The sequence below is a fragment of the Jejuia pallidilutea genome (genome assembly GCF_002973595.1).
GTDB lineage: Bacteria > Bacteroidota > Bacteroidia > Flavobacteriales > Flavobacteriaceae > Jejuia > Jejuia pallidilutea.
The window spans coordinates 57,672-101,712 of the sequence record NZ_PVEO01000012.1 but is presented as its reverse complement, the minus strand read 5'-3'; the positions used below and the strand labels follow the sequence as shown (position 1 = coordinate 101,712).

Here is a 44,041-nt window from a genome sequence, read left to right as displayed (position 1 = left end):
GTTACCATCCGCCGTGGCACTGATCGTTACGCTGTCGCCCGTTAGGGTTACCGTGTCGGCATACGCCGTTAACGTGCCTGCATCGGCCGTACAAGGTTGATGCCCGTCGTTGATAGTGAAAGTTACTGTTTCTGTATCACACTTAAAGCCCCATGCTAAATCAAACTTGTAGAGATAGGTTGTTATTTTAAAAGTTCCTAACCCCAAATGCCATGATGCATTTCCAGCAGGAAATGTGTAGGGCAATAGGTTTTCAGTAATATTGTACGTGCTTCCCGTATCAAGGTTTTTTACGATAAATCTAGCACTTTGGGAATAACCATCTACATTTAAGTTAATGTAGAAGTGTTCTGGTAAGTCATTAATATTATAAACTTCATGATCTTTCAACATAACGGTTTCATGACCGTTAGAGAATTCTAGCCCTGTTATGTGGCCACAATCTGTATCTGCTGAAAGATTAGAAGAAAATAATAATAATGTAAAAAAAACTACTAAAAATGATTTGGGGTTTTGGAAGGATAATTTTTCTTTCATTGTTTGCTGTTTATGTTTTTCACTATAAACTTAAACAAAATATATTTATGTTTAACATTAAAATCGTTTAGTTAAACAAAAATTAAGTTGAAAAACAAAATAAGAGAATACACGTATGAAATTTCCTAAATATTTTTCAGATGTAATTTGAATTTTTCAAAAAAAAGGGAGAAAAATATCCAATACCCTAATATTAAAGGTCAGATATTGAGAATATTAAATTATTTCGAAAACAGAACTGATAATAAAAATACCAGAATAGAAAATTATAAACAACACCTATTATGGCATATATACTTTTTTAAGTGTGAACTAAAAAAGACGACTAATTAATTGAATGTTCTATTTTGATTTTTATTACATACGTTCTGGGACATCTATTCCTAGAACCTTAAAAGCGCTTTTTATGGTTTTAGCTACCGTATAGGATAGTTGAACCCTAAAGAGTTTTTCATTTTCATTATCTGCTCCCAAAATAGAAACGTTTTGATAAAAGGAGTTGAATTCTTTAACCAGATCGTATGTAAAATTTGCTATTAATGCTGGACTATGATTATCGGCAGCGTTTTGAATTACTTCTGGAAATAACTGAATTTGCTTTATTAACTCGCGTTCTTTATCATGTAAATTAACATTAATTGTAGTTTGAGCAAGATTAGTAGCTAAATTAGCTTTTCTTAGAATAGATTGGATTCTAGCATAAGTATACTGAATAAATGGCCCTGTATTTCCTTGAAAATCGATAGAATCTTTTGGATTAAACAAAATACGCTTCTTAGGGTCTACTTTTAAAATATAGTACTTTAAAGCCCCAAGTCCTATTGTTTTGTAAAGTTGTTGCTTTTCTTCATTAGAATAGCCATCTAATTTGCCTAACTCTTCTGATATTTCTTCGGCAGTATTCGCCATATCGTTAATTAAATCATCAGCATCAACAACGGTACCTTCCCTACTTTTCATTTTTCCGCTAGGTAAATCTACCATGCCATAACTTAAATGGTATAGATGTTTTGCCCAATCAAAACCTAACTTCTTCAAAATTAAAAACAATACTTGAAAGTGATAATCTTGCTCATTACCAACGGTATATACCATACCCCCAACATCAGGATGGTCCTTGATTCGTTGTATAGCAGTACCTATATCCTGAGTCATATAAACAGCAGTACCATCGGCACGTAATACTATTTTTTTATCTAATCCTTCTTCGGTTAAATCGCACCAAACGGAACCATCTTCCTCTTTATAGAACACACCAGATTTTAAACCTTCTGTTATAAATTCCTTTCCTAATAAATAGGTATTACTTTCATAATACAACACATCGAAATCTACCCCTAAATTTTTGTAGGTTTCATTAAAACCCTTGTAAACCCAGCTATTCATAGTTTTCCAGAGTGATACGACTTCCTCATCGCCAGACTCCCATTTGCGTAACATATTTTGTGCTTCTAGCAATATAGGTGCGTTTTGCTTAGCTTCTTCTTCCTTTATGCCTTTAGCAACTAGGGCTTGAATTTCCTTTTTGTATGCTTTATCAAACTTTACATAATAATTGCCAACCAACTTATCACCTTTTAAACCCGTACTTTCGGGTGTTTCACCGTTACCAAACTTTTTCCACGCCAGCATACTTTTGCATATATGTATACCTCTATCGTTTATTATTTGGGTTTTATAAACTTTTTTTCCACTTGCTTTTAAAATTTCGGCAACGCTGTAACCTAATAAATTATTTCTTATATGCCCGAGGTGCAGTGGTTTATTGGTATTTGGTGAAGAGTATTCTACCATAATAGCTTTGTCGCCTTCGTTAGGCTTTACAAAACCATAATCTTTATTGCTTTTAATTGCATTAAAGAGTTTTAAAAAATAAGCATCACTAATTTCTATGTTTAAAAAACCTTTAACTACGTTAAAATTTTTAACCTCATTTACGTTTTCAACTAAATACTTACCAACGGTTTCTCCAATTTGCACAGGATTACCTTTTATAAAGCGCAACATAGGAAAAATTACTACAGTAATATCGCCGGCAAATTCCTTTCTTGTTGCCTGAAATTCAACCGATTCTAACGTAACCTTATATACTTCTAAAACCGCTTGTTTTACTTGTTGTGATAATATATTTTGAAGACTCATTATGCTTAATTTATAAGTGCCCAAAGATAGAATTTTTAAATCAAGTTTAACAGAGATTAATAAGCGAAATATTTATCTTAGATTTATGAAAAAACTTTTAATCTTACTGCTATTTTTAAGTATTCTTACAGGCTGCGATAGCGACACTAAAACTATTGATTTACAACCTGAAACGACATTCTACAAAGGTATGGACCTTTCTTTTCAACCAGAGTTGGAACAATACAATATTACTTACAAAGATGCCAATGGTAAGCCAATAGACTTATTACCTTTTGTTGCAGAGAATGGCACAAATTTAATTCGTTTAAAATTATGGCATACGCCTAAAGATGGGCAAAATAGCTTAAATGACGTAAAGGCCTATGCAAAACGCGTTAAAGCACAAAACATGGATTTTTTATTGAATTTTCATTATAGTGATTATTGGGCTGATCCTGGTAAACAAAATCCACCAGAAGCATGGAAAAACATGAACATCCAAGAAATTAGGACCGCTATTTACAATTATACCAAAAGCGTTATTGAAGAACTAAAAATGCAAAACACCTTACCAGAGATAATACAAATAGGGAATGAAACCGACAGTGGATTTTTATGGGATTACGGAAAAGTTTGGAACGAATTTGATAACAATTGGAATAATTATGCCGCTTTAGTTAAAGAAGCCATAAGAGCAGTTCGAGAGGTAAGTGGCGATACTGTAAAAATAATGCTGCACCATTCCAGTGTTGAAAATGCCGTGTTTTTTTTCGATAAACTAACACCCTATAATATAGATTTTGATATTATAGGTTTATCCTATTATCCACAATTTCAAATTAAAGATTTAAACTTAGTACAGTTAAAATTAAACCAATTATCCCTAAACTTTAAAAAAGATATTTTAATGGTTGAAGTTGCTTACCCTTTTACTTTAGAATGGAACGACAGCAATACTAATTATATAGGTGATTCTTCACAAATATTAAAAGAATTTGCGGCCACACCAGAAGGCCAAAAAGCTTATTTTAACTGGTTAATAAGTACCATTAAAAATATTCCCGATAACAGAGGCATAGGTTTTTGCTATTGGGCACCAGATTGGGTAGCATTTAGTGGCAATTCCAACACTTCTACAAGCGGCAGTTCATGGGAAAACCAATGTATGTTCGACTTTAACCACCAAGCATTGCCTGTTTTCGATTCTTTTAGAAACAATTAAAATTCTTACATGAAAAAATAATCAAAAAAAAAGCTAGTATTTCAACGAAAAATATACCGTTTTTCTATGTTTTTTGCTTTTAATCTATTCGTCGATTTTTTGAAAAAAGTGGACTCGCTCTTTATCTAATTTTTTGGTAGAAAAACCCATAAATTAGAATATAAAAAGGCTTTTTACAACTTTTGTTAGCCGATGCTATTATTAACAAAGAACTGAAACATTTATAAAATCTCAAATAAAAGAAATCTTGATTTCCCTCAACCAAGCTTCTTTAAATAATAGCTCTGTAAAAAGCTATAATTAAGCGTTGTATGAGGAGAATAATTACTCTAATTATATTCTTATCTCTATTCTTAGGTTATTCTCAAACCAAAGAACTGGATAGTCTGTCTATTGCATTAGGCTTTGAAACTAACGATTCGCTTAAGGTAGACATCTCTTTAAACATAATTGACCTTCTATATGAAGCCCAAGATTTTGATCATGCCCTTAAATATATAAAGCTAAGCGATAAACTTTCGTCTGATATAAACTACAAAAAAGGCATTGCTAAAATTACCTATTACAAAGCGCTTATTTATGCCAAAAAAGACGACTACATTAACGCTATGGACGGCTATACTAAAGCCAAAACTTTGTTTAATACTTTAAAAGACACATTAAATATTGCTAAGGTTAATAATAGTATTGGGCTTATAGAAATGGAGCGCGGTAACTTTAATAAAGGTTTGCAGTATTCTTTATCGGCCATAAGAGAATTAGAACGTAGAGGCCTTAGCCACGAATTGCGCTCTGCTTATGCTAGTCTTGGGAAAACTTATTATAAACTTAACAACGTTGATAAATCTATAGAATACAATATAAAGGCTCTTGAAATACAAGAACAAATGAACGATTCTATTGGTGTTAGCAATTCTAGCTTGCTTCTAGCTGAGCTATATTCCAAATCTAAAGAGCATAGAAAAGCTATTGAGTTTTACGAAAAAGTATTGAATAGCGCCAAAGGAAAATCAGATTCAATTAGAAGTAGTGTACTTCCTAAATTAGGAGGTGAATATTTAGAGTTTAACGATTATGACTCTGCCGCTAAATATTTAATAAGAGGTTTAACACTAAATAGAAAAAACAAAAACGAAACCAATTTAGCAACTACATTAAATAATCTAGGGAAACTTAACTTAAACCAAGGTAGATTACGTACTGCAGAACAACAATTGTATGAGGCTGGTGCTTTAGCAAAAAAACTGAACGATACTGATGAGCTTTTAAAGTATTACGGCTTAATGAGGTCTTTAGATTCTACCAGCAGAAGGTTTGATAGGGCTTTTGTTTGGCTACGTCGCTATTATAACTTAAAAGATAGCCTTAACAAAGCAGCAATTACTTCCATAACTAAAATACCTGAGATTTCTAACAAAGATTTAAGCTTAAATTTTGATAGTAAGACAGCAAAAACCGAAGATAAGCCAAACACTGAAATTACTGCTGATGAAGATGATAAACTTAAAAAGTTTAAACTCTTTTTTTATATACTACTTGGTATTTTAGCTATAGTATGTGTGTTTTTAGTTTTAATTTATTTAAAGCGTAACAACAGTTTAAAATACGTTCAAGAGCTTGAAGAAAAAAATCTAAAAATCCAGCTGCAAAATGAAGCGTTTGTTGAGCAAACCAAACATTTAGAAAATGTAAATAATGTAAAAGATAAACTATTTTCTATTGTTTCGCACGATTTAAAAGATTCCTTATCCTCAATTAATGGATTTATTGATTTATTAAGAGACGGCTCTCTTACCAGAGAAGAGTTTGATAATCTAATTCCAGAACTTAGTGAAAATGCCAATAATGCGTCGCTACTATTATTCAATTTATTAAACTGGTCTAAATCTCAAATGCAATCGCTTAAACCTAGCCCGAGTTTATTCGATATACAAGAAGTTTTTGAAGAAAAAATAAAATTAATAGAACAACGCTTAGAAAGCAAAGGTATAGAACTAATAGACCATTCGTTGCGCGATTTTGCTTATGCCGATAGAAGCATGATTGAAATTGTTATTCAAAATCTATTAGCAAACGCACTTAAGTTTTCTAGAAAAGGAGACACAATAACCATCTCTAACCATATAAGCAACGGTAGTTGCATTATTAGTATTGCAGATACCGGTATAGGTATTTCTAAACACAATTTAGACAAATTATTTAAGAGCAATACCTACTCTACAATGGGTACAAATAATGAAAAAGGCACAGGCCTAGGGCTCTCTATTTGTAAAGAACTAGTAGAACTTAACGGAGGAAAAATTTGGGTAGAAAGTACAGTTAATGTTGGCAGTACTTTTTATGTACAGTTACCAAAATCTAAAACAGATTAAAATTAAAATTTAAGTTGTAGGTAAAAATATTTCGGCCATCATACAACGTGCGCTTCCGCCTCCACAGGTTTCTATAGTATTTAAAGCGCTATACATAATTTTACAATGTTTTTCTATACCATTTATTTGGCTTTGGGTTAACGAATTATAAGCCGTTTTACTCATTATTAAATAACGCTCATCGTTATCTCCTCTTACCTGCAACATGTTACCTGCGAAATTTGCAACTTGTTTTTCGGTAATATCTATAATGTCCTTACCACTTAACTTTAAATGTTTAATTACATTTTTACGCTCTTTTTTATCGTCTATACTGCTTAAACAAATTACTGCAAAATTTTCGGCAATACACATCATTACGTTGGTGTGGTAAATTGGCTTACGCTTCCCATCAACAGTTTGGTTAGCTGTGAAAATTATAGGGAAATATTCAAAATCTTCACAAAATTCAATAAACAAGTCTTCATCTGCTCTTGGAGACAATGCGCAGTAAGCTTTTCTATTAACCCTATCTAAAATAACGCTTCCTGTACCTTCTAAAAAAACCCCTTCGTCTTCTGCACTTGTGTAATCTATAACATTATTAATTATAAACCCCTCAGATTCTAAGGTCTCTAGAATATCTTCTCTTCGTTCTAAACGCCTATTTTCAGCAAACATAGGATACACACCAACATTGCCATCTTCATGGAATGACACCCAGTTGTTGGGGAAAACAGAGTCTGGTGTATCGGTCTCTATTCTATCGTTTACAACAATAACCTTCACCCCGATACTACGTAATTTTTCAACATAAGCATCAAACTCTTTTTGTGCCTTAACATTAACCGTTTCTGGCAAAACACCTTCAACTTCATGCTGGTAATAATTATTTACTGCTGTTTGCTCATTCATCCTAAAATTAACAGGACGCACCATTAATATTGTATTTGTTGTTTGTTGCATATGTTGTAGAACCAGTTTTAGTGGCAAATGTAAACCTATTTTTCACAAAACCATTTTATTTAGTTAACCATTATAATACCTTAGTCTGAAAAAAATCCCATAAATTCGTTTTCAAATATTAAGAAGCGACCAATCTTCTTCATATTTAATGATTCATGAAAAAATTCGTTAAAAACATATTAAACGCTTTTAATTACAGTTTGATAAAAACCCCAACTTTAAAAGGTTTATTAAGAGACCAAATAAAAGCAAAGGAACTAGATTTTATTTTTAGTTACCCTACTAATATAAGTGCTAATTATGTGAAATTTAAGGACAAGTCTAAATCGCAAATTAAACAAGACCTGTTTGTTCTGGCAGAATTAGGTTTTAAATATGATGGGTTTTTTGTGGAATTTGGGGCTACCGATGGTGTTTCTATGAGCAATAGTTTTTTGTTAGAAAAAGAATTTAACTGGAATGGCATACTAGCAGAACCAGGAAAATGTTGGCATAAGGCGTTAGAAAAAAACAGGAGCGTAGCTATTGAGAAAGATTGTGTTTGGTACAAAACTGGTGAAACCCTAAAATTTCAAGAAGCTGATAGTTCTACACTTTCTACAATTGCTGGTTTTGGTGATACAGACCAGCATTCTAAAACTAGAGATAAAGCCAAAGAATATACTGTTACAACAATTTCGTTTAATGATTTATTATCTAAATATAATGCCCCAAATATAATTGATTACCTATCGATTGATACCGAAGGTAGTGAGTTTGTAATTTTAGAAAGTTTAAATTTTGATGATTATAAATTTAGAGTAATTACAGTAGAGCATAATTATACCAATTTGCGTTACAACGTATTTAATTTATTAACATCAAAAGGCTACAAAAGAGTGCATAAAAACCATTCTTTATTTGATGACTGGTACGTTTTAGAAGATTAAAAATCTGTTTTAACCAAATAAACTATTTTACAGGCTTTGATATTAGCATAAAAATTGAGAACTTATGCTTATTAGCTTATGTAATAAGATAAAAACAGATATCATGAAAAATATATTAGTTGCTATAGATTTTGATACCAACGAACAAAAACTCTTAAATGTAGCTTTTGAATTTGCCCATAAGTTCAAAGCCAAATTATGGCTAATACATATTACAGCTCCAGACCCTGAATTTGTAGGCTATGATGTTGGTCCGCAATATATAAGAGATAATCGTGCTTCAGAATTAAAGCGAGAACATAAAATATTGCAAGACTATGCTAATGACCTTGAAAAAAAAGGGATAAAAGCAGATGGTCTTCTAATACAAGGTGCTACAATTGATATGATAATGGAAGAGGCCGATACACTTAATGTAGATTTAATTGCTATTGGCCGTTTAGAACATAGTTTTTTGTATAAAGCCTTTTTTGGAAGTGTTACCGAAAAAATTGTGAAAACGTCAGATATACCGGTGTTGGTAGTACCCTTAGATTAGTTTTTAATAAAATATTAATCTCTAAATAAAGGCAAAGTAGTACACCTAAGTAAGCCTTCTTGCTTACCAATTTCGGCATATGGTACTTCTTCTACGGTAAAACCTTGCTGCCTTAACCAATTATTTAACCTAGTAAAATTACGTTCTGAAATAATTACATCTTCTGAAATTGAAAACACGTTGCTGTACATCTCGTACATTTCATCTTTGGTAATTTCGAATATGTTTTCTTTACCAAAAAAATTAACCAACCACTCATATTCACTTTCTACTAAAAATCCGTTTTTATGAATTATGGCTTTTCCTTTTCCAAGCGGATTAAAACAACAATCTAAATGTAATGCGTTTTCCCTAGGGTTAGTATTAGATTTTCTTAACTCGAAACACTTTACTTTCTTCTTCGGAAACAACTCCTGTATTGCATTTACCGCTTGAATATTTGTTCTAGCTGTGATTAAATCTGAATAATCCTTACCGGTGTAAGTACCCATAAAAATATAATCGTTCCATGGCATAACATCTCCACCTTCAACGTGGCAGTCTTCAGGAAGAATAATGCGCTTATCTTCTGCAATTTGGTTCCATATATAATCTATAGCGTGCACTTCTTCCTCTCTATGGGGAAGTATATTCGCTTCAATCATTATATCATCTATTACAAATGCTATATCCCTAGAAAATATTTGGTTGCAATTTTCAATTACTTGCGGACGGTACACCTTAACATCGTATTTTTTAAAAACCTTTTGAACCGCATTTATTTCTTCTACCATAGCATCCTCTTCAGGATAAGTTCCTGATTTAATATGCTCAATACTTTTTGGATCGTAACACTCTTCAATTTTAGGAATTGGCCCGTTACTTTCAGCTGTCCCTAAAACTACAGAGCGCAACCTTGAAGTTTCATTTTGAACATTTAATTTTATTACAGGTTTTGGTAGCATATTAACTCTAAACTTTAAAAGTGCAAAACTAAGAATAAATAGTTAATTTTAAATTATTCTTAAAAATAAAGCCTAAAAAAAGAAAAGCTTCATGAAAAACCCATGAAGCTTAATAATATTGTAACAAGCGTTTATATATTACCTATTATCAACGTCGATAAAATCACGCTCGGTTGCACCAATGTAAACTTGTCTTGGTCTGCCAATAGGCTCCTTACGTAAACGCATTTCTCTCCACTGTGCAATCCAACCAGGTAAACGCCCTACGGCGAACATAACGGTAAACATTTCTGTTGGAATACCCATGGCTCTGTAAATTATTCCAGAATAAAAATCTACGTTAGGATATAATTTTCTATCTACGAAGTATGGATCTTCCAAAGCTTCTTTTTCTAAACCTTTGGCTATTTCTAATATGGGATCTTGAATACCTAAATCGTGCAACACTTGGTCCGCAGCCTTTTTAATTATTTTTGCACGGGGATCAAAGTTCTTATAAACTCTATGCCCAAAGCCCATTAACCTAAAAGGATCATTTTTATCTTTAGCTTTTGCCATATATTTTTTAGTGTCGCCACCATCTGCTTGTATGGCTTCCAACATTTCTAAAACTGCTTGGTTAGCACCACCATGAAGTGGCCCCCATAGCGCAGAAATTCCTGCCGAAATAGAAGCAAATAGTCCAGCATGGGATGAGCCAACGATACGCACTGTAGAAGTAGAACAATTCTGTTCGTGATCTGCGTGCAATATTAATAACTTATCTAAAGCATCTACTAATACCGGATTTTGAACATAGCAGCTGTTTGGTCTTGAAAACATCATTTTAAGAAGGTTCTCTACATAACCTAGAGAATTGTCTCCATAGTCTAAAGGTTGCCCTTGCTTTTTTCGCATTGTCCAAGCTACTAATACAGGCATTTTACCTAGAATTCTCACTACAGATTTATACATGGCTTCTTCAGAAGAAACATCTACAGATGACGGATTAAATGCTGTAAGTGCACTTGTTAAAGAAGATATTACCCCCATAGGATGTGCAGATTTAGGGAAAGCATCTAAGATCTTTTTTATATCTTCATCTACATTAGATTCTGCTTTAATATCCTCATGAAATTTGTCGTTTTGCTCTTTGGTAGGCAATTCCCCAAATATTAGCAAATAAGCTACCTCTAAAAAATCTACTTTTTCTGCTATTACTCCAATATCATAACCTCTATACCTTAAAATCCCTTTTTCTCCATCTAAGAATGTGATAGCACTTTCGCAAGACCCTGTATTTTTATAACCAGGATCGAGAGTTATTACGCCTTTAGTATTAGTTCTTAGTTTAGAAATATCAATTGCAACTTCGTTCTCTGTTCCTTTAACTAAAGGAAACTCATATTTTTCTCCTTGGATTTCTAGAGTAGCGGTATCTGACATAATGTATTATTTGTTTAATTTTTTGGAAATGCTAAATTACAAAATATACCTTTATGTTGTAAAGCCCTTTAGTAAAGGTTTTGTTAATTTGTGTATCATTAAAATTGATACATAAAAAAAGCGATTACTGAAATAAGTAACCGCTTTTTATTTTGAATTATGTCACGTCCTAAAATAGCGATACACTAAAACTATAGTGTAATGAAAACATCAGTAAACAATGTCACTACCAAACGTACCCAAAAAGATTACTCGCTCTCTTTTAAACTCCAATTGGTAGAAGAAGTAGAACAAGGGTTCTTGACAAAATCCCAAGCAAAACTAAAATATGGCATCCAAGGCGATTCCACCGTAACAAAATGGTTACAGAAATATGGTAACTTTGATTGGGAAAACCAACTACCTACAACAATGTCAAAAACACCGGAACAAAGAATACTTGAACTTGAAGCCAGGGTCAAGCTATTGGAGAAGCAAAAGGCAAGAGCGGAACACCTCGCAGAACGTGCAGATAAGAAAGTCATAATCTTCGATATGCTAGTGGACATGGCAGAAAAGGAATATGATATCCAAATAAGAAAAAATTACAAACCCGAGTTATCAAATGCTTCAAAGAGGAACAAAGAGAGACCATAATCTCTACCTGTGAATTACTCGGGGTTAATAGACAGGTATATTACAGATCTATAAAATCCAGAAAGAACAAACAGCTTACAGCAGCACGAGTGGTCAACATGGTACGCTCCATAAGGAACTTAATGCCCAGGCTGGGGACAAGGAAACTGTATCATATGCTCAGGCCCGAACTGAGTAAAATCAACGTGGGAAGAGATAAATTGTTCACAATATTAAAGGCAAACCATATGCTCATAATTCCTAAAAAGAGTTACCACGTAACAACGGACTCACATCATAGGTTCAGAAAGCACAAAAATTGTGTGAGCGAGGTTCAATTTACCCGTCCAGAACAGGTATGGGCCAGTGATATAACATATACAGGAAATAGAGAAAACCCATCTTATCTCGCCTTGGTAACAGATGCTTACTCGAAAAAGATAATGGGATATGATGTATCATCCAGTCTTGAAACGGAAGGTTCAATAAGAGCTCTTGAAATGGCCTTAGAAAAAAGAAGCTATGGCAACCACCCTTTAATGCACCACTCTGATAGAGGGCTGCAGTATTGCTCGAATGAGTATCAGAAACTATTAAAAGACAATACAATCACCACTAGCATGACCGAAAAATATGACCCATACCAAAACGCTATTGCTGAAAGGGTAAATGGAATTTTAAAACAAGAATTTGCAATAGCTCAGTATGGCACAAATTTAGAAACAAAGAAGTTAATGGTTAAAGATGCGGTCAACCTTTATAACTCATTGAGACCACATTTATCAAACCATGTGTTGACACCAAATATGATGCACAAACAACAAAAATTAGAAAGAAAACAGTATAAATCAAAAAAAGCTGAACAATCCTAAAATTGTTCAGCTTTTATTAATAGCTTTAATCCTTTAATAATCTGTATCGGTTATTTAGGACTAGACATTATATTATAACTATTGCTTTACTTTAAAAGCATTTTCTCCAGGAAAATAAGCTACAGAACCTAACTCTTCTTCAATGCGAAGTAATTGATTGTACTTAGCCATACGATCACTACGTGAAGCCGATCCTGTTTTTATTTGTCCACAATTAAGTGCAACCGCTAAATCTGCAATTGTATTATCTTCTGTTTCTCCAGAACGGTGAGACATTACAGAGGTATATCCTGCATTTTTAGCCATATTTACCGCAGCAATAGTTTCAGTTAAAGAACCAATTTGATTTACTTTAATTAAAATTGAATTGGCAATACCGTTTTCTATACCTCTTGATAAGCGCTCTACATTAGTAACATATAAATCGTCACCAACTAATTGCACCTTATCACCAACTTTTTCAGTTAAAGATTTCCAACCGTCCCAATCGTTTTCATCCATTCCATCTTCTATAGAGATAATTGGATATTTTTCACACAATTCAGCTAAGTAAGCAGCTTGCTCTTCTGATGTTCTTACCACACCTTTATCACCTTCAAAAAGTGTATAATCGTATTTGCCGTCTTTGTAGAACTCGGCCGAAGCACAGTCTAAAGCAATCTTAACTTCATCTCCAAATTTGTATCCTGCATTTTCAACTGCTTTTGCAATTGTATCTAGTGCATCTTCTGTTCCACCTTCTAGGTTAGGAGCAAAACCACCCTCGTCTCCAACTGCGGTACTTAGGTTTCTGTCGTGCAATACTTTTTTCAAATTATGGAAAATTTCTGTTCCCATTTGCATAGCGTGTGTAAAGCTTTTGGCTTTAACAGGCATAATCATAAACTCTTGAAAAGCAATAGGCGCATCACTATGCGAACCTCCGTTAATGATATTCATCATAGGCACTGGCAATGTATTTGCCGAAACACCTCCAACATAACGGTATAAAGGCATATTTAACTCGTTAGCTGCTGCTTTTGCGACTGCTAAGGACACACCTAAAATAGCATTAGCTCCTAATTTTGATTTATTTGGCGTACCATCTAAATCAATCATGGTTTGATCTATAAAGTTTTGTTCGAAAACCGAAACCCCTAATAACTCTTCTGCTATTGTAGTATTTACGTTTTCTACTGCTTTTAAAACGCCTTTACCCATATATGTATCTCCACCATCACGTAGCTCTACCGCTTCATGTTCTCCTGTTGAGGCTCCTGAAGGAACAGCAGCTCTACCTAATACACCATTTTCGGTTATTACATCCACCTCTACAGTTGGATTACCTCTAGAATCTAAAATTTGTCTTGCGTGTACACTAATTATTACGCTCATAATTGGTTTGTTTTTAATCTTTTAATACTTCAAATTTACGGCTAAATCTTTTTGTAATAACTAGCTTTTATCATAAAATAATAAAAAGAAAGCTATAACGTTTTAGTTATGAATTGCCTGTTTATTACTGTTTTACTCTGCTGTTGATAGTTTGCTCTTTTTTATGTTTTCAACAAACTGATCGAATAAGTATGAGGAATCGTGTGGTCCAGGACTTGCCTCTGGGTGATATTGCACCGAAAATACATTTTTATTCTTCATAGCTAAACCTGCTACGGTATCATCATTAAGATGAATATGTGTAACTTTTAAATTGGTATTTGCTTCAGCTTCTTCCCTATTTACAGCAAACCCATGGTTTTGAGACGTAATTTCTCCTTTACCAGTAACTAGATTTTTTACTGGATGGTTTATACCTCTGTGGCCATTGTGCATTTTGTAGGTTGAAACACCATTGGCAATGGCTATAACTTGATGCCCTAAACAAATACCAAACAATGGTAAATCGCGTTTTATTATTTCTTTCGCAACTTCCTGAGCATCAACTAAAGGCTCTGGATCTCCAGGGCCGTTTGATAAGAAATAGCCATCTGGATTAAATGCTTCTAAATCTTCAAACTTGGCATTGTATGGAAATACTTTAATGTAACAATCTCTACTTGCAATGTTTCTTAAAATATTTTTTTTAATTCCAATATCTAATGCTGCAACTTTATAAGTAGCGTTTTCGTCCCCGAAATAATAAGGTGCCTTGGTTGAAACTTTTGATGCCAACTCTAAACCTTTCATACTTGGTACGTCTGCTAATTGCTTCTTTAAACCATCAATATTATCCACATCGGTAGAAATTACGGCGTTCATAGCTCCATTATCTCTAATGTAGCTTACCAAAGCCCTGGTATCTACATCTGAAATTGCCAAAAGGTTATTTTTATTTAAAAAATCTTCAAGTGAGCTATCTGCGGCAGAACGGGAATACTCGTAGCTAAAGTTTTTTACAATTAGTCCAGCAATTTTTATTGAATCTGATTCTACCTCGTCTTCATTGGTGCCATAGTTTCCAATATGTGCATTGGTAGCCACCATTAATTGCCCATAGTAGGAAGGATCGGTAAAAATTTCCTGATAACCTGTCATACCCGTATTAAAACAAACCTCTCCAAAGGCTGTTCCTTGTTTTCCTCCTACTGCTTTTCCGTAAAAAATTGTACCATCTGCAAGTAGGATGATGGCATTTTGTTTCTTTTGATATTTCATCTAAATTGTTTTGCTTAACGTTTAAACTATATTTTCGAAACCATAGTGACGAGTAGCGCCAAAAAGTTTTACAAAAATTCAAAAAAAAAGGATAAACTAAAAATAGTTTATCCTTTATATATTAAATGCTTATTAACATTTATTCTTCCTCTTCGTTAGTGCCTTTGTTTTCAACTGGTACAGCTGCGGCTGGTTTACTACCTCCTCTTCTACTTCTTCTAGTAGTTTTCTTCTTAGCTTTACCTGCGTTATAAATTTCGTTGTAATCTACCAACTCAATCATTGCCATATCAGCGTTATCGCCTAAACGATTACCTAATTTAATAATTCTGGTATAACCTCCTGGTCTGTCAGCCACTTTAGTAGCTACTTCTCTAAACAACTCTGTTACAGCCTCTTTTTGTCTCAATCTACTAAAAGCTATACGCCTGTTGTGCGTAGTATCTTCTTTAGATTTTGTAATAATTGGCTCTACAAATTGCTTTAGTGCTTTTGCTTTAGCAACCGTTGTATTAATACGTTTGTGCTCTATTAAAGAACAAGCCATATTTGCCAACATTGCTTTTCTGTGAGCTGTTTGCCTACCTAAGTGATTGAATTTTTTTCCGTGTCTCATGACCTTTGTTTTAAACTTCTATCTTGCTACTACACTCTTTTGAGGAGCAAACTATAGAAGAGTTATCTAATAATTTTTAATTTAAAATTTACTATTGATTATTTATCGGCACGACCATGAAATCGTCAATAATAAATAATCAATTTTCAATTCTTAGTCTTTATCTAATTTATATTTGCTTAAATCCATTCCGAAATTTAATCCTTTAACATGAACAAGCTCTTCTAGCTCTGTTAAAGATTTTTTACCAAAGTTGCGGAACTTCATTAAATCGTTTTTGTTAAAAGATACTAAGTCTCCTAACGTATCAACTTCTGCTGCTTTTAAACAGTTAAGCGCTCGTACGGATAAGTCCATATCGATAAGCTTAGTTTTAAGCAACTGTCTCATGTGAAGTGATTCTTCATCATAAGTTTCAGTTTGTGCTATTTCATCAGCTTCTAATGTTATGCGCTCATCAGAGAACAACATGAAGTGGTGAATTAAGGTTTTAGCAGCCTCAGTTAAAGCATCTTGTGGTGTAATTGAACCATCAGTAATAATTTCAAAAACCAGCTTTTCGTAATCTGTTTTTTGCTCTACACGATAGTTTTCAATGCTATACTTAACGTTTTTAATTGGTGTATAAATAGAGTCTGTAAATATTGTTCCCATAGGAGCAGAAGGTTTTTTGTTTTCTTCTGCTGGAACATATCCTCTACCTTTTTCTATAGTGATTTCCATATTGATGCTCACTTTAGGGTCTAAATTACAGATTACTAATTCTGAATTTAGTACTTGGAATCCCGAAATGAATTTTTGAAAATCTCCAGCTAAAATTTGCTCTTGACCAGAAATTGAAATAGATATAGATTCGTTGTCAATATCTTCAATTTGTCTCTTAAAACGTACTTGTTTTAGATTTAAGATGATTTCTGTTACATCTTCTACCACACCCGATATTGCTGAAAATTCGTGGTCTACACCTTCTATTCTTACCGATGTAATTGCAAATCCTTCTAAAGAAGATAATAAAACTCTTCTTAAAGCATTTCCTACTGTTAAACCATAACCAGGTTCTAAAGGTCTGAATTCGAATTTACCTTCGAAATCAGTAGAATCGATCATGATTACTTTGTCGGGCTTTTGAAAATTAAATACTGCCATAGTGTTGTTCTTCGTTTTAATTGTTATTTGGTTGCGCGGTTTAAAAGTTTGAAGAGGACTAATAAACCCTTTGGCCAAATACCAATATGATTAATATATTATTTAGAATATAATTCTACTATGAATTGCTCATTGATGTTTTCTGGAATTTGAATTCTAGCAGGCACAGAAACGAAAGTTCCTTGCTTAGTATCGTTATTCCAAGTAATCCACTCATAAACGTGGCTTGAGTTAGATAAAGATTTATCAATAGCTTCAAGTGATTTTGATTTTTCTCTAACTCCAACAATATCTCCTGCTTTTAATTGGTAAGAAGGTATATTTACAATTTCACCATTAACAGTAATGTGTCTGTGAGATACCAATTGGCGTGCTCCACTTCTAGATGGTGAAATTCCCATTCTGTAAACCACATTATCTAGTCTAGATTCACAAAGTTGTAATAATACTTCACCTGTAATACCTTGAGCGGCTCTTGCCTTTTTAAATAATCCTCTAAATTGACGTTCTAAAATACCATAAGTATATTTAGCTTTTTGCTTTTCCATTAATTGGATAGCGTATTCAGATTTTTTACCACGGCGTCTATTATTTCCGTGTTGTCCTGGAGGGTAATTTCTTTTTTCAAAAGATTTGTCTTCTCCAAAGATAGCTTCGCCAAATTTACGGGCGATTTTAGTTTTAGGACCAGTATATCTTGCCATTTTTAATTGTTTTTAAGAGTAGTTATGAATTAAGGTCTTAATCTTATCCTTCGATAACCGTTATACTCTTGTTGATACTTGTTATTATTTGATTTTTTCGGTTTGCAAATTTATACAAAAAATTAATACCATCTGACAAACAGATGATATTAATTTTAAGTCAATTTTATCTATTTAGATTAGAGATTTTTTATAAAAAACCTGAAATCGAAAATCTAAAATCGTAATTTGTTAAACTCTTCTACGTTTTGGTGGACGACATCCATTATGTGGTAATGGTGTTACATCTATAATTTCTGTAACTTCTATACCTGCATTGTGAATAGATCTTATAGCAGACTCTCTACCATTACCTGGACCTTTTACATAAACTTTCACCTTTTTTAAGCCCGCTTCTAATGCTACTGCTGAAGCGTCTTCTGCTGCTAATTGTGCAGCATAAGGTGTGTTTTTCTTAGACCCTCTAAATCCCATTTTACCAGCAGAAGACCAAGAGATTACATCTCCCTTCTTATTGGTTAATGAAATGATAATGTTATTAAAAGAAGCTGTTACGTGTGCTTCTCCAATAGCGTCTACTATTACTTTACGTTTTTTAGTACTTGACTTTGCCATATTGTTTTGTTATAGTTGTTAGCTTTAGTTGTTAGAATCCTAAACCTTCCGATTTCGAACAGATTCATCTAACGTCTAAACACTAATGACCAACGTCTTTAATTATTATTTAGTTGCTTTTTTCTTATTAGCAACCGTTTTTCTTCTACCTTTTCTCGTTCTAGAGTTGTTTTTAGTGCGTTGTCCTCTTAAAGGCAAACCTGCTCTATGACGAATACCTCTGTAACACCCAATATCCATTAAACGTTTAATGTTAATTTGAGTTTCAGAACGCAATTCACCTTCAATTGTATAAGTTCCAACAGCCTCACGAATTGCTCCAATCTCGTCGTCTGTCCAATCTTGTACTTTAGTGTTCTCGTCTACTTTAGCTGTAGCTAAAATTTCTTGTGCTCTACTTTTACCTATTCCATAGATATAGGTTAAAGAGATAACGCCTCTTTTTTGTTTTGGTATGTCTACACCTGCAATTCTTGCCATAATTTACCCTTGTCTTTGTTTAAATCTAGGATTCTTTTTGTTTATCACGTAAAGTCTACCTTTTCTACGCACAATTTTACAATCTGCGCTTCTTTTTTTAACTGATGCTCTTACTTTCATAATAATTTTATGTTCAAAATTCTAGGTTCTAGGTTCAAAATCCAAAGTTTGAAATAACCTTAAACTTTGAACTTAAAACGTCGAACTTTTAATATCTATACGTTATACGAGCCTTAGTTAAATCATAAGGACTCATTTCTAATTTCACTTTGTCCCCTGGTAACAACTTAATGTAATGCATACGCATTTTACCAGAAATATGTGCTGTCACAATGTGACCATTTTCTAATTCAACACGAAACATAGCATTTGATAATGCTTCTATAATTGTTCCGTCTTGTTCTATTGCCGCTTGTTTTGCCATAATATCTATATTAAGCTACTGCTTTTCTATTTTTACCTGTTTTCATCAAGCCGTCATAATGTCTATTCAATAAATACGAATTTATTTGCTGCATCGTATCTATAGCAACACCAACCATAATTAGTAATGATGTTCCTCCAAAAAACAATGCCCATCCTTGAGTTACGTTCATTAGCTTAACAATAAACGCTGGAAATATAGCGATTAATGCTAAAAAAATAGAACCTGGCAATGTTATTTGAGACATAATCTTATCTAAATACTCAGACGTTTCAGAACCTGGGCGAATTCCTGGAATAAAACCACCACTACGTTTTAAATCGTCTGCCATTTTGTTAGTAGGTACTGTAATTGCTGTGTAGAAATAAGTAAATACTATAATTAACAAAGCAAAAATTACATTATACCAAAATCCGAAAATATCAGAAAAGTTAGTCTGCATCCATAAACCAGCTGAAGTATCTTTTAAGAAAGATGACCCTCCAATTAATCCCGGCACAAACATAATAGCCTGAGCAAAAATTATAGGCATTACACCAGATGCATTTAACTTTAAAGGAATGTATTGTCTGGATCCACCAGCGGCGGCTCTTTCATAACCGCCAGAAGCAGTACGTCTTGCATACTGTACGGCAATTTTCCTAACTGCCATTACTAACATTATTGACGCTAAAATGATAACAAACCAAACTACAAGCTCAATTAAAATCATAATTAAACCACCGTTAGATTCAGTAACTCTAGCTGCATATTCTTGTACAAACGATTGTGGTAATGTTGCAATAATCCCTACCATAATTAATAATGAAATGCCATTACCAATTCCTTTATCGGTGATTTTTTCACCTAACCACATAGCAAAGATACAACCTGTAACTAAAATTACTATGGAAGAGAAATAAAACAATCCACCTGTACCTAATAAAAATGCAGACTGAGGAATTCCTAAAGCTGGTAAACTTGCCAAATATCCTGGTGCTTGGACTAAACAAATAGCTATGGTTAACCAACGTGTTATCTGTGTAATTTTCTTCTGACCACTAGCACCTTCTTTTTGTAATTTTTGAAGATAAGGAATAGCAATACCCATTAACTGTACAACAATAGAAGCCGAAATGTATGGCATGATACCTAATGCAAAAACTGAAGCATTGGCAAAAGCACCACCTGTAAAGGCGTTAAGTAAACCTAATAAACCACCATCAGTTTTATCAGCTAGTCCGCTTAATTGTGCAGCATCAATACCTGGTAATACAACTTGGGCACCAAATCGATAGACTAATAGCAGACTCAAAGTAACTATGATTCTGTTTCTTAGCTCTTCAATTTTCCAAACATTCTTTATTGATTCTATAAATTTCATACGTTAATGTAATCTTATAAAGTTATAGCTTCTCCTCCAGCTGCTTCTATAGCAGCTTTAGCTGAAGCAGAAAACTTGTGAGCCGATACTTTTAGTTTTGCTTTTAATTCTCCTCTACCTAATACCTTAACTAAATTGTTCTTACCAGCTAATCTATTAGATAATAGTGTTTCAAAATCTACTGTATCTTTTACTTTCTTTTCGTCTACTAACGCTTGTAAAGTATCTAAATTTACTGCTTGATATTCTACACGGTTAATGTTAGTAAAACCAAATTTAGGCACACGTCTTTGTAGTGGCATTTGTCCGCCTTCAAATCCTAATTTCTTAGAATATCCAGAACGCGACTTAGCTCCTTTGTGACCACGTGTAGCAGTACCACCTTTTCCTGAACCTTGTCCGCGACCTACTCGCTTGCCTTGTGTTTTTACCGATCCTTTTGCCGGTTGTAAGTTACTTAAATCCATTTTATAGTTATATTTTAAGCTTCTTCTACAGAAACTAAATGTGACACTTTAGCAACCATACCAAGAATGTTTGGTGTAGCTTCATGCTCTTTTACTTGTCCAATCCTTTTAAGACCTAAAGCTTCTAAAGTTCTTTTTTGTCTTTGCGTACGATTAATAGCGCTTTTAACTTTTGTTACTTTAATTTTTTCCATTTTTTTAGTTATTGGTTATTGGTTGTTAGTTATTTGTTAATCGCTGTAAAACCGATAACTATTAACTATGAACCAAAAACTATTTATGCGTTAAAAACTTTTTCAAGTGAAATACCTCTGTCTCTTGCAATTGCATTTGCATCTCTTAGTTGTAATAAAGCATCGAAAGTGGCTTTCACAACATTGTGAGGGTTAGACGATCCTTGAGATTTTGATAATACATCGTGTACACCAACTGCTTCAAGAACAGTTCTAACAGCACCACCAGCAATTACTCCAGTACCTGGAGCTGCAGGAATAATATTTACCCTTGCACCACCATATTTCCCTTTTTGCTCATGAGGTAGAGTTCCTTTTCTAATAGGAATACGTACAAGATTTTTCTTAGCATCTTCAACAGCTTTTGCGATTGCACTAGCTACATCTTTAGATTTCCCTAAACCTTGACCTACAACACCTGCTTCATCTCCAACAACAACTATTGCTGAAAAACCGAATGCTCTACCACCCTTTGTTACTTTAGTAACTCTTTGCACACCAACTAAACGATCTTTAAGATCTAGTCCACCTGGTTTTACTAATTCTGCGCTTTTATATTTTTGATACATAATTTCTTAGAATTTAAGTCCTGCTTCTCTTGCGCCTTCGGCTAATGATTTTACTCTACCATGATATAAATATCCACCTCTATCAAAAGAAATAGTTTCTATACCAGCTTTCAAAGCTTTTTCTGCAATTGCTTTTCCTACTAAAGCAGCAACTTCACTTTTGTTTCCTTTAGCTTTCGCTATATCTTTATCTCTAGAAGATGCAGCGCTAATGGTTTTACCAGAAACGTCATCAACTATTTGAGCATAGATTTCTTTATTACTTCTAAAAACAGCTAATCGTGGTCTTGCTTCTGTACCAGAAACAACCTTTCGGATTCTGCTTTTTATTCTTAATCTTCTTTGATTCTTTGTTAATGCCATAACTCAATTATTAAGCTGATTTACCTGCTTTTCTTCTTAATTCTTCACCAACAAACTTAATTCCTTTTCCTTTGTAAGGTTCTGGCTTACGGAAACCGCGAATTTTAGCTGCTACTTGACCAACTAATTGTTTATCGTGAGAGGTTAATTTAATGATTGGATTTTTTCCTTTTTCTGAAACAGTTTCTATTTTAACTTCAGGAGCAATGCTCATAACTATATTATGAGAAAATCCTAAAGCCAAATCTAACTTCTGTCCTTGGTTTGTTGCTCTATAACCTACACCAACCAATTCTAATTCTTTAGTCCAACCTTTAGAAACACCTGCAATCATATTGTTAACAAGTGATCTATATAATCCGTGTTTTGCCTTGTGCTCTTTAGTTTCAGCAGAACGCTCAACAAAAACATTACCTTCTTCTACTTTAATAGTTACAGTATCAAAATTCTGCGTTAATTCACCTAATTTTCCTTTTACTGTAATTACGTTATCTTTTACTTCTACTGTAACTCCTTCAGGAATTGCTACTGGGTTATTTCCTATTCTACTCATCTCTTTCTCCCTTTAATATTAGTAAACGTAACATAATACTTCTCCACCTATGTTGTCTCTTGTAGCTTGTTTACCTGTCATTACACCGTGAGATGTAGATACTATGGCAATACCAAGACCGTTAAGTACTCTAGGTAGTTCTTTAGCACCAGCATACTTACGTAAACCTGGTTTACTGATACGCTGAATCTTTTTAATTACAGGCTCTTTAGTCTCTTTATTGTATTTAAGCGCTATTTTAATAGTGCCTTGTACAGTAGAGTCATCGAACTTGTAACTTAAAATATATCCTTGCTCGAATAATATTTTAGTGATGTCTTTCTTTAAGTTAGATGCAGGAATCTCAACCACTCTGTGGTTAGCTCTAATTGCATTTCTAACTCTAGTTAGATAATCCGCTATTGGATCTGTATACATATTTATTAATTTGCGGTAATGGTTTTCAAAACTGTCCTTCAGTTTGAACCTTCTACCAGTTTATAATTCTTTATTTACCAAGATGCTTTTTTTACACCTGGTATTAACCCTTGGTTTGCCATTTCCCTAAACATTACACGAGAAATCCCAAATTGTCTCATGTATCCTTTAGGTCTACCTGTAAGCTTACATCTGTTATGCTGACGTATAGGAGATGCATTTTTTGGTAACTTTTGCAATGCTTCATAATCTCCAGCTTCTTTTAAAGCCTTACGCTTTGCAGCATACTTAGCTACTGTTTTAGCTCTTTTTACCTCACGGGCTTTCATTGATTCTTTAGCCATACTTAGTTCTTTTTAAAAGGTACCCCTAATTCGGTTAATAATGATTTTGCTTCTTTATCGGTTTCAGCTGAAGTTACAAATGTAATATCCATTCCTGAGATTTTGTTCACTTTATCAATGTTAATCTCTGGGAAGATAATTTGTTCGGTAATTCCTAGATTGTAATTTCCTCTTCCGTCAAAACCAGTAGCTTTAATGCCATTAAAATCTCTAACACGTGGTAGTGCTGAAGTTACTAAACGATCTAGAAACTCATACATTCTTTCGCCACGTAAGGTAACTTTTGCGCCAATAGGCATACCTTTACGTAATTTAAAAGATGCAACATCCTTTTTAGACATTGTAGCTATAGCTCTTTGTCCAGATATAGTTGTTAATTCCTCCACTGCGTGGTCAATTAACTTTTTGTCTGCTACTGCTGCCCCAACACCTTTAGATATTACTATCTTTTTTAGTTTTGGAACTTGCATTACATTTTTATACCCAAATTCGTCTGTAAGAGCTGCAATTACTCTGCTTTTATACTCTTCTTTAAGTCTTGGTGAATATGCCATAACTATATTACTTCATTAGATTTTACTGAAAATCTTACTTTCTTATCACCTTCCATCTTATATCCAATTCTAGTAGTTTCTCCATTTGAAGTTAACAACGATAAATTAGACATGTGTATAGGTGCTTCTTTTTCTACGATTCCTCCTTGAGGGTTTTGTGCGCTTGGTTTAGTATGTTTCTTAACCATGTTTACACCCTCTACAATCGCCTTGTTCTTATCTATTAATACTTGTTGTACTTTACCTTCAGATCCTTTGTGGTCTCCAGCAATAACTCTTACAGTATCTCCAGTTTTTATTTTAAGCTTTCCCATCTTAATATTTCTGTATTAAAGCACTTCTGGTGCTAATGATACAATCTTCATAAACTGTTTGTCACGAAGTTCTCTAGCAACAGGTCCAAATACACGTGTACCTCTCATTTCACCCGTTGGGTTTAATAGCACACAAGCATTATCATCAAATCTTATATAAGATCCATCAGGACGTCTTACTTCTTTAGTAGTACGAACAACAACTGCTGTAGATACCGCACCTTTTTTTATGTTTCCATTAGGTGTAGCGTCTTTTACGGAAACAACAATTTTGTCTCCAACAGAAGCATATCTTCTCTTAGTACCACCTAGTACTCGGATTGTTAAAACCTCCTTAGCACCGGTGTTATCAGCTACTTTTAATCTTGATTCTTGTTGTACCATAATTATTTAGCTCTTTCAATTATTTCAACTAATCTCCAACATTTAGATTTACTCATAGGTCTTGTTTCCATGATTCTAACAGTATCACCTTCGTTGCAGTCGTTTTTTTCGTCGTGCGCAACATATTTTTTTGTTTTTAACACGAACTTACCATACATAGGGTGTTTTACTTTTTTCACCTCAGAAACCACAATAGATTTCTGCATCTTGTTACTTGTAACAACTCCTATACGTTCTTTTCTTAAATTTCTTGTTTCCATATTCAGCAGAATTATTGTAATTCTCTTTTAGTTAATTCCGTTGCAATTCTAGCCACGGTTCTTCTTAATGAACGTAACTGAATTGGGTTTTCTAAAGGAGATATTGCATGAGACAATTTAAGGTCTGAATAACTCTTTTTAGTTTCACTAAGTTTTTCTTGTAACTCAGCTACAGATAATTCTTTAATTTCTGATTGTTTCATCATCTTAAATTATTATGCTTCGTAATCTCTAGCAATTATAAACTTAGTTTTTACTGGTAGTTTTTGAGCTGCTAAGCGCAATGCTTCTTTTGCAACGTCTAGAGGTACACCTCCAACTTCAAATAAAACACGACCTGGTTTAACAACGGCTGCCCAATATTCTACAGCACCTTTACCTTTACCCATACGTACTTCAAGAGGCTTTTTTGTGATAGGCTTGTCTGGAAATATTTTTATCCAAAGTTGTCCTTCTCTTTTCATGTAACGGGTAGCAGCAATACGTGCAGCTTCTATTTGACGCGATGTTAAAAAATTCGAGTCTAGTGATTTTATACCAAAAGTACCACTTGAAAGTTGATGCCCTCTTCCGGCATTACCTTTCATGCGCCCTTTTTGCTGTTTACGAAATTTTGTTCTTTTTGGCTGTAACATTTTTCTCTTACTTTAAAAAATTACTTTCTACGACGAGGTCCTTTATTTCCACCACGTCCACCTTTTCCTTGCTTCTTAGACAATCCAACAAGAGGAGAAAGCTCTCTTTTACCATATACTTCACCTTTCATGATCCATACTTTAACACCTAATCTACCATAAGTAGTGTGTGCTTCTACTAAAGCATAGTCAATATCGGCTCTAAAAGTTGATAAAGGAATACGTCCTTCTTTGTAGTGCTCACTTCGTGCCATTTCAGCACCATTTAAACGACCACTAATTTGAATTTTAATTCCTTCAGCATTCATACGCATTGTAGCAGCAATAGCCATTTTTATTGCACGACGGTAAGAGATGCGGTTCTCTATTTGACGCGCAATACTTGATGCTACTAAAAATGCATCTAGTTCAGGTCTTTTAATTTCAAAGATATTTATCTGAACTTCTTTTCCAGTAATTTTTTTAAGCTCTTCTTTCAACTTGTCTACCTCTTGTCCACCTTTCCCGATAATAATACCAGGTCTTGCAGTAGTGATAGTAACGGTTACAAGCTTAAGAGTTCTCTCAATAATTACTCTACTAACACTTGCTTTAGATAAACGTGCGTGAACGTACTTTCTAATTTTATCGTCTTCGGCTAGCTTGTCACCATAATCGTTTCCTCCGTACCAGTTAGATTCCCATCCTCTGATAATTCCTAAGCGATTTCCGATTGGATTTGTTTTTTGTCCCATACCTCTATCTTAGCTTTGTGTGTTATTATTAGCACCTACCACTAGTGTTACGTGGTTAGAGCGTTTTCTAATTCTGTGCGCGCGACCTTGAGGTGCTGGACGTAATCTTTTTAACATAGATCCACCATCAACTCTAATCTCTTTAACAAATAATTCTGCAGTTTCAACATCAGCATCCTCATTCTTTGCTTGCCAATTAGCGATAGCTGATAGCAATAGCTTTTCTAAACGACCGGATGCTTCTTTATTGTTGAATTTTAAGATATTAAGTGCTTTTTCTACTTTTTCGCCTCTTACTAAATCGGCTACTAAACGCATTTTTCTCGGTGACGTAGGACAGTTATTAAGTTTAGCAAAAGCAACGTGTTTTTTTGCTTCCTTAATAGCGTCTGCCATTTGTTTTTTACGACTTCCCATAGCTTACTACTTTTTACCTTTATTTTTTGCACCTGCATGCCCACGGAATGAACGTGTTGGTGAAAATTCTCCTAATTTATGACCTACCATGTTTTCAGTTACATAAACTGGAACGAATTGACGGCCATTGTGTACTGCTATGGTTTGTCCAACAAAATCTGGGGTAATCATACTGGCCCTAGACCAAGTTTTGATTACAGTTTTTTTGTTGTTCTCTACATTTGCAGCAACTTTTCTTTCTAATTTATAATGAACGTAAGGTCCTTTTTTTAATGATCTTGCCATGTCTTATTTCTTTCTACGTTCTACAATATATTTATTACTCGCTTTTGTTTTAGAACGGGTTCTATAACCTTTAGCAGGTATACCATTTCTAGAACGTGGGTGTCCACCTGAAGCACGACCTTCACCACCACCCATTGGGTGATCTACAGGGTTCATTCTAACAGGGTTTGTACGTGGTCTTCTTCCTAACCATCTTGTTCTACCCGCTTTACCACCTACTATTAATTGGTGATCGGAGTTAGAAACAACACCTATTGTTGCCATACAAGTAGTTAACACTAAACGCGTTTCTCCTGATGGTAATTTTACAGTAGCAAACTTACCGTCTCTTGCCATTAACTGAGCAAAAGCACCAGCACTACGTGCCATAACAGCACCTTGGCCTGGGCGTAATTCTACACAAGAGATAATGGTACCTAGAGGAATTTCGCTTAATGGCATTGCATTGCCAATCTCTGGAGCAACACCTGCTTTACCTGAAACCACATTTTGCCCTACTTGTAAACCGTTCTGAGCGATAATGTATCTTTTTTCACTGTCTTGATAATTCAATAAGGCAATAAAAGCTGTTCTGTTTGGATCGTACTCTATAGTTTTAACTTCGGCAGGAATTCCAGCTTTGTCTCTTTTAAAGTCTACAAGACGATACTTCTTCTTATGACCTCCGCCTATGTAGCGCATGGTCATTTTTCCTTGACTGTTTCTACCACCTGAACGTTTTTTCGGAGCTAATAAACTCTTCTCCGGCTTATCAGTAGTAATGGCGTCATACCCATTTACTACTCTAAATCGCTGTCCTGGTGTGATTGGTTTTAATTTTCTTACTGACATTCTAATTACATATTAGCATATAAATCAATCATCTCACCTTCCGCCAGTTGTACAATTGCTTTTTTAACAGCATTTGTTTTACCATGTTGAATACCAGTTTTTGTATACTTGGTACTACGATCTGGACGGACATTTATAGTACGAACTTTTTCAACAGAAACACCGTAAGCAGCTTCAACTGCTTTTTTAATTTCTACCTTGTTCGCCTTTGTGTTCACTGCGAAAGTATAGCAGTTTCTCAACTCGCTATCTGCTGTCGCTTTTTCTGTGATTATAGGTTTAATTAAGATATTCATCTGTTTCTTATTTACTTAAGTTTGTTTCAATTCCTTCTAAAGCACCTTCTAAAAGCACTATTTGATTCGCGTTTAAAATCTTATAAGTGTTTAATTCTGAAGAAGTTATGACTTCAGAACCTTTTAAATTGCGCGATGACAAATATACGTTATTATTTGACCCACCCAACACAAACAAGGATTTTTTGTTTTCTAGTTCTAAAGCCTTTAAAACTGCTGTGAAATTTTTAGTTTTTGGAGCATCAAAACTAAAGTCTTCTATAACTGTAATTGATTGCTCACCTGCTTTGATACTTAATGCAGACTTACGGGCTAAACGCTTTAAGTTTTTATTAAGTTTAAAACTATAATTTCTAGGTCTTGGACCGAACATACGACCTCCACCTTTAAAAACACCAGATTTAATACTACCTGCTCTTGCGGTACCAGTTCCTTTTTGCTTTTTAATTTTGCGTGTACTTCCAGCTATCTCAGCTCTTTCCTTAGATTTATGAGTACCTTGTCTTTGGTTTGCTAAATACTGTTTAACATCCAAGTACACCGCATGATTATTAGGCTCAATAGCAAACACATCTTTAGAAAGGTCTGCCTTTCTACCTGTGTCTTTTCCGTTTATATCTAAAACTGCTACTTTCATTATTTTCTAATAATTACATAAGCGTTTTTGTGTCCAGGTACACAACCTTTAACAACAAGCAGATTCTTTTCAGCAACTACTTTTAAAACTCTTAAATTTTGAACTTTCACTTTTTCTCCACCCATTCTTCCGGCCATTTTCATGCCTTTGAATACTCTTGCAGGATAAGATGCAGCTCCAATAGAACCAGGTGCTCTTAAACGGTTATGTTGACCGTGTGTAGCTTGACCTACACCACCAAACCCGTGACGTTTTACAACACCTTGAAATCCTTTACCTTTAGATGTTCCTGCTATATCAACAAATTCTCCTTCGCTGAAGTGTTCAACAGTAATTGCATCTCCTAATTTGTACTCCTCATCAAAACCTTTAAATTCAACGATTTTTCGCTTTACAGAAGTACCCGCTTTTTTGGCATGACCTAAGTCTGCTTTAGTTGCGCTTTTTTCTGTCGCGTCATCGAAACCTAATTGAACAGCTTTATAGCCATCTACTTCTTCGGTTCTGACTTGGGTAACGATACATGGTCCAGCTTCGATTACTGTACAAGGAATATTTTTCCCGTTTTCATCGAAAATGCTGGTCATACCGATTTTTTTTCCAATTAACCCAGACATTTTAATTTACGATTTACGATTGTTGGTTTTTGATTACTCTAAACCTCTAATCTTATTAATAATTATTTACTTATTTAAAAAATTTCAGGGACAAAATACGTTTCGTCCCTGAAATGTATTTTTTCCGTTTTTCCCGCGACCGCATCGGTGGGACATGTTTTATAATTCTGAATTCAGAATTCTGAATTTCGAATTACACCTTAATCTCTACTTCTACACCACTTGGTAACTCAAGTTTCATCAATGCATCAATAGTTTTTGATGAAGAAGAGTAAATATCCAATAACCTCTTGTAAGATGATAATTGAAACTGCTCTCTTGATTTCTTGTTTACGTGTGGAGAACGTAGTACAGTGAAAATTTTCTTGTGCGTTGGTAATGGAATTGGTCCCGTTACTACAGCTCCAGTACTTTTTACTGTTTTTACAATCTTGTCAGCAGATTTATCTACTAAATTGTGATCGTAAGACTTAAGTTTTATTCTGATTTTTTGACTCATTTTCTTAAATTTTAAGCTTCAACGCCTTTAGCTGCCTTAATTACCTCTTCTGAAATATTAGAAGGGGTTTCAGCATAGTGTGAAAATTCCATTGTTGATGTAGCACGACCTGAGGACAATGTTCTTAGTGTAGTAACATATCCGAACATTTCAGATAATGGTACAGTAGCTTTTACAGTTTTTGCACCAGCTCTATCGCCCATGTCGCTTACTTGACCTCTTCTTCTATTTAAGTCACCTACAATGTCACCCATGTTTTCTTCAGGTGTAATTACCTCAAGCTTCATTATTGGTTCCATAATTACAGCCTTAGCAGCTTTTGCAGCATTCTTAAATCCAAGTTTTGCAGCTAATTCGAACGATAATTGATCTGAATCCACATCATGGTAAGACCCATCAGTTAAGGTTACTTTCATCGCATCAACTTCATAACCCGCTAAAGGACCGTTAACCATAGCCATTTTAAATCCTTTTTCAACTGAAGGGATAAATTCTTTAGGTACGTTTCCTCCTTTAATCTCAGATACAAACTCTAATCCTGTTTTACCTTCTTCAGCAGGCTCTAACGTAAATACAATGTCAGCAAATTTACCACGTCCACCAGATTGTTTCTTATAAACCTCTCTATGTTCAGCACGTTGCGTAATAGCTTCTTTGTACTCTACTTGTGGTTGACCTTGATTAACTTCAACCTTAAACTCACGACGTAAGCGATCCACAATAATATCTAAGTGAAGCTCACCCATTCCTGAAATGATAGTTTGACCTGAAGCCTCATCAGTTCTAGCAGTAAATGTTGGATCTTCTTCAGATAACTTAGCTAATGCCATACCTAATTTATCAACATCTGCTTTGGTCTTTGGCTCCACGGCTATACCAATTACAGGGTCTGGGAAATCCATAGATTCTAAAACTATAGGATGTTTTTCATCAGACATGGTATCACCTGTCTTTATATCTTTAAATCCTACTGCTGCTCCAATATCACCTGCCTCGATAAAATCGATAGCGTTTTGCTTATTTGAGTGCATTTGGTAGATACGAGAAATACGTTCTTTTTTACCCGAACGGTTGTTCAATATGTAAGAACCAGCATCCAATCTTCCTGAATACGCTCTAAAGAAAGCTAAACGACCAACAAAAGGGTCTGTAGCAATCTTAAATGCTAAGGCAGAGAATGGCTCAGTTGCGCTTGGTTTACGCACTGCTTTTTCTCCTGTTTCTGGATTTACCCCAACAATATTATCTCTATCTAATGGAGATGGTAAATAACGACAAACAGCATCTAATAAAAACTGTACTCCTTTATTCTTAAAAGCAGAACCACAAATCATAGGAATAATTGCCATATCCATTACAGCAGCTCTAAGTGCAGCATGCACTTCCTCTTCTGTAATAGAGTCTTCATCTTCCATGAATTTCTCTAAAAGGTTCTCATCGTAAGTCGCAACTTCTTCTATTAAAAGTGCTCGATACTTACGCGCTTCTTCTTTCATATCTTCTGGAATATCAATCACGTCAAAGGTCGCCCCTTGAGTTTCGTCATGCCATACAATAGCACGGTTTTTAACCAAATCGATAATTCCTTTAAAGTCTGCCTCATCACCAATGTTTAAAACAATTGGGACAGCGTTAGACTTAAGCATGTCTTTTACTTGTTGACAAACACCTAAAAAGTTAGAGCCTTGGCGGTCCATTTTATTAACGAAACCAATACGTGGCACTTTGTAGTTGTCGGCAAGTCTCCAGTTTGTCTCAGATTGTGGCTCAACGCCATCAACCGCACTAAACAAAAACACTAAACCATCTAGCACACGTAATGAACGATTTACCTCAACGGTAAAATCAACGTGACCCGGTGTGTCAATTATATTGAAATGATAATCTTTAGTTTCAGGTGTTGGTTGTGCATTTTCTAGTGGAAACTTCCAAGTACAAGTTGTTGCAGCAGAAGTAATAGTAATACCTCTTTCTTGCTCTTGCTCCATCCAGTCCATTGTTGCAGCACCATCATGTACCTCACCAATTTTGTGAGATACACCTGTGTAATAAAGAACACGTTCTGTAGTTGTTGTTTTTCCTGCATCAATATGTGCAGCAATACCTATATTTCTAGTGAATTTTAAATCTCTTGCCATGTCTTAAAATCTAAAGTGAGAGAATGCCTTGTTTGCTTCTGCCATTTTATGAGTATCTACTCTTTTCTTAACCGCCGCCCCTTCTTCTTTGGCTGCTGCCAAAATCTCAGAAGCTAAACGTTGTGCCATAGATTTTTCATTACGCTTTCTTGCATAACCAATTAACCATTTCATGGCGGTTGAAATTTTACGATCTGGACGTATTTGCATAGGTATCTGGAATGTTGCTCCTCCTACACGACGACTACGTACTTCTACGTGCGGCATCACATTAGACAGGGCATCTTTCCAAATTTCTAAACCAGATTTTTCTTCGTCAGTCTTTTTAGATTCTACAATATCAATAGCATCATAGAATACTTTGAAGGCTACAGACTTTTTACCATCCCACATCATGTTATTTACAAAACGTGTCACCAATTGATCGTTAAATCTTGGATCTGGTAAAAGTGGTCTTTTTTTCGCTGCTCTTTTTCTCATGTCTTCTTCTTAAAGTTTAATTACTTTTTAGGGCGTTTAGCACCGTACTTAGATCTACGTTGGGTTCTTCCAGCAACACCTGCTGTATCTAAAGCCCCACGAACAACGTGATATCTAACACCTGGCAAATCTTTTACCCTTCCACCTCTAACCAATACTATCGAGTGCTCTTGTAAATTGTGTCCTTCACCACCAATGTATGCATTAACCTCGTTACCGTTTGTTAAACGCACCCTTGCCACCTTACGCATTGCTGAGTTAGGTTTTTTTGGTGTTGTTGTATAAACACGAGTACATACACCACGTCTTTGCGGACAAGAATCTAAAGCAGCCGATTTACTCTTCTTGGTTATTTTGGCTCTTCCTTTTCTTACTAATTGTGAAATTGTTGGCATATATTTTACTATAAAATTATATTAACCTCTATTTAGAGGGCTGCAAAGGTAGAAATTAAAATTAATTATTCAAATCCTAATTCATTAATTTTGAATACTTTTTAAAATAAAATTTTTACAACATATTATATGTGTTCTTTTTCCTTTAGTTTTACAGCTTAAAGACGGGCAGTAAAAGCCATAGAACTAAACCATTGAAACCCAAACTTTAATTGAATTTAGAAAATTTTACTTGTGTGTAAGCCTTATTTTTTTGTTGTTTTTATGTGTATGCTTTTTTTTTCGGAAAGTCATGCCCAAAATTTACACCTAAAAATAACCGGAAAAACGATTGACGAAACTAAAACAATTGATGCTATTGGTTACTCTAAAACACATAATAATTACTTATCTGTAAAAAACGAAATAGATTCGCTAAGAAATTATTTGAACACTCTAGGCTTTATAGAAAACAGGCTTATTAACATAAAAAAGTCCAACGATTCTGTTTTCTCAGCAAAACTACATTTAAAACAAAAATTTAATACCATATATATATACTACAACTACCAAGATGTAAATACATCTTTTTTAGAGTCTATATCAAAAAAGGTTACCAAAAACTATTTTGTTACGAATATTGCCAATGTTAAATCTGCACTGGACATTTTAAACTCTAAACTCGCAAACGAAGGGAAGCCTTTTTCTAAATTAAAACTCTCGAATATTAAGAAGAAAGATAGCGTTAACCTGAAAGCTGATTTGTTAGTTTTATCTAACAAAACAAGAAGGACTATTGATGATATTAAAATTGTAGGCTACAATAAGTTTCCTAAATCTTATTTAAAGCACTATCTAAAACTAAAAACATCACAAACATTTAATTTGTCTACTATTGAAAAGAAAACCGAACAACTCAATAACTTAAGGTTTGCTAAACAAGTAAAGCCTCCTGAAGTTTTGTTTCAAAAAGACTCTACATCATTATATATATATGTAGAAAAATCTAAAAGCAACACATTTGATGGCTTTTTGGGCTTTGGCACTAACGACGAAACCAATAAATTAGAATTTGATGGTTTTTTAAACTTAAGACTTATAAACAATTTAAATTATGGCGAAACATTTAGCTTGCTTTACAAAAGCGATGAAAACGACCAAGACACTTTTGATGCCACTTTAAGCCTACCCTTCATATTTAACTCTCCTGTTGGGATTGATTTAAACTTGAGAATATTTAAGAAAGATTCCTCTTTTACAACTATTGACCAAAAAGCAAAAATAAATTACCAAATTAACCCCTTACATAAAGTTTCAGTCGGTATTTCCAGTATAGAGTCTAACAACTTACGCTCTGAGAATACCGTGGTTGCGCTTCAAGATTACAACTCAAATTACTTTGCAATATCGTACCATTATTTAAAACCTCAATTTTACGATGTTTTGTTTCCTATTAAATCAAACTTTTTTTTAGAATCTAATTTTGGTAACAGAACATCCTCCAATATCAAAACAAACCAATCTTTAATTACGCTTAATGCTTTCAATAATTTTAAACTTAACGAAAAAAATAGCATTTATGCGAATATTGATGTTTCAAACCTAAGCTCTGACAATTATTTTGAAAACGAACTTTTACGCTTTGGTGGTATCAATTCTATAAGAGGCTTTGAAGAAAACAGTTTATTCGCATCCCTTTTTGGTGTTTTAAATGCCGAATACAGGTACCGCATAAGCAATTCTATATACATACACTCCATAACAGACTTTGCGTATTTTGAAAATAAGTCTTTAGAAACCAAAGAAAAACTTTTTGGATTTGGCTTTGGTTTTGGAATTCTTACCAATTCTGGAATATTAAAATTCAACTACGCTAATGGCAAAAATGAGAATCAAACATTCAAGTTATCAAATTCTAAGATTCATTTAAGTTTAATAGCTAATTTTTAGAAATTATTGAATTATTCTCAGTTTTTTAGCCAAAACTATAAGTTTTAACCATTATTAATTGTTTTATTAACTTTTTATTTAGATTTTTGGTATTGACTAATTCAAATAAATTACAATATGAAAACAAAGTTTAGTGGATTTTTAACGCTACTACTGGCGTTTGTCCTGCAAGTATCTTTTGCTCAAGAAAAGACAGTTTCAGGAAAAGTAATCGATCAAAACGGGCTACCCCTTCCCGGAACCACAGTCTTGGTAAAAGGCTCTTCTAATGGTACTTCAACAGATTTTGATGGCAACTACTCAATAAAAGCAAATACAGGAGCAACTCTGGTATTTAGTTTTCTTGGTTATACCTCAAAGGAAGTTAAAGTAGGTAGTTCGAACACAGTTAATGTTACCTTAACTGAAGACGCTTCAACATTAGAAGAGGTTCTTGTTGTAGCTTATGGTTCAACTACCAAAGAGTCCTTTACGGGTTCTGCTAGCGTAATAAGTTCCAAAGAACTAGAAATAAGAAATGTAACGTCCCCTATTGCTGCAATAGAAGGTCGTGCTACAGGTGTTCAGTTTACAACGGGGGCTGGTGGTCCAGGTGCATCTCCAAACATTATTATTAGGGGAGTTGGAACGCTTCAAGGAAGCACTTCTCCATTGTTTATTGTAGATGGTGTACAATATGATGGTGCACTTAATACAATTAACCAAGAAGATATTGAATCTTTTACCATATTAAAAGATGCAGCATCTACGTCATTATACGGCAACAGAGCTGCTAACGGAGTTGTTATCATCACAACAAAAAAAGGTACCAAAGGAGGCATTAGAGTTAATGTAAGTGCCCAAGTGGGTGCTGTCACCACTGGTATTCCTTTTTACGATGAGGTTACACCTGGTCAATATTACGAAACCATGTGGGAAGCTCTTAAAAATTCAAGTGCAGGAGGTGGAGATCCACAATTTGCTACTGATAATATTTATAACCAATTAGGCTACAATCCTTTTGATGTCCCTAATGATCAAATAGTTGGTACAGACGGACGATTAAATCCTAATGCAAATGTTATTTACAAGAGTTTAGATTGGTACGATGTACTTCAGCGTACAGGTACGAGAACCAATTATAACATTAATGTAGCTGGCGGTGGGGATAATCATAAAGTATTTTTCTCAGCATCTTACCTTGACGAAGAAAGTTATGTGATTAGAAGTAAATTCGATCGTTTAACAACTCGTTTAAATGCTGATTTTGATGTTAACGATTGGCTAAAAATTGGTGGTAGCGCAAACATCACCATTACTGAAGCTACTGCTCCTAGTTCTGCTAACACTACAAGTATCGTCAACCCTTTTGGATTCGCAAAAAACATAGGATCCATATACCCTGTTTATGTTAACGATTTAAATGGAAACCTAGTACTAGATGCAGCTGGTAACCCTGTTTTTGATAACGGGGAAGGTTTTTCAGAATTTAATATCGGCACAAGGCCTATAAACCAAGGGCGCCATGCGCTGCAAGAGCTAATACTAAATGATGAAAGAGACAGGGACAACACTTACGGCTTTAGATTCTACTCTGATTTTAAAATACTAGATGGGTTAAACTTTAAGATAACTTACGGTAGAGATATTAATGAAGGTGTTGAGAAAGAATACGAAAACAATATTATTGGTGACGCCCAACCTACAGGGAGATTCTCTGAAACAAGATTTAGAAGACAAATTGAAAATTTTAACCAAGTAATAAATTACTCTAAAATATTTAACGACGTACATAATTTAGATCTCACCTTGGGTCATGAGAGTTTGGCTCGTACGTTCTCGTCTTTTGATGCACAAGCTACAGAGCAAACGGCAGAGGGCATTTATGAATTTGATAATTTTGCAAGCCCTACAAGTATTGGTGGTTCTACTACAAATTACAGACTAGAAGGCTTTTTTGCAAGATTAAATTACAATTATAACGACAAATATTATTTAAGTGCATCCATAAGAAGAGATGGTTCTTCTATATTTAACCAAGATGTTAGATGGGGTACTTTTTATTCTGTAGGTGCATCTTGGAGAATCGATCAAGAGAGATTTATGGAAAATGTGTCTTTTGTAGACAATTTAAAACTAAGAGCAACTTATGGAGAGGTTGGTAATGACAACCTAGGTAATCCAAGAGATTACTTCTTGTCTCAAGCTAGATATTCTCTAACCGCCAATGCAAACCAACCAGGAATATGGTGGTCTGATCTTGGAAATGGTGCCTTAGAGTGGGAGTCTTTAGAAAGTTACGATGTTGCTCTAGAATTTGGTCTTTTTAACAACTTCTTAGATGGTAGCATTGAATATTACAGGAGAAATTCATCTGGTTTACTTTTTGAACTACCAATAGCCTTAAGTAACGGTTTTGACCAGTTTGTTACAAACCTAGGAGAGATGTATAATGAAGGATTTGAATTAGGTTTAACAGCACACCTGTTTAGGCAAAAAGATTTTACTTGGGATTTAACCTTACAGGCCTCTACATTTAAAAATGAGATCACCAATATAGAAAACCCTTCCATTAATGGATCAAAAAGATGGGCTGTGGGTGTATCTCGTTACGAATTTTATTTATTACACTCTGCTGGTGTAGACCCAGACAATGGTGATGCCTTATTCTATATGTATGAGTTTGATGATGACGGCGAAAGTATACCTGTTTTGGATGCAGACGGAAATCATGAAACTACAAACGACTGGGAAGAAACCGAAAGAGCTTACACAGGAGCTTCAACTATACCAGACCTTTTAGGATCAATATCTAACTCCTTTACTTATAAAAATTTCTCATTAGATATTTTATTTACCTACGGCATAGGCGGAGAGGTATTAGATAATGCATATTCAGCGATGATGCATACGGGCGTTTTTGGTCGTTCTTACCATCCAGATATTTTAAACGCATGGCGCCAACCTGGAGATATTACAAATGTACCTAGGTTAGAGCAAGGCAGTAACGACCAAGTACTTACACAATCAACTAGATTTTTAACAGACGCTTCCTTTTTTAGCCTTAGAAACGTTAGCTTAGGCTATACCTTAAGTAGAAGTGTATCAGAACAAATTGGTGTTAACAACTTAAGAATTTCTTTAACCGGAGAGAACTTGTTTATTAATACTGAAAGATCTGGTCTTAACCCTCAATTTAGTTTAGCGGGAACATCGGCAGGTAACTCATTTAATCCATCGAGAATAATCTCTGTGGGTGTAAATGCTTCTTTTTAGTGAAAAATAATTTTAAAAACATGTTAAATATGTTAAACATAAAAAAATTGTTACTCGTATTATTAGCTATTACAGTAACATCTTGTTCAGAAGACTTTCTTGAAACAAAACCAACAGATGCCATATCTGCAGCAGATGCGCTGGCAACAGCTGAAAACATGGCATTGATTCTCAATGGAATGCACAGAACTCTATTTGCCCAGTCTCAAACTATTCTCCCAGGAGATACCGGTGATAGTGCTAGATCCGGGGAACATTACTGGGTTCCTATGGGCGATAATATTTCAGGAGGCATTATACATAGCGCCAATGCCAATAACCTAGGATGGAGAGATGAAATGCAATGGCAAAATCATACTCTAGAAACAGATATAACTGTTACTGTTTTATGGTATCACCGTTATAACATCATAGCAAATGCCAATTCAATTATCAATACAATTGAAGGAGGGTCATTAACACTAGACGCTAGGTTAAAAGAAATTTTAGGACAAGCTTATACTTACAGAGCTTATGCTTATCTTTCTTTAGTTCAACATTTTGCTAAAGGGTATTTAATTGGAAATCCAAGTACAGACCCTGGAGTACCTTTATTGTTTTCCACATCCGCTCCTTACACCAGTGCACCACGATCAACAGTTCAAGATATTTATAACCAAATCTTTCTTGATTTAGATGATGCAATAGCTGCTTTTGATGGTGCTACAGATAGAGGAGACGATAAATCTCAACTAAATGTTAATACTGCACACGGGCTTAAAGCAAGAGCTGCGCTAAACACGGGTAAATGGGAAACCGCAGCAAGAGAAGCTGTTTTGGCTAGAGAAGGCTACCCCATTATGGATGAAGCCGACTGGAAATCTGGATTTAATACTGTAGATTTACCTGAAGTTATATGGGGGAGTGTTGTACTAGACACCGAAACCACTTTCTTCCGCTCTTATTTCTATTTAATGTCCAATACATTTAATGGTAGTCAAGTTAGGAACAATCCAAAAATTGCGGACAGAAGATTAATTGATGCTGCACCTGACACCGACTACAGAAAAGATATGTTTCTAATTGACGCTCCTAACTCTAATAACTCAGCCGCAAATAACATGGGTGGATGGGACAACAATACAAACCCCTTATACACTACAGAGGAAGAGTTTGAAGCAGAAATTGACAGATTAGCTAACGAATGGGGTTGGACTTCTGCCCATAATACACATCCATATATGCATGTAAAAATGAGACAAAAAACGCCAGGAGGTATACTACCAGACGACATTATTTATATGAGATCATCAGAAATGTACCTTATAGAGGCAGAAGCAATGGCTATGATGGATGATATTCCAGGTGCACAAGCTGCATTAGCCCCACTTGGTAATGAACGTGATAGCGCTTTTGATGTTACTGTTTTTAACACAAAAGAATCTATGATGGAACAAATAAAGTTTCAGAGACGTTTAGAACTATGGGGAGAAGGTTTTGGTTATACTGATAAAATTCGTTGGGACGAAGGTATCGACCATGCAGCCGATGGAGGTTCTGGAGCATCAGCAGTTCTATATCAGGATGGTTATCAACAAGACAAACCTTCCGTTAACGACGATTGGATATTTAAAATCCCTCAAGCAGAAATTGATGCCAATCCAAACTTAAGTCCATCTGACCAAAATCCATAAAGCATTTGTAAGTTATTAAACTTAAAAGAGACTACTGAACAGTAGTCTCTTTTTCTTTTAAGAATATTTCAGAGCATTAATTAAAAGAATTTATAAGCAAATTTGGCTTTTCTTAAACAAAACAGACACGAAAAAAGCGCTTTTTGCAACTAATTTTTAGAGAATACATCAAATTTAACGCAATTTTGTTGCTTTGTTAACTTTTATTTATGATTTTTGGCATTGACTAATTCAAATAATTATAACATGAAAACAAAGTTTAGTGGAATTCTAACGCTACTACTAGCGTTTGTCGTGCATATTTCTTTTGCACAAGAAAAGACAGTATCTGGTGTTGTTACCGATCAAAATGGGCTACCATTACCAGGAACAACTGTCTTAGTTAAAGGTACAACCAGTGGTACTTCTACCGATTTCGATGGTAAATACTCAATTAAAGCAAACCAAGGGGCAACTCTTGTATTTAGCTTTGTTGGTTATGTTACCAAAGAAGCGAAGGTTGGAGGATCTAACACAATTAATGTTACTATGGCAGAAGATGCTGAATCTCTCGAGGAGGTATTAATTGTTGGGTATGGTACCGCAACAAAACAATCTTTTGCTGGTACAGCAGCATCAATAAGCACAGAAAATATTGAAGCTAAAAACTTCACTAACGTTACACAGGCTCTTGCTGGTGAGGTAGCTGGTGTTACAGTAATTAACACATCAGGACAACCAGGTACAATTGCTACAGTTCGTGTAAGAGGTTATGGCTCTCCACTGGGGAACAGAGCTCCGCTTTATGTTGTAGACGGAGTTCCTTTTTCAGGAACTTTTGAGCTAAACTCCATTAACCCAGCAGACATTAAAAGCACTACAGTTTTAAAAGATGCGACAGCAACAGCCATTTATGGATCAAGAGGTGCTAATGGTGTTATCTTAATAACAACTAAAAATGGATCAGCTTCAGAAAAAGGTTCAATAGAAATTGATGTTAAAACTGGTATTAACAAACAAATAATACCTCGTTACGATGTTATAGGTTCTCCAGAGCAATACATTGGCTTAGTATGGGAAGGTCTTTATAACAGAGGTGTTGTTACTGGAAATGCCGATCCTGTAGCTTTTGCAAACAATACTTTATTGGGTGATAATGGTATTGGTGCAGGTTACAACATGTGGGATGCTGCCACTGGTGCAGATTTAATAGACCCTAGTACAAGAACTGTAAGAAATGGTGTTAATAGATTGTTCACGCCAGAACGTTACGCAGACGAAGCGTTTGGTACTGGTTTTAGAAAAGAGGCCAACATAAGATTTTCCGGTGGTTCAGATAAAACTAGATATTTTGCCGCTATTGGATACTTAGATGATGAAGGATATTCCATAAATTCTGATTTTAAAAGATATTCAGCTAGAATAAATTTAAATACTGATGTAAAAGAATGGCTAAAAATTGGAGGTAATTTAAATTATGCCAATTCTATAACTACAAATAATGGACAAATAGATGGGTCTGAAAATATTTTTGAATTTGCTGATAAGATGGCACCTATCTATCCTGTTTTTGCAAGATACCCTAACAGTGGTGAATTAATACCAGACCCAATATATGGTGGCTTTCAATATGATTATGGTTCGCCTACTGGAACAACTACTCCTGATCCTTCGAGAGCTTTTGTTAGAAACCGCCCTAATGCGAACTTATTAAACCCTGTTGGTTCTGCAATATTGGATTTTGATGGTAGAGATACTCATGCCTTCAATGGTAACATTAATATGACTTTCAAAATAACTGAAGATTTAGACTTTGAAACTACTTATGGTGGACAGTACTCTTTCTTTAGAAGGAACAATGCTAGTAACCATGTTTATGGTACAGGAGCTAACACTAAAGGTAATATTACAGTAACAGATCAAGTTAGATGGTCTCAAACTTTCCTTCAGTTGTTGCGTTATCAAAAAACTTTTGGATTGCATAATTTAGAGGTTTTAGCTGCTCATGAAACATTTGAAGCGAGCTTTACACAATCAAGACAATTTAAGCAAAATGTTATTTTGCCTGGAGTATACAACCTAAGTAACTATCTTGAAGTTGTATCGCCTTCTGACGGCTACGAAAATGCATCTGGTTTAGAGTCTTATTTCGGGCAAGTAAACTATAACTTTGCAGATAAATATTTCTTAACAGGTTCTCTTAGAACAGATGGTTCTTCTCGCTTTATTAACGACAAGTGGGGTACGTTTGGATCTTTAGGTGCTGCTTGGGTAGTAAGTGCTGAAGACTTTATGAGCGACAGCTTTTTATCATATTTAAAGGTTAAAGCATCTTATGGTATCACTGGGGATCAACAAGGAGTTTCTACAACACTTGCCTTTGATAGATTTAACACAAACCTAGTAGGTGGTGCATTGGCTATTGACCCAGATACTTTTGGTAATCCAGATTTAACATGGGAAACTTCTAGAATGTTACAAGCAGGTGTAGAACTAAGTATGGGTAATTACTTAGATGTTAATGTTGATTATTATCGCAAATACACAGACAATTTATTCTTCGATCAAAGAAGAGGGTCTTCTGCCGGTTTAGCATTCATTAGAGTTAATGACGGTGAAATACTTAATGCTGGTTTAGAATTTGACGTAACAGGGCATGTAATAAATACAAAAGATGTTAAGTTAGATGTATCTGTGAACGGAGAACTTTTGCATAATGAATTCCGTAAGCTGCCTGTAAACCCTTCAACTGGTTTAGATAGAATTATAGATACCGGTTCTAGTGAAGATGGTAATTATGGTTTTGCGGTAGGACGTTCTATGTTCGATTTTTGGATGAGAGAATACGCAGGTGTAGATCCAGCTGATGGTGCTCCAATGTGGTATCAATATTATGATGATGCGAATAACAATGGCGTTTTTGATGCAGGAGAAAACGACTTCTCTGTAGATGATGGAAATGGTGGTGACGCTAACTCATCAGGAACACTTTATGAATACAGACAGCTGAGTTCTGATGCTAACATCAAGAAAACCATTACCAAAACTTGGGGAGATGCTACACAAGTGTTTGTTGATAAGTCTTTTATCCCAGACGTTAGAGGTGCATTTAGAATTACAGGAAGAATTAAAAGCTTTGACTTCTCTACACAATTTACCTACAGTTTAGGTGGATGGGCATATGATGCACAATATGCTGAACTAATGAGTGATCGTTTTGGTGCAGCAGGAAATAACTACCACTCAGATATTTTAAGAAGATGGCAAAACCCTGGAGACATTACTGATGTCCCACTATTATCAGACAATGCAATTATTAATGCAACATCTACATCTACTAGATTTATAATTAGCACTGATTATATAGCACTAAATAATGCAAGAATAGGATATACGCTCTCAAGTGATTTCGTTGCTAAAGCAGGTCTAGATACTGTGAATTTATGGATATCAGGAGACAACTTATTTATACAAACTGCTAGAGACGGATTTAATCCATCTATTAGAGAAGTTGGTAACTCTGCCCGTCAAATTTACGCGCCAGCAACAACAATAACTCTTGGAGCTAGAGTGAAATTTTAATTAAAAAAAAATGATTATGAAAAATTTATTGAAAATTACATTTGCAACTGTTGTGGCACTTAGTGTCAGCAGTTGTGCGGATGATTTACTAGACAACAGTGGTGTGTCTGGAACTAGTCAACCTACGCAATTTATTACAGCTGAGCAATTAACGGAAGGTTCTAAAACTAACCTAGAAATACCAGCAGCTTTCGTTGGTGGTATTTACTCACAAATGATTCAAACTGGTACTGGTGGAACAAACTTGAATCATGATGACTTTGGACAAAAAGGTTATGATATTTATGGCGATATGCTTTGTGGAGACATGGCTTTAAGCGTTAGTACTTATGGCTGGTACCGATCTGATATTACTGAATTTCAAGCACCTTTAGATTTTGCTAGAGGACGAAACAGAATGGTATGGAGATACTATTTTAGAATATTAAGATCAGCCAACACTGTAATTCAAAGTTTGGGCGGTAACGATGCAGTTCCTGATAATGCAGACAGTCAATATGCTATGGGGCAAGCCAAAGCAATGCGTGCACATTCATATTTTTATTTAACGCAGTATTTCCAAAAGGAATATAAACCATCAGAAGAGATTTTACCTTTATATGATACACCTATCAATACAAACGTACCAAAATCTCCTGCTAGTGAAATTTACGACCTAATGGAAAGCGATTTACGTGACGCAATTAATTTATTAAACGG

The 44,041-nt window shown here is 34.7% G+C and carries 50 protein-coding genes (1 of these 50 running past the window's edge); 11 read left to right on the top strand and 39 right to left on the bottom strand.

Going from position 1 to position 44,041, the window contains the following annotated elements:
- A partial coding sequence (locus CLV33_RS15890; RefSeq protein ID WP_146109757.1) for a hypothetical protein occupies positions 1–537 on the bottom strand: 537 nt, incomplete at its 3' end.
- A gap of 357 nt (positions 538–894) precedes the next feature.
- Complete coding sequence (gene argS / locus CLV33_RS15885) at positions 895–2,679, bottom strand: arginine--tRNA ligase (protein WP_105474699.1); 1,785 nt, start codon at positions 2,677–2,679, stop codon at positions 895–897.
- Positions 2,680–2,764: 85 nt separating this feature from the next.
- On the opposite strand from argS, the gene CLV33_RS15880 reads away from it, so the two are divergent.
- Together CLV33_RS15880 and CLV33_RS15875 are read left to right on the top strand one after the other, a co-directional pair.
- Positions 2,765–3,883 (top strand): glycoside hydrolase family 53 protein, encoded by a 1,119-nt coding sequence (locus CLV33_RS15880; protein ID WP_146109756.1) that lies wholly within the window; start codon positions 2,765–2,767, stop codon positions 3,881–3,883.
- A 311-nt stretch (positions 3,884–4,194) separates the two neighbouring features.
- Positions 4,195–6,255, top strand: coding sequence for a tetratricopeptide repeat-containing sensor histidine kinase (locus tag CLV33_RS15875; protein ID WP_105474697.1), 2,061 nt, complete (start codon positions 4,195–4,197; stop codon positions 6,253–6,255).
- A gap of 9 nt (positions 6,256–6,264) precedes the next feature.
- Here the strand turns inward: CLV33_RS15875 and ctlX are convergent, their stop codons facing one another.
- On the bottom strand, positions 6,265–7,200 hold the full coding sequence (ctlX, locus tag CLV33_RS15870) for a citrulline utilization hydrolase CtlX (RefSeq protein ID WP_042246911.1): 936 nt from the start codon (positions 7,198–7,200) through the stop codon (positions 6,265–6,267).
- 155 nt (positions 7,201–7,355) lie between these two features.
- On the opposite strand from ctlX, the gene CLV33_RS15865 reads away from it, so the two are divergent.
- Positions 7,356–8,129, top strand: coding sequence for an FkbM family methyltransferase (locus CLV33_RS15865; RefSeq protein WP_105474696.1), 774 nt, complete (start codon positions 7,356–7,358; stop codon positions 8,127–8,129).
- Positions 8,130–8,232: 103 nt separating this feature from the next.
- Positions 8,233–8,667, top strand: a complete 435-nt coding sequence (locus CLV33_RS15860) for a universal stress protein (protein ID WP_105474706.1) — start codon at positions 8,233–8,235, stop codon at positions 8,665–8,667.
- A 14-nt stretch (positions 8,668–8,681) separates the two neighbouring features.
- Here the strand turns inward: CLV33_RS15860 and CLV33_RS15855 are convergent, their stop codons facing one another.
- Both CLV33_RS15855 and CLV33_RS15850 read right to left on the bottom strand, forming a co-directional pair.
- Positions 8,682–9,611, bottom strand: coding sequence for a dimethylarginine dimethylaminohydrolase family protein (locus CLV33_RS15855; RefSeq protein ID WP_105474695.1), 930 nt, complete (start codon positions 9,609–9,611; stop codon positions 8,682–8,684).
- Positions 9,612–9,749: 138 nt separating this feature from the next.
- Complete coding sequence (locus CLV33_RS15850) at positions 9,750–11,036, bottom strand: citrate synthase (RefSeq protein WP_042246901.1); 1,287 nt, start codon at positions 11,034–11,036, stop codon at positions 9,750–9,752.
- 201 nt (positions 11,037–11,237) lie between these two features.
- Here CLV33_RS15850 and CLV33_RS17605 point away from each other — a divergent pair, with 201 nt between their 5' ends.
- Positions 11,238–11,672 (top strand): transposase, encoded by a 435-nt coding sequence (locus tag CLV33_RS17605; RefSeq protein WP_211297572.1) that lies wholly within the window; start codon positions 11,238–11,240, stop codon positions 11,670–11,672.
- Positions 11,636–12,523, top strand: coding sequence for an IS3 family transposase (locus CLV33_RS15845; RefSeq protein ID WP_211297574.1), 888 nt, complete (start codon positions 11,636–11,638; stop codon positions 12,521–12,523). Before CLV33_RS17605 ends, CLV33_RS15845 begins: the two co-directional genes overlap by 37 nt.
- Before the next feature lie 78 nt (positions 12,524–12,601).
- Here CLV33_RS15845 and eno read toward each other — a convergent pair whose 3' ends face one another.
- The 34 genes from eno to rpsL all read right to left on the bottom strand — a co-directional run bounded on the left by eno (position 12,602) and on the right by rpsL (position 32,924).
- Complete coding sequence (gene eno, locus CLV33_RS15840) at positions 12,602–13,897, bottom strand: phosphopyruvate hydratase (RefSeq protein WP_105474694.1); 1,296 nt, start codon at positions 13,895–13,897, stop codon at positions 12,602–12,604.
- A 132-nt stretch (positions 13,898–14,029) separates the two neighbouring features.
- On the bottom strand, positions 14,030–15,154 hold the full coding sequence (carA, locus tag CLV33_RS15835) for a glutamine-hydrolyzing carbamoyl-phosphate synthase small subunit (protein WP_105474693.1): 1,125 nt from the start codon (positions 15,152–15,154) through the stop codon (positions 14,030–14,032).
- A gap of 139 nt (positions 15,155–15,293) precedes the next feature.
- Positions 15,294–15,770: a 50S ribosomal protein L17 gene (rplQ, locus tag CLV33_RS15830; RefSeq protein WP_042245262.1), complete on the bottom strand. Its 477-nt coding sequence runs from the start codon at positions 15,768–15,770 to the stop codon at positions 15,294–15,296.
- 153 nt (positions 15,771–15,923) lie between these two features.
- Positions 15,924–16,916 (bottom strand): DNA-directed RNA polymerase subunit alpha, encoded by a 993-nt coding sequence (locus CLV33_RS15825; protein WP_105474705.1) that lies wholly within the window; start codon positions 16,914–16,916, stop codon positions 15,924–15,926.
- 98 nt (positions 16,917–17,014) lie between these two features.
- Positions 17,015–17,620: a 30S ribosomal protein S4 gene (gene rpsD, locus CLV33_RS15820; RefSeq protein WP_105474692.1), complete on the bottom strand. Its 606-nt coding sequence runs from the start codon at positions 17,618–17,620 to the stop codon at positions 17,015–17,017.
- A 231-nt stretch (positions 17,621–17,851) separates the two neighbouring features.
- Entirely contained in the window at positions 17,852–18,235 is a 384-nt protein-coding gene (gene rpsK / locus CLV33_RS15815) for a 30S ribosomal protein S11 (protein WP_042245256.1), read from the bottom strand.
- A gap of 105 nt (positions 18,236–18,340) precedes the next feature.
- Positions 18,341–18,715, bottom strand: coding sequence for a 30S ribosomal protein S13 (rpsM, locus tag CLV33_RS15810; RefSeq protein ID WP_042245253.1), 375 nt, complete (start codon positions 18,713–18,715; stop codon positions 18,341–18,343).
- A 3-nt stretch (positions 18,716–18,718) separates the two neighbouring features.
- Positions 18,719–18,835: a type B 50S ribosomal protein L36 gene (ykgO, locus tag CLV33_RS15805; protein ID WP_013305171.1), complete on the bottom strand. Its 117-nt coding sequence runs from the start codon at positions 18,833–18,835 to the stop codon at positions 18,719–18,721.
- Positions 18,836–18,923: 88 nt separating this feature from the next.
- A complete protein-coding gene (infA, locus tag CLV33_RS15800) occupies positions 18,924–19,139 on the bottom strand; it encodes a translation initiation factor IF-1 (RefSeq protein ID WP_007094967.1) in 216 nt (71 codons plus the stop codon).
- Positions 19,140–19,149: 10 nt separating this feature from the next.
- Positions 19,150–20,502, bottom strand: a complete 1,353-nt coding sequence (gene secY, locus CLV33_RS15795; RefSeq protein WP_042245247.1) for a preprotein translocase subunit SecY — start codon at positions 20,500–20,502, stop codon at positions 19,150–19,152.
- A 14-nt stretch (positions 20,503–20,516) separates the two neighbouring features.
- Positions 20,517–20,969 (bottom strand): 50S ribosomal protein L15, encoded by a 453-nt coding sequence (gene rplO, locus CLV33_RS15790; RefSeq protein WP_042245244.1) that lies wholly within the window; start codon positions 20,967–20,969, stop codon positions 20,517–20,519.
- A gap of 14 nt (positions 20,970–20,983) precedes the next feature.
- On the bottom strand, positions 20,984–21,163 hold the full coding sequence (gene rpmD, locus CLV33_RS15785) for a 50S ribosomal protein L30 (protein ID WP_105474691.1): 180 nt from the start codon (positions 21,161–21,163) through the stop codon (positions 20,984–20,986).
- Between the two features lie 83 nt (positions 21,164–21,246).
- Positions 21,247–21,771 carry a 30S ribosomal protein S5 gene (gene rpsE / locus CLV33_RS15780; protein ID WP_042245238.1) on the bottom strand — a complete coding sequence of 175 codons (525 nt, stop codon included), beginning with the start codon at positions 21,769–21,771 and terminating at the stop codon, positions 21,247–21,249.
- Positions 21,772–21,777: 6 nt separating this feature from the next.
- Positions 21,778–22,134 carry a 50S ribosomal protein L18 gene (gene rplR / locus CLV33_RS15775; RefSeq protein WP_042245235.1) on the bottom strand — a complete coding sequence of 119 codons (357 nt, stop codon included), beginning with the start codon at positions 22,132–22,134 and terminating at the stop codon, positions 21,778–21,780.
- Between the two features lie 10 nt (positions 22,135–22,144).
- Positions 22,145–22,687 (bottom strand): 50S ribosomal protein L6, encoded by a 543-nt coding sequence (gene rplF, locus CLV33_RS15770; protein WP_105474690.1) that lies wholly within the window; start codon positions 22,685–22,687, stop codon positions 22,145–22,147.
- A gap of 18 nt (positions 22,688–22,705) precedes the next feature.
- Complete coding sequence (gene rpsH, locus CLV33_RS15765; protein WP_042245228.1) at positions 22,706–23,104, bottom strand: 30S ribosomal protein S8; 399 nt, start codon at positions 23,102–23,104, stop codon at positions 22,706–22,708.
- 74 nt (positions 23,105–23,178) lie between these two features.
- Entirely contained in the window at positions 23,179–23,448 is a 270-nt protein-coding gene (rpsN, locus tag CLV33_RS15760) for a 30S ribosomal protein S14 (RefSeq protein WP_042245225.1), read from the bottom strand.
- Between the two features lie 2 nt (positions 23,449–23,450).
- Complete coding sequence (rplE, locus tag CLV33_RS15755; protein WP_042245221.1) at positions 23,451–24,002, bottom strand: 50S ribosomal protein L5; 552 nt, start codon at positions 24,000–24,002, stop codon at positions 23,451–23,453.
- Positions 24,003–24,004: 2 nt separating this feature from the next.
- The gene (gene rplX / locus CLV33_RS15750) at positions 24,005–24,316 is read right to left on the bottom strand and encodes a 50S ribosomal protein L24 (protein ID WP_042245218.1); all 312 of its coding nucleotides are present in this window, start codon (positions 24,314–24,316) and stop codon (positions 24,005–24,007) included.
- A gap of 15 nt (positions 24,317–24,331) precedes the next feature.
- Positions 24,332–24,700 carry a 50S ribosomal protein L14 gene (rplN, locus tag CLV33_RS15745; RefSeq protein ID WP_042245213.1) on the bottom strand — a complete coding sequence of 123 codons (369 nt, stop codon included), beginning with the start codon at positions 24,698–24,700 and terminating at the stop codon, positions 24,332–24,334.
- Between the two features lie 2 nt (positions 24,701–24,702).
- Positions 24,703–24,960, bottom strand: coding sequence for a 30S ribosomal protein S17 (rpsQ, locus tag CLV33_RS15740; protein WP_042245209.1), 258 nt, complete (start codon positions 24,958–24,960; stop codon positions 24,703–24,705).
- Positions 24,961–24,971: 11 nt separating this feature from the next.
- Complete coding sequence (gene rpmC / locus CLV33_RS15735; protein WP_042245206.1) at positions 24,972–25,163, bottom strand: 50S ribosomal protein L29; 192 nt, start codon at positions 25,161–25,163, stop codon at positions 24,972–24,974.
- 12 nt (positions 25,164–25,175) lie between these two features.
- Positions 25,176–25,595 (bottom strand): 50S ribosomal protein L16, encoded by a 420-nt coding sequence (gene rplP, locus CLV33_RS15730; protein WP_042245202.1) that lies wholly within the window; start codon positions 25,593–25,595, stop codon positions 25,176–25,178.
- A gap of 20 nt (positions 25,596–25,615) precedes the next feature.
- Positions 25,616–26,329, bottom strand: coding sequence for a 30S ribosomal protein S3 (rpsC, locus tag CLV33_RS15725; protein ID WP_042245199.1), 714 nt, complete (start codon positions 26,327–26,329; stop codon positions 25,616–25,618).
- Positions 26,330–26,338: 9 nt separating this feature from the next.
- Complete coding sequence (gene rplV / locus CLV33_RS15720) at positions 26,339–26,746, bottom strand: 50S ribosomal protein L22 (protein WP_042245196.1); 408 nt, start codon at positions 26,744–26,746, stop codon at positions 26,339–26,341.
- 6 nt (positions 26,747–26,752) lie between these two features.
- Complete coding sequence (gene rpsS, locus CLV33_RS15715) at positions 26,753–27,031, bottom strand: 30S ribosomal protein S19 (RefSeq protein ID WP_042245192.1); 279 nt, start codon at positions 27,029–27,031, stop codon at positions 26,753–26,755.
- 3 nt (positions 27,032–27,034) lie between these two features.
- Positions 27,035–27,862, bottom strand: coding sequence for a 50S ribosomal protein L2 (gene rplB, locus CLV33_RS15710; RefSeq protein WP_105474689.1), 828 nt, complete (start codon positions 27,860–27,862; stop codon positions 27,035–27,037).
- A gap of 5 nt (positions 27,863–27,867) precedes the next feature.
- Positions 27,868–28,158, bottom strand: coding sequence for a 50S ribosomal protein L23 (gene rplW / locus CLV33_RS15705; protein WP_042245187.1), 291 nt, complete (start codon positions 28,156–28,158; stop codon positions 27,868–27,870).
- 7 nt (positions 28,159–28,165) lie between these two features.
- Positions 28,166–28,795, bottom strand: coding sequence for a 50S ribosomal protein L4 (rplD, locus tag CLV33_RS15700; RefSeq protein WP_042245184.1), 630 nt, complete (start codon positions 28,793–28,795; stop codon positions 28,166–28,168).
- Positions 28,795–29,412 carry a 50S ribosomal protein L3 gene (gene rplC / locus CLV33_RS15695; protein WP_042248722.1) on the bottom strand — a complete coding sequence of 206 codons (618 nt, stop codon included), beginning with the start codon at positions 29,410–29,412 and terminating at the stop codon, positions 28,795–28,797. The genes rplD and rplC overlap by 1 nt, the downstream gene beginning before the upstream one ends.
- A 193-nt stretch (positions 29,413–29,605) precedes the next feature.
- Complete coding sequence (rpsJ, locus tag CLV33_RS15690; RefSeq protein WP_007650482.1) at positions 29,606–29,911, bottom strand: 30S ribosomal protein S10; 306 nt, start codon at positions 29,909–29,911, stop codon at positions 29,606–29,608.
- Positions 29,912–29,922: 11 nt separating this feature from the next.
- Positions 29,923–32,049 carry an elongation factor G gene (gene fusA / locus CLV33_RS15685; RefSeq protein WP_042245175.1) on the bottom strand — a complete coding sequence of 709 codons (2,127 nt, stop codon included), beginning with the start codon at positions 32,047–32,049 and terminating at the stop codon, positions 29,923–29,925.
- Between the two features lie 3 nt (positions 32,050–32,052).
- Positions 32,053–32,529, bottom strand: a complete 477-nt coding sequence (rpsG, locus tag CLV33_RS15680) for a 30S ribosomal protein S7 (RefSeq protein ID WP_042245173.1) — start codon at positions 32,527–32,529, stop codon at positions 32,053–32,055.
- Positions 32,530–32,549: 20 nt separating this feature from the next.
- Positions 32,550–32,924: a 30S ribosomal protein S12 gene (rpsL, locus tag CLV33_RS15675; protein WP_042245171.1), complete on the bottom strand. Its 375-nt coding sequence runs from the start codon at positions 32,922–32,924 to the stop codon at positions 32,550–32,552.
- 270 nt (positions 32,925–33,194) lie between these two features.
- Here rpsL and CLV33_RS15670 point away from each other — a divergent pair, with 270 nt between their 5' ends.
- The 5 genes from CLV33_RS15670 to CLV33_RS15650 form a co-directional block, all read left to right on the top strand.
- The gene (locus CLV33_RS15670) at positions 33,195–34,853 is read left to right on the top strand and encodes a POTRA domain-containing protein (RefSeq protein WP_105474688.1); all 1,659 of its coding nucleotides are present in this window, start codon (positions 33,195–33,197) and stop codon (positions 34,851–34,853) included.
- Positions 34,854–34,970: 117 nt separating this feature from the next.
- Positions 34,971–38,108: a SusC/RagA family TonB-linked outer membrane protein gene (locus tag CLV33_RS15665; RefSeq protein ID WP_105474687.1), complete on the top strand. Its 3,138-nt coding sequence runs from the start codon at positions 34,971–34,973 to the stop codon at positions 38,106–38,108.
- Between the two features lie 20 nt (positions 38,109–38,128).
- Positions 38,129–39,781, top strand: a complete 1,653-nt coding sequence (locus tag CLV33_RS15660; RefSeq protein WP_105474704.1) for a RagB/SusD family nutrient uptake outer membrane protein — start codon at positions 38,129–38,131, stop codon at positions 39,779–39,781.
- Positions 39,782–40,027: 246 nt separating this feature from the next.
- On the top strand, positions 40,028–43,342 hold the full coding sequence (locus tag CLV33_RS15655; protein WP_105474686.1) for a SusC/RagA family TonB-linked outer membrane protein: 3,315 nt from the start codon (positions 40,028–40,030) through the stop codon (positions 43,340–43,342).
- Positions 43,343–43,358: 16 nt separating this feature from the next.
- On the top strand, positions 43,359–44,041 hold the beginning of the coding sequence (locus CLV33_RS15650; protein ID WP_105474685.1) for a RagB/SusD family nutrient uptake outer membrane protein. 829 nt of this gene lie beyond the right edge of the window; 683 of the gene's 1,512 nt are visible here — the first part of the coding sequence; its start codon is at positions 43,359–43,361; its stop codon lies beyond the right edge, outside the window.

Bases quoted from the DNA above. Each gene is read 5' to 3' on its own strand.
- argS (WP_105474699.1), bottom strand. From the start codon at position 2,679: ATGAGTCTTCAAAATATATTATCACAACAAGTAAAACAAGCGGTTTTA.
- CLV33_RS15880 (WP_146109756.1), top strand. From the start codon at position 2,765: ATGAAAAAACTTTTAATCTTACTGCTATTTTTAAGTATTCTTACAGGC.
- CLV33_RS15875 (WP_105474697.1), top strand. From the start codon at position 4,195: ATGAGGAGAATAATTACTCTAATTATATTCTTATCTCTATTCTTAGGT.
- ctlX (WP_042246911.1), bottom strand. From the start codon at position 7,200: ATGCAACAAACAACAAATACAATATTAATGGTGCGTCCTGTTAATTTT.
- CLV33_RS15865 (WP_105474696.1), top strand. From the start codon at position 7,356: ATGAAAAAATTCGTTAAAAACATATTAAACGCTTTTAATTACAGTTTG.
- CLV33_RS15860 (WP_105474706.1), top strand. From the start codon at position 8,233: ATGAAAAATATATTAGTTGCTATAGATTTTGATACCAACGAACAAAAA.
- CLV33_RS15855 (WP_105474695.1), bottom strand. From the start codon at position 9,611: ATGCTACCAAAACCTGTAATAAAATTAAATGTTCAAAATGAAACTTCA.
- CLV33_RS15850 (WP_042246901.1), bottom strand. From the start codon at position 11,036: ATGTCAGATACCGCTACTCTAGAAATCCAAGGAGAAAAATATGAGTTT.
- CLV33_RS17605 (WP_211297572.1), top strand. From the start codon at position 11,238: ATGAAAACATCAGTAAACAATGTCACTACCAAACGTACCCAAAAAGAT.
- eno (WP_105474694.1), bottom strand. From the start codon at position 13,897: ATGAGCGTAATAATTAGTGTACACGCAAGACAAATTTTAGATTCTAGA.
- carA (WP_105474693.1), bottom strand. From the start codon at position 15,154: ATGAAATATCAAAAGAAACAAAATGCCATCATCCTACTTGCAGATGGT.
- rplQ (WP_042245262.1), bottom strand. From the start codon at position 15,770: ATGAGACACGGAAAAAAATTCAATCACTTAGGTAGGCAAACAGCTCAC.
- CLV33_RS15825 (WP_105474705.1), bottom strand. From the start codon at position 16,916: ATGGCAGTATTTAATTTTCAAAAGCCCGACAAAGTAATCATGATCGAT.
- rpsD (WP_105474692.1), bottom strand. From the start codon at position 17,620: ATGGCAAGATATACTGGTCCTAAAACTAAAATCGCCCGTAAATTTGGC.
- rpsK (WP_042245256.1), bottom strand. From the start codon at position 18,235: ATGGCAAAGTCAAGTACTAAAAAACGTAAAGTAATAGTAGACGCTATT.
- rpsM (WP_042245253.1), bottom strand. From the start codon at position 18,715: ATGGCAAGAATTGCAGGTGTAGACATACCAAAACAAAAAAGAGGCGTT.
- ykgO (WP_013305171.1), bottom strand. From the start codon at position 18,835: ATGAAAGTAAGAGCATCAGTTAAAAAAAGAAGCGCAGATTGTAAAATT.
- infA (WP_007094967.1), bottom strand. From the start codon at position 19,139: ATGGCAAAACAAGCGGCAATAGAACAAGACGGAACAATTATAGAAGCA.
- secY (WP_042245247.1), bottom strand. From the start codon at position 20,502: ATGAAATTTATAGAATCAATAAAGAATGTTTGGAAAATTGAAGAGCTA.
- rplO (WP_042245244.1), bottom strand. From the start codon at position 20,969: ATGGATTTAAGTAACTTACAACCGGCAAAAGGATCGGTAAAAACACAA.
- rpmD (WP_105474691.1), bottom strand. From the start codon at position 21,163: ATGGAAAAAATTAAAGTAACAAAAGTTAAAAGCGCTATTAATCGTACG.
- rpsE (WP_042245238.1), bottom strand. From the start codon at position 21,771: ATGTATCAAAAATATAAAAGCGCAGAATTAGTAAAACCAGGTGGACTA.
- rplR (WP_042245235.1), bottom strand. From the start codon at position 22,134: ATGGCATTAACAAAGAATCAAAGAAGATTAAGAATAAAAAGCAGAATC.
- rplF (WP_105474690.1), bottom strand. From the start codon at position 22,687: ATGAGTAGAATAGGAAATAACCCAGTAGCAATTCCTGAAGGAGTTACA.
- rpsH (WP_042245228.1), bottom strand. From the start codon at position 23,104: ATGTATACAGATCCAATAGCGGATTATCTAACTAGAGTTAGAAATGCA.
- rpsN (WP_042245225.1), bottom strand. From the start codon at position 23,448: ATGGCTAAAGAATCAATGAAAGCCCGTGAGGTAAAAAGAGCTAAAACA.
- rplE (WP_042245221.1), bottom strand. From the start codon at position 24,002: ATGGCATATTCACCAAGACTTAAAGAAGAGTATAAAAGCAGAGTAATT.
- rplX (WP_042245218.1), bottom strand. From the start codon at position 24,316: ATGGGAAAGCTTAAAATAAAAACTGGAGATACTGTAAGAGTTATTGCT.
- rplN (WP_042245213.1), bottom strand. From the start codon at position 24,700: ATGGTACAACAAGAATCAAGATTAAAAGTAGCTGATAACACCGGTGCT.
- rpsQ (WP_042245209.1), bottom strand. From the start codon at position 24,960: ATGGAAACAAGAAATTTAAGAAAAGAACGTATAGGAGTTGTTACAAGT.
- rpmC (WP_042245206.1), bottom strand. From the start codon at position 25,163: ATGAAACAATCAGAAATTAAAGAATTATCTGTAGCTGAGTTACAAGAA.
- rplP (WP_042245202.1), bottom strand. From the start codon at position 25,595: ATGTTACAGCCAAAAAGAACAAAATTTCGTAAACAGCAAAAAGGGCGC.
- rpsC (WP_042245199.1), bottom strand. From the start codon at position 26,329: ATGGGACAAAAAACAAATCCAATCGGAAATCGCTTAGGAATTATCAGA.
- rplV (WP_042245196.1), bottom strand. From the start codon at position 26,746: ATGGGAAGTCGTAAAAAACAAATGGCAGACGCTATTAAGGAAGCAAAA.
- rpsS (WP_042245192.1), bottom strand. From the start codon at position 27,031: ATGGCAAGATCATTAAAAAAAGGACCTTACGTTCATTATAAATTAGAA.
- rplB (WP_105474689.1), bottom strand. From the start codon at position 27,862: ATGTCAGTAAGAAAATTAAAACCAATCACACCAGGACAGCGATTTAGA.
- rplW (WP_042245187.1), bottom strand. From the start codon at position 28,158: ATGAATATCTTAATTAAACCTATAATCACAGAAAAAGCGACAGCAGAT.
- rplD (WP_042245184.1), bottom strand. From the start codon at position 28,795: ATGAAAGTAGCAGTTTTAGATATAAACGGAAAAGACACAGGTAGAAAG.
- rplC (WP_042248722.1), bottom strand. From the start codon at position 29,412: ATGTCTGGGTTAATTGGAAAAAAAATCGGTATGACCAGCATTTTCGAT.
- rpsJ (WP_007650482.1), bottom strand. From the start codon at position 29,911: ATGAGTCAAAAAATCAGAATAAAACTTAAGTCTTACGATCACAATTTA.
- fusA (WP_042245175.1), bottom strand. From the start codon at position 32,049: ATGGCAAGAGATTTAAAATTCACTAGAAATATAGGTATTGCTGCACAT.
- rpsG (WP_042245173.1), bottom strand. From the start codon at position 32,529: ATGAGAAAAAGAGCAGCGAAAAAAAGACCACTTTTACCAGATCCAAGA.
- rpsL (WP_042245171.1), bottom strand. From the start codon at position 32,924: ATGCCAACAATTTCACAATTAGTAAGAAAAGGAAGAGCCAAAATAACC.
- CLV33_RS15670 (WP_105474688.1), top strand. From the start codon at position 33,195: ATGCTTTTTTTTTCGGAAAGTCATGCCCAAAATTTACACCTAAAAATA.
- CLV33_RS15665 (WP_105474687.1), top strand. From the start codon at position 34,971: ATGAAAACAAAGTTTAGTGGATTTTTAACGCTACTACTGGCGTTTGTC.
- CLV33_RS15660 (WP_105474704.1), top strand. From the start codon at position 38,129: ATGTTAAATATGTTAAACATAAAAAAATTGTTACTCGTATTATTAGCT.
- CLV33_RS15655 (WP_105474686.1), top strand. From the start codon at position 40,028: ATGAAAACAAAGTTTAGTGGAATTCTAACGCTACTACTAGCGTTTGTC.